The sequence below is a fragment of the Aliinostoc maniaoense genome (assembly GCF_058172895.1).
Window position 1 is genome coordinate 6168820 of the sequence record NZ_CP187952.1, and the last position, 57671, is coordinate 6226490.

General features: G+C 41.1%; 57 protein-coding genes (1 of these 57 running past the window's edge). 24 read left to right on the top strand and 33 right to left on the bottom strand.

Going from position 1 to position 57671, the window contains the following annotated elements; genetic code table 11:
* Positions 1-425: the end of an RNA-guided endonuclease InsQ/TnpB family protein gene (locus ACPZ3T_RS27050; RefSeq protein WP_490272513.1), read on the top strand. 829 nt of this gene lie to the left of the window's left edge; 425 of the gene's 1254 nt are visible here — the last part of the coding sequence; the start codon falls outside the window, past its left edge; its stop codon occupies positions 423-425.
* 223 nt (positions 426-648) lie between these two features.
* Here ACPZ3T_RS27050 and ACPZ3T_RS27055 read toward each other — a convergent pair whose 3' ends face one another.
* Together ACPZ3T_RS27055 and ACPZ3T_RS27060 are read right to left on the bottom strand one after the other, a co-directional pair.
* Positions 649-2241: an alkaline phosphatase D family protein gene (locus ACPZ3T_RS27055; protein WP_490272514.1), complete on the bottom strand. Its 1593-nt coding sequence runs from the start codon at positions 2239-2241 to the stop codon at positions 649-651.
* A 354-nt stretch (positions 2242-2595) separates the two neighbouring features.
* Positions 2596-3135, bottom strand: a complete 540-nt coding sequence (locus ACPZ3T_RS27060) for a PEP-CTERM sorting domain-containing protein (RefSeq protein ID WP_490272515.1) — start codon at positions 3133-3135, stop codon at positions 2596-2598.
* A gap of 673 nt (positions 3136-3808) precedes the next feature.
* Between ACPZ3T_RS27060 and ACPZ3T_RS27065 the strand changes: the two genes are divergently transcribed.
* Entirely contained in the window at positions 3809-4180 is a 372-nt protein-coding gene (locus ACPZ3T_RS27065) for a hypothetical protein (protein ID WP_490272516.1), read from the top strand.
* A gap of 67 nt (positions 4181-4247) precedes the next feature.
* On the opposite strand, the gene ftsH3 is transcribed toward ACPZ3T_RS27065, so the two are convergent.
* The 7 genes from ftsH3 to asnB form a co-directional block, all read right to left on the bottom strand.
* Complete coding sequence (gene ftsH3 / locus ACPZ3T_RS27070; RefSeq protein ID WP_490272517.1) at positions 4248-6089, bottom strand: ATP-dependent zinc metalloprotease FtsH3; 1842 nt, start codon at positions 6087-6089, stop codon at positions 4248-4250.
* Between the two features lie 76 nt (positions 6090-6165).
* A complete protein-coding gene (locus ACPZ3T_RS27075; protein ID WP_490272518.1) occupies positions 6166-6966 on the bottom strand; it encodes an aminotransferase class IV in 801 nt (266 codons plus the stop codon).
* Positions 6967-7049: 83 nt separating this feature from the next.
* The gene (locus tag ACPZ3T_RS27080; RefSeq protein ID WP_490272519.1) at positions 7050-7439 is read right to left on the bottom strand and encodes a hypothetical protein; all 390 of its coding nucleotides are present in this window, start codon (positions 7437-7439) and stop codon (positions 7050-7052) included.
* On the bottom strand, positions 7408-7803 hold the full coding sequence (locus tag ACPZ3T_RS27085; RefSeq protein WP_490272520.1) for an NACHT domain-containing protein: 396 nt from the start codon (positions 7801-7803) through the stop codon (positions 7408-7410). Before ACPZ3T_RS27085 ends, ACPZ3T_RS27080 begins: the two co-directional genes overlap by 32 nt.
* A 438-nt stretch (positions 7804-8241) precedes the next feature.
* Positions 8242-8799: a hypothetical protein gene (locus ACPZ3T_RS27090; protein ID WP_490272521.1), complete on the bottom strand. Its 558-nt coding sequence runs from the start codon at positions 8797-8799 to the stop codon at positions 8242-8244.
* 362 nt (positions 8800-9161) lie between these two features.
* Positions 9162-10415 carry a class I SAM-dependent methyltransferase gene (locus ACPZ3T_RS27095; protein ID WP_490272522.1) on the bottom strand — a complete coding sequence of 418 codons (1254 nt, stop codon included), beginning with the start codon at positions 10413-10415 and terminating at the stop codon, positions 9162-9164.
* A gap of 54 nt (positions 10416-10469) precedes the next feature.
* Positions 10470-11960 (bottom strand): asparagine synthase B, encoded by a 1491-nt coding sequence (gene asnB / locus ACPZ3T_RS27100; RefSeq protein ID WP_490272523.1) that lies wholly within the window; start codon positions 11958-11960, stop codon positions 10470-10472.
* A 360-nt stretch (positions 11961-12320) separates the two neighbouring features.
* Here asnB and ACPZ3T_RS27105 point away from each other — a divergent pair, with 360 nt between their 5' ends.
* The 3 genes from ACPZ3T_RS27105 (at position 12321) to prmA (ending at position 15335) form a co-directional block, all read left to right on the top strand.
* Positions 12321-12494 carry a hypothetical protein gene (locus ACPZ3T_RS27105; RefSeq protein ID WP_490272524.1) on the top strand — a complete coding sequence of 58 codons (174 nt, stop codon included), beginning with the start codon at positions 12321-12323 and terminating at the stop codon, positions 12492-12494.
* A 56-nt stretch (positions 12495-12550) separates the two neighbouring features.
* Positions 12551-14131: a phosphoglycerate dehydrogenase gene (gene serA / locus ACPZ3T_RS27110; protein WP_490272525.1), complete on the top strand. Its 1581-nt coding sequence runs from the start codon at positions 12551-12553 to the stop codon at positions 14129-14131.
* 283 nt (positions 14132-14414) lie between these two features.
* Complete coding sequence (gene prmA, locus ACPZ3T_RS27115) at positions 14415-15335, top strand: 50S ribosomal protein L11 methyltransferase (RefSeq protein WP_490272526.1); 921 nt, start codon at positions 14415-14417, stop codon at positions 15333-15335.
* Between the two features lie 352 nt (positions 15336-15687).
* Here the strand turns inward: prmA and ACPZ3T_RS27120 are convergent, their stop codons facing one another.
* Entirely contained in the window at positions 15688-16248 is a 561-nt protein-coding gene (locus ACPZ3T_RS27120) for a DUF2231 domain-containing protein (RefSeq protein ID WP_490272527.1), read from the bottom strand.
* 10 nt (positions 16249-16258) lie between these two features.
* Positions 16259-17005 carry an LmeA family phospholipid-binding protein gene (locus ACPZ3T_RS27125; protein ID WP_490272528.1) on the bottom strand — a complete coding sequence of 249 codons (747 nt, stop codon included), beginning with the start codon at positions 17003-17005 and terminating at the stop codon, positions 16259-16261.
* 258 nt (positions 17006-17263) lie between these two features.
* On the opposite strand from ACPZ3T_RS27125, the gene ACPZ3T_RS27130 reads away from it, so the two are divergent.
* Positions 17264-18319 (top strand): hemerythrin domain-containing protein, encoded by a 1056-nt coding sequence (locus ACPZ3T_RS27130; RefSeq protein WP_490272529.1) that lies wholly within the window; start codon positions 17264-17266, stop codon positions 18317-18319.
* 103 nt (positions 18320-18422) lie between these two features.
* Here the strand turns inward: ACPZ3T_RS27130 and purB are convergent, their stop codons facing one another.
* Positions 18423-19718 (bottom strand): adenylosuccinate lyase, encoded by a 1296-nt coding sequence (purB, locus tag ACPZ3T_RS27135; RefSeq protein WP_490272530.1) that lies wholly within the window; start codon positions 19716-19718, stop codon positions 18423-18425.
* A 121-nt stretch (positions 19719-19839) separates the two neighbouring features.
* Between purB and ACPZ3T_RS27140 the strand changes: the two genes are divergently transcribed.
* Positions 19840-20106, top strand: coding sequence for a ribbon-helix-helix domain-containing protein (locus tag ACPZ3T_RS27140; protein ID WP_490272531.1), 267 nt, complete (start codon positions 19840-19842; stop codon positions 20104-20106).
* Positions 20107-20158: 52 nt separating this feature from the next.
* On the opposite strand, the gene ACPZ3T_RS27145 is transcribed toward ACPZ3T_RS27140, so the two are convergent.
* From ACPZ3T_RS27145 to ACPZ3T_RS27155, 3 genes are all read right to left on the bottom strand, one after another.
* Complete coding sequence (locus ACPZ3T_RS27145) at positions 20159-20680, bottom strand: DUF421 domain-containing protein (RefSeq protein WP_490272532.1); 522 nt, start codon at positions 20678-20680, stop codon at positions 20159-20161.
* A 76-nt stretch (positions 20681-20756) separates the two neighbouring features.
* Positions 20757-21659, bottom strand: a complete 903-nt coding sequence (locus ACPZ3T_RS27150; RefSeq protein WP_490272533.1) for a YihY/virulence factor BrkB family protein — start codon at positions 21657-21659, stop codon at positions 20757-20759.
* Between the two features lie 196 nt (positions 21660-21855).
* Positions 21856-22092 carry a hypothetical protein gene (locus ACPZ3T_RS27155; RefSeq protein WP_490272534.1) on the bottom strand — a complete coding sequence of 79 codons (237 nt, stop codon included), beginning with the start codon at positions 22090-22092 and terminating at the stop codon, positions 21856-21858.
* 615 nt (positions 22093-22707) lie between these two features.
* Between ACPZ3T_RS27155 and ACPZ3T_RS27160 the strand changes: the two genes are divergently transcribed.
* Positions 22708-23709 (top strand): cyanophycin synthetase, encoded by a 1002-nt coding sequence (locus ACPZ3T_RS27160; RefSeq protein WP_490272535.1) that lies wholly within the window; start codon positions 22708-22710, stop codon positions 23707-23709.
* 210 nt (positions 23710-23919) lie between these two features.
* On the opposite strand, the gene ACPZ3T_RS27165 is transcribed toward ACPZ3T_RS27160, so the two are convergent.
* The 7 genes from ACPZ3T_RS27165 to ACPZ3T_RS27195 all read right to left on the bottom strand — a co-directional run bounded on the left by ACPZ3T_RS27165 (position 23920) and on the right by ACPZ3T_RS27195 (position 30729).
* Positions 23920-24606 (bottom strand): PHP domain-containing protein, encoded by a 687-nt coding sequence (locus ACPZ3T_RS27165; RefSeq protein ID WP_490272536.1) that lies wholly within the window; start codon positions 24604-24606, stop codon positions 23920-23922.
* A gap of 446 nt (positions 24607-25052) precedes the next feature.
* On the bottom strand, positions 25053-26078 hold the full coding sequence (gene purM, locus ACPZ3T_RS27170) for a phosphoribosylformylglycinamidine cyclo-ligase (protein WP_490272537.1): 1026 nt from the start codon (positions 26076-26078) through the stop codon (positions 25053-25055).
* Between the two features lie 100 nt (positions 26079-26178).
* Positions 26179-26385, bottom strand: a complete 207-nt coding sequence (locus ACPZ3T_RS27175; protein ID WP_490272538.1) for a hypothetical protein — start codon at positions 26383-26385, stop codon at positions 26179-26181.
* 163 nt (positions 26386-26548) lie between these two features.
* Positions 26549-27151 (bottom strand): superoxide dismutase [Fe], encoded by a 603-nt coding sequence (sodB, locus tag ACPZ3T_RS27180; protein WP_490272539.1) that lies wholly within the window; start codon positions 27149-27151, stop codon positions 26549-26551.
* Positions 27152-27749: 598 nt separating this feature from the next.
* Positions 27750-29351 (bottom strand): bifunctional pantoate--beta-alanine ligase/(d)CMP kinase, encoded by a 1602-nt coding sequence (locus ACPZ3T_RS27185; protein WP_490272540.1) that lies wholly within the window; start codon positions 29349-29351, stop codon positions 27750-27752.
* 42 nt (positions 29352-29393) lie between these two features.
* Positions 29394-29636, bottom strand: coding sequence for a hypothetical protein (locus ACPZ3T_RS27190; RefSeq protein ID WP_490272541.1), 243 nt, complete (start codon positions 29634-29636; stop codon positions 29394-29396).
* The gene (locus ACPZ3T_RS27195) at positions 29617-30729 is read right to left on the bottom strand and encodes a septal ring lytic transglycosylase RlpA family protein (protein WP_490272542.1); all 1113 of its coding nucleotides are present in this window, start codon (positions 30727-30729) and stop codon (positions 29617-29619) included. The genes ACPZ3T_RS27190 and ACPZ3T_RS27195 overlap by 20 nt, the downstream gene beginning before the upstream one ends.
* An 829-nt stretch (positions 30730-31558) precedes the next feature.
* On the opposite strand from ACPZ3T_RS27195, the gene glsA reads away from it, so the two are divergent.
* Positions 31559-32533: a glutaminase A gene (gene glsA, locus ACPZ3T_RS27200; protein WP_490272543.1), complete on the top strand. Its 975-nt coding sequence runs from the start codon at positions 31559-31561 to the stop codon at positions 32531-32533.
* A 457-nt stretch (positions 32534-32990) separates the two neighbouring features.
* Here the strand turns inward: glsA and ACPZ3T_RS27205 are convergent, their stop codons facing one another.
* From ACPZ3T_RS27205 to ACPZ3T_RS27235, 7 genes are all read right to left on the bottom strand, one after another.
* A complete protein-coding gene (locus ACPZ3T_RS27205; protein ID WP_490272544.1) occupies positions 32991-33722 on the bottom strand; it encodes an HAD family hydrolase in 732 nt (243 codons plus the stop codon).
* 101 nt (positions 33723-33823) lie between these two features.
* Complete coding sequence (locus ACPZ3T_RS27210) at positions 33824-34897, bottom strand: 30S ribosomal protein S1 (protein ID WP_490272545.1); 1074 nt, start codon at positions 34895-34897, stop codon at positions 33824-33826.
* A 206-nt stretch (positions 34898-35103) separates the two neighbouring features.
* The gene (locus ACPZ3T_RS27215; protein ID WP_490272546.1) at positions 35104-35253 is read right to left on the bottom strand and encodes a hypothetical protein; all 150 of its coding nucleotides are present in this window, start codon (positions 35251-35253) and stop codon (positions 35104-35106) included.
* Between the two features lie 130 nt (positions 35254-35383).
* Positions 35384-35491: a photosystem II reaction center protein T gene (locus tag ACPZ3T_RS27220; RefSeq protein WP_015141482.1), complete on the bottom strand. Its 108-nt coding sequence runs from the start codon at positions 35489-35491 to the stop codon at positions 35384-35386.
* Between the two features lie 99 nt (positions 35492-35590).
* Complete coding sequence (gene psbB, locus ACPZ3T_RS27225; protein WP_490272547.1) at positions 35591-37120, bottom strand: photosystem II chlorophyll-binding protein CP47; 1530 nt, start codon at positions 37118-37120, stop codon at positions 35591-35593.
* Positions 37121-37439: 319 nt separating this feature from the next.
* Complete coding sequence (locus ACPZ3T_RS27230; protein ID WP_490272548.1) at positions 37440-37622, bottom strand: hypothetical protein; 183 nt, start codon at positions 37620-37622, stop codon at positions 37440-37442.
* Entirely contained in the window at positions 37615-37938 is a 324-nt protein-coding gene (locus tag ACPZ3T_RS27235; RefSeq protein ID WP_490272549.1) for a hypothetical protein, read from the bottom strand. The genes ACPZ3T_RS27230 and ACPZ3T_RS27235 overlap by 8 nt, the downstream gene beginning before the upstream one ends.
* Positions 37939-38446: 508 nt before the next feature.
* On the opposite strand from ACPZ3T_RS27235, the gene ACPZ3T_RS27240 reads away from it, so the two are divergent.
* From ACPZ3T_RS27240 to ACPZ3T_RS27260, 5 genes are all read left to right on the top strand, one after another.
* Positions 38447-40099 carry an ABC transporter substrate-binding protein gene (locus ACPZ3T_RS27240; RefSeq protein WP_490272550.1) on the top strand — a complete coding sequence of 551 codons (1653 nt, stop codon included), beginning with the start codon at positions 38447-38449 and terminating at the stop codon, positions 40097-40099.
* An 81-nt stretch (positions 40100-40180) separates the two neighbouring features.
* The gene (locus ACPZ3T_RS27245) at positions 40181-41206 is read left to right on the top strand and encodes an ABC transporter permease (RefSeq protein ID WP_490272551.1); all 1026 of its coding nucleotides are present in this window, start codon (positions 40181-40183) and stop codon (positions 41204-41206) included.
* A 99-nt stretch (positions 41207-41305) separates the two neighbouring features.
* Positions 41306-42127 carry a DUF3598 family protein gene (locus tag ACPZ3T_RS27250; protein WP_490272552.1) on the top strand — a complete coding sequence of 274 codons (822 nt, stop codon included), beginning with the start codon at positions 41306-41308 and terminating at the stop codon, positions 42125-42127.
* A gap of 142 nt (positions 42128-42269) precedes the next feature.
* Positions 42270-42650 (top strand): hypothetical protein, encoded by a 381-nt coding sequence (locus ACPZ3T_RS27255; protein WP_490272553.1) that lies wholly within the window; start codon positions 42270-42272, stop codon positions 42648-42650.
* Positions 42651-43097: 447 nt separating this feature from the next.
* Positions 43098-43814: a biliverdin-producing heme oxygenase gene (locus ACPZ3T_RS27260; protein WP_490272554.1), complete on the top strand. Its 717-nt coding sequence runs from the start codon at positions 43098-43100 to the stop codon at positions 43812-43814.
* 600 nt (positions 43815-44414) lie between these two features.
* Here ACPZ3T_RS27260 and ACPZ3T_RS27265 read toward each other — a convergent pair.
* Complete coding sequence (locus tag ACPZ3T_RS27265; RefSeq protein ID WP_490272555.1) at positions 44415-45899, bottom strand: AAA family ATPase; 1485 nt, start codon at positions 45897-45899, stop codon at positions 44415-44417.
* A 382-nt stretch (positions 45900-46281) separates the two neighbouring features.
* Between ACPZ3T_RS27265 and ACPZ3T_RS27270 the strand changes: the two genes are divergently transcribed.
* From ACPZ3T_RS27270 to ACPZ3T_RS27285, 4 genes are all read left to right on the top strand, one after another.
* The gene (locus ACPZ3T_RS27270; protein WP_490272556.1) at positions 46282-46800 is read left to right on the top strand and encodes a hypothetical protein; all 519 of its coding nucleotides are present in this window, start codon (positions 46282-46284) and stop codon (positions 46798-46800) included.
* The gene (locus tag ACPZ3T_RS27275) at positions 46797-47474 is read left to right on the top strand and encodes a hypothetical protein (RefSeq protein ID WP_490272557.1); all 678 of its coding nucleotides are present in this window, start codon (positions 46797-46799) and stop codon (positions 47472-47474) included. The genes ACPZ3T_RS27270 and ACPZ3T_RS27275 overlap by 4 nt, the downstream gene beginning before the upstream one ends.
* Before the next feature lie 91 nt (positions 47475-47565).
* The gene (locus ACPZ3T_RS27280) at positions 47566-47814 is read left to right on the top strand and encodes a hypothetical protein (protein WP_490272558.1); all 249 of its coding nucleotides are present in this window, start codon (positions 47566-47568) and stop codon (positions 47812-47814) included.
* A 635-nt stretch (positions 47815-48449) separates the two neighbouring features.
* A complete protein-coding gene (locus ACPZ3T_RS27285; protein ID WP_490272559.1) occupies positions 48450-48722 on the top strand; it encodes a hypothetical protein in 273 nt (90 codons plus the stop codon).
* Positions 48723-49619: 897 nt separating this feature from the next.
* On the opposite strand, the gene groL is transcribed toward ACPZ3T_RS27285, so the two are convergent.
* Complete coding sequence (gene groL, locus ACPZ3T_RS27290; RefSeq protein ID WP_490272560.1) at positions 49620-51293, bottom strand: chaperonin GroEL; 1674 nt, start codon at positions 51291-51293, stop codon at positions 49620-49622.
* A gap of 165 nt (positions 51294-51458) precedes the next feature.
* Here groL and ACPZ3T_RS27295 point away from each other — a divergent pair, with 165 nt between their 5' ends.
* On the top strand, positions 51459-52538 hold the full coding sequence (locus ACPZ3T_RS27295; protein WP_490277387.1) for an MraY family glycosyltransferase: 1080 nt from the start codon (positions 51459-51461) through the stop codon (positions 52536-52538).
* A gap of 198 nt (positions 52539-52736) precedes the next feature.
* Here ACPZ3T_RS27295 and fabG read toward each other — a convergent pair whose 3' ends face one another.
* Complete coding sequence (gene fabG, locus ACPZ3T_RS27300; RefSeq protein WP_490272561.1) at positions 52737-53489, bottom strand: 3-oxoacyl-[acyl-carrier-protein] reductase; 753 nt, start codon at positions 53487-53489, stop codon at positions 52737-52739.
* 327 nt (positions 53490-53816) lie between these two features.
* Between fabG and trxA the strand changes: the two genes are divergently transcribed.
* Both trxA and ACPZ3T_RS27310 read left to right on the top strand, forming a co-directional pair.
* The gene (gene trxA / locus ACPZ3T_RS27305) at positions 53817-54134 is read left to right on the top strand and encodes a thioredoxin (protein WP_490272562.1); all 318 of its coding nucleotides are present in this window, start codon (positions 53817-53819) and stop codon (positions 54132-54134) included.
* A 135-nt stretch (positions 54135-54269) separates the two neighbouring features.
* Positions 54270-54491 (top strand): DUF167 domain-containing protein, encoded by a 222-nt coding sequence (locus ACPZ3T_RS27310; protein WP_490272563.1) that lies wholly within the window; start codon positions 54270-54272, stop codon positions 54489-54491.
* A gap of 112 nt (positions 54492-54603) precedes the next feature.
* Here the strand turns inward: ACPZ3T_RS27310 and ACPZ3T_RS27315 are convergent, their stop codons facing one another.
* A complete protein-coding gene (locus ACPZ3T_RS27315) occupies positions 54604-55236 on the bottom strand; it encodes a glutathione S-transferase family protein (RefSeq protein WP_490277388.1) in 633 nt (210 codons plus the stop codon).
* Positions 55237-55436: 200 nt separating this feature from the next.
* Between ACPZ3T_RS27315 and ACPZ3T_RS27320 the strand changes: the two genes are divergently transcribed.
* The 3 genes from ACPZ3T_RS27320 to gatC all read left to right on the top strand — a co-directional run bounded on the left by ACPZ3T_RS27320 (position 55437) and on the right by gatC (position 57616).
* Positions 55437-56138, top strand: a complete 702-nt coding sequence (locus tag ACPZ3T_RS27320) for an SOS response-associated peptidase (protein WP_490272564.1) — start codon at positions 55437-55439, stop codon at positions 56136-56138.
* 92 nt (positions 56139-56230) lie between these two features.
* Positions 56231-56752: a photosystem I assembly protein Ycf3 gene (locus ACPZ3T_RS27325; protein ID WP_490272565.1), complete on the top strand. Its 522-nt coding sequence runs from the start codon at positions 56231-56233 to the stop codon at positions 56750-56752.
* 573 nt (positions 56753-57325) lie between these two features.
* Positions 57326-57616 carry an Asp-tRNA(Asn)/Glu-tRNA(Gln) amidotransferase subunit GatC gene (gene gatC / locus ACPZ3T_RS27330; protein ID WP_490272566.1) on the top strand — a complete coding sequence of 97 codons (291 nt, stop codon included), beginning with the start codon at positions 57326-57328 and terminating at the stop codon, positions 57614-57616.
* Positions 57617-57671 lie beyond the last annotated feature (55 nt).

Genomic DNA, 57671 nt, shown 5'->3' on the forward strand with positions numbered 1-57671 from the left:
AGAATCCTAAACTTGCCCGTGCCATCAGTGATGCTGCATGGGGAGAATTGGTCAGACAACTGGAATACAAAGCTCTTTGGTATGGCCGAACCTTAGTAAAAATTGACCGATGGTTTCCCAGTTCTAAACGCTGTGGCAACTGTGGACATATTGTTGATAAATTGCCGTTGAACGTCAGAGAGTGGGACTGTCCCAACTGCGGGACGCACCATGACCGAGATATCAATGCGGCTAAAAATATTTTGAGCCAGTGCTGTGGGCGGGTTTCCCGACTTGTTCGCGGAGCGTCTCGAAGAGAGGCAACTGGCGTGGCGGTGGGACACACCGTTACAGTCTGTGGAGCGAACATAAGACCTGATAGGCATAAGTCTAAAGGGCAGTTGCAAAAAACCCGTAAGGGAAGGAAACAGAAACCTAAGTCGTGAGGCTTGGGAATCCCCCGCTATACCATCAGGTTAGCGGGGGAGGATGTCAATGCTGAGAACTACGCAGCCACCAACAACTTTATTCGTAATTGGGCATGGGGCGAACCAATTCAAAATTCAAAATACCCTTTGCTACGCAACGCTAACGCGAACGGGAAGGCTTACGCCTACAAAATTCAAAATTAAAGAATTGTTCTCCCCCTGCCCCTACACCCTTACACCCTTAAACGACTTGCCGGACTCCAGCAATACCGTTGTCAACTACAAATGAAGCTCGGTTACTAATTGTGCCGAATGGGGTGGTAACATTTGACATCACTAGATAATCTGACCTCCAGGTGCTGGGTGTTAATGTACAACGCACATATCCCCGTTGACCGTTGTAAAATTTAATATGGGGATTATCTGGTAAATATGCTTGCACTGTGGGACTGATATCTACACCATCGCCACCGGAACTGATGGAGGAGCAGACAAACTCACTACCTAATGTGGTTGATTCTGGATTATCAAAGTTAGCTTTCAGATTCATCGCCCAGTGAGAATGCACATCCCCTGCTAGAGAAATTGGGTTGGATGGTTGACGTTGTGCGAGAAAATTCATGAGGCGATCGCGGGAAGCTAAATAAGCATCCCATTTATCCATGCTGAAAACTTGCCCTTCTCCGGGTAGGAAGTCTCTCTGAGCAATGGGAACTTGCTGCGCCAAAATATTCCATGTGGCTGTTGATTTATCTAAGCCATCATACAACCAGCTTTCTTGTGCTTCACCCAAAATTGTGGCTTGAGGATCAAAAACTTCTGGACAACGCTCCTTACTACCATCGCCACAGGGTTGATCAGTGCGATACTGACGAGTATCTAAAACGTTGAATGTAGCCAGATTACCAAAGTTCAAGCGACGGTAAAGCTGCATATCAGGGCCAACAGGTCGGGAGAAGGGACGCAGAGGCATATGTTCGTAGTATGCCTGATAAGCTATGGCTCGGCGTTGTGCAAAGATAACTGGATCTTGATCTGGTTCGGTATCAATTTCTGAGATTAAGTTGGCGTAGTTATTTTCTACTTCGTGGTCATCCCAAGTCACAATCCAAGGGAAGGCGGCATGAGCCGCTTGCAGATTCGCATCAGTTTTATAGAGGGCGTGGCGGTTGCGATAATCTTCTAAGGTGAAAATTTCTGTACTGTTGTGTTGTCTCGGCCGAGTGAGATTGATTCCCCCTTCATAAATGTAGTCACCAACATGGACTACTAAGTCGAGGTCATCCTCCGCCATGTATTTATAGGCACTGTAATATCCTTGCTCGTAATGTTGGCAGGATGCTAGGGCAAACTTCAAGAGATTGGCAGTGCTACCAGAGGCGGGAGCAGTGCGAGTCCGGCCAATGGGGCTAGCTTCGCTACCAACGTTAAAACGATACCAGTACCAAGTATGAGGTAAAAGTCCTTCTACTATTACCCGTACAGAGTGAGCTAGCTGCGGAGTTGCCAGTACAGTCCCTCTGGAAATAATCCGTCTCATATTCGGGTCAGTGGCTACTTCCCAGCGAACCGGCACATTCACCTGTGGCATTCCACCACCATTTAAAGGTTCGGGAGCTAATCGAGTCCAGATCACGACACTGGTATCATAGGGTTCGCCTGATGCCACACCCAATTTAAAAGGATAATCGGAAAATCTGCCTTTAGCGATCGCCTGTTGATGAGGGAATTGGCTGGCTACAGCTAAACCAGTAAATGCTCCTGCTCCCATAATTAAATTGCGTCGTTTGATGCGACTTTGCAGGAACTTTTGAACATTATGATAATCTACCATTTTCTACTCCTGATTAATTAAAAAATATGTAGAAGGAATGTAATACCAATTCACAAAAAATATGATGCAAATGTAGGTTGGGTTGAGGAACGAAACCCAACACATCAAAGTCTTATGATTGTTGGGTTTCACTTTGTTCAACCCAACCTACGCATCTGTTTCATTATTTTCATGAATTGGTATAACACAAAAAAGCTAGGGTAGTTTATCTCTGAATAAAAAGATGCTTTCATACCCACTTCTGCAAGTGCTATCAATGTGTTAGTTGTTATATCTGCACGTCAAAATAATTATGTAATTCGTCAGCCTATGTACAAGCTATGACGAATTAATAATTATTGCTTTAAGTTAAGATTAAAATTTTAGTTTTCCCTTACCTATTTCCTTTTTTTTTATCATCAAACTAACGCTACCAACCAAGAGAAATCCTGCTAAAAATGTCGGCTCAGGAACTTTTCTATAAGAAACTGTACCAGATATCAACTCACCATCTGGGGAATTAATAGAGTAAAGTGTAAAATCTTCACCAGCAATTTCATATCTAATAAAACTCGCTGGATTAGTTTTGTCATCAAACTGATAATTTAATGCTAAAGATGTTGCGCCTGTAGAAAAAGTGGTGGTATAAACCAGAGGAAATTCTGGGTATTGAATATCATCTTGTTCGGTGTAAATGTTGGAGTCACCGTCAAATTGAAAAGAAAGAGATTTTACTATTGCGGCGTTATCGATGAAATTTGAGTCATCAAAGCTAAACAAGCCATTTCCTTTAGCAGTAGGACTATCAACGGTGAAAGTATAACGAACAATTGCCGCCGATGCTGGATTTAAATTTACACTAGCCAAACCGAAAGCCAAACTAGCAGCAAGGACTAATTTTGAACCCAATTTCATCGCTATTTTCCTCACTATAAACTTCTGTTAGCAATGCAAATCACAAACAATGAAAGTCGTATATTTCTCTATTTCCAGGAGACTTTTGTGATTATTAACAGTTAACAATCAACACGAACCAAGGGCTAATTTAGATAGCCGAAATCTAAAAATTCTAGAGAATTTTATCAAGTTAATAATGCAAGTAGAACGACTTGAAAAACAAACCATTTCAAGGCATTGAAAAAAAAATGGCAGCAAGTTTGTAGTCAGGACTTTAGTCCTGATTAGAGGACTGAAGTCCTTACTACGAACCTTTAATTATTGACGAATTTCTACTTACAGAGACGATAAATCGCCTGTCAAATACGAAATCTCTCCACTAATCAGCATTAACTTAACCCTATTTTTCCATCACTGATAAAATTGGTGATGCAAATCGGTTATTTCTTTTTGGTTATCAGAAGAAATACCTGTGCAATTAGTTGACACTAGACTATATTCAGGTAAGAAGTTTAAGTACAATTTAATTCGAGGTAAAAATCAAAAATAATTAATAAATTACCCGTAAAAGCCTTGAAACACCTTAGAATAATTCGTAATACTCACAAAGCGAGTTCGCGGAGCGTTACGCAGTAAAGCAAGCTATGTAATTATCTATCCCATTCTTTTTTAGACTTCAAGGTCGTCTAATATGAATCAACCATCAGATTTGCAGGTCAAATATAAAAAAATATTTCCCATTCTTATGTTAGTTTGTAGTACTTTTATACTATATGTATCATTATTAACCGGATTTTCCCCAAATACAATTACAGGTTTAATACTTTTAATACTCGGTTCGTTAATGTTGACACGCACGGTAGCCGTTATTACTCCAAATGAGATTCAGATGATGAATCTATTGGGAATGAAAGTTAAAGTCTATTCTTACACTCCTGACCAAATTGTAGTTACCAATAATAGTATTTATGTTAATGACAAAAAAGTTATTTCAGGTTGGTGGGCAGATATCAATATCCAAGAAGTAAAAGCATTTTTCTTGCAAATACAAGAAGAAAAATAATCATAAAATAAGGGTAACTCTAAATTTTTCAGAGTTACCCTCATTTTAGATTTGAGATGAATAGAAACTAAGCAAAAGCGGCGGTTTTTACATCGTTGTTTGCTAGAATTTCTTGCAATTCATCAGCATCTACGGTTTCTTTATCAACCAGCATTTGCGCGATTTGGTCTAAGATGTGGCGGTTACTTACCAACACTTCTTTAGCGCGGTTGTAGGCTGTTTCTACTAATTTCCGCACTTCTTCGTCAATTGCGGCGGCAGTTTCTTCAGAGAAATCACGCTCAGACATGATATCCCGGCCTAGGAACATATTACCTTGCTGACGACCGAGGGCGACGGGGCCGAGTTTATCACTCATCCCAAAGCGGGTAATCATTTGCCGGGCTACGCGCGCGACTTGTTGTAAGTCATTGGAAGCACCTGTGGTTACTTCTTCTTCACCGAAGATAATTTCTTCAGCTAAACGACCACCTAAAGCTACAGCCATCTGATTTTCTAGATAAGCACGGCTGTATAAGCCTGTGTCCATGCGGTCTTCGCTGGGGGTGAACCAAGTTAAACCACCAGCACGACCACGGGGAATGATGCTAATTTTTTGTACTGGGTCATAGTCGGGCATTAAAGCACCCACTAAGGCGTGACCGGCTTCGTGATAAGCTACTAGGGTTTTGCGTTTTTCGCTCATTACCCGGTCTTTCTTTTCTGGCCCAGCGAGGACGCGATCGATGGCATCATTGATTTCATCCATCGAAATTTCAGTTAAGTTGCGTCTAGCTGCCAAAATTGCGGCTTCGTTGAGCAAGTTAGATAAATCTGCACCTGTAAAGCCAGGGGTACGACGGGCGATTTTATCTAAGTCTACGTCTTTGGCTAAGGTCTTGCCACGGGCATGGACTTTGAGGATTTCGCTACGTCCAGAGTAGTCGGGACGGTCTACTACGACTTGACGGTCAAAACGGCCGGGACGTAATAAAGCTGCGTCTAGTACGTCGGGACGGTTGGTAGCAGCAATAATAATGATGCCGGTGTTACCTTCAAAACCATCCATTTCGGTAAGTAACTGGTTGAGGGTTTGTTCCCGCTCATCGTTACCACCGCCTAAACCTGCACCCCGTTGACGACCTACCGCGTCAATTTCATCGATGAAGACGATACAGGGAGCATTGGTTTTAGCTTGCTCAAACAAGTCACGAACGCGGGAAGCACCCACACCGACGAACATTTCCACAAACTCAGAACCGGAGATGGAGAAGAAAGGTACACCAGCTTCCCCAGCGACTGCACGAGCAAGGAGGGTTTTACCTGTACCGGGAGGGCCGACTAGTAGGACACCTTTAGGAATTTTTGCACCAACGGCGGTAAAGCGATCGGCATTTTTCAAAAAGTCTACAACTTCGTTGAGTTCTAATTTGGCCTGGTCAATACCAGCGACATCTCCGAAGGTGACTTGAGTTTGCGGCTCCATTTGCACCCGCGCTTTGGACTTACCAAAGTTCATGGCTTGGCTACCGGGGCCATTTTGAGCGCGACGGAGTAAGAAGAATAAGCCTACCAGCAGCAATACTGGGAGGAATAAGCTACTGAGTGCTTTTAACCAAAACCCTTCATCGGTTTGAGGTAAAACAGATATATCAACGCCTTTGGAAGTAAGAGTATTTATAAGGTCTGGGTCGTTGACTAAGGTAACAAGTTTTTTACTGGGTTCGTATTTAGGTGTTACCAAGGCTGTAGAACGGTCTGCGCTCAGACTGACTCTTTCTACTCTACCTTTTTGAACTTCTTGAATAAATTGGCTATATCGCCATGTTTCACGACTTTGGGGTTGTTTATCAAAGAAAGCTGTGCCAAGTGCAATTACAACAATAAATAGCAGCGCGTACAGCCCCGCATTTCTCCATCTTTTATTCACTGAGGTTAATCCTCCCGTATTTTTGTGCGTAGGGCATTATTAGAATTATGTTAACTTATCTTAAGGTATAACAAAATCATCCTTCTGTCATGATAAATAATAGTCCCTTAAGTTTCTGCAAACTGGGATGGTAGGGATTATATTGTAACGACCCTGTAGATTGATGAACGGTATGTATGGGGATAATTTCCACCACACTATTAGTGTAGGCGATCGCTTCTAAGCTTTGGGCTAATTCTGGTGTCCAAGGTTGTTGACGTACTACCTGTTGATGATGAGACAAGCTATTCATTAATTGCTGGCGGCTAATTCCTGGCAATATACCCGCTTCTAAGGGGGGAGTCCACCAACTCCCATCGCCCCACCCCCAAAGATTACCTGTGCTGGTTTCTAGCCAATTTCCTGCACTATCTACAAGAATAGCTTCTTGGGCATTTTCAGAGACTGTGGTTTTCGCTAACCAAGCACCGAGGTAGTTACCAGTTTTATGAGAGGGAAGACTCCGCGATAAGGCGCAACTAGCAACGGCGCAGGCGACACCGTGATGTTGTTTATCTGAGAGATTTTCTGGTAAGAATCTGCCAATTATCCATTCTCTACCATTGGGGAAGATCGTAATTCTGAGAACGGGGAAGTGAGTTAACATCACCTCTGCACCTTGACGTAACCGTCGCCAGTCTGGTTGTTGCCAATTGAAAGCTTGGAGAGAGAAAAATAGGCGATCGCAATGTGCCTGCCAGTTAGTTAAACTACTATCTAGCGAGTTGTCATACACCCTTAAAGTTGTAAACACCGTTGCCCCATACAGTAAACCTGGATCATAAATATCTAATTCCAGAGTTTGGGACTGAATTAAACTACCGTTGTACCAAAACATTTTAGCGACTGAGGACTGGGGACTGGGGACTGGTTTTACTAAAATTTAAATTCCATGTCCCATCTCTAATTTTCTACTCAAAGTTATTCTGGTTCAATCCACGCTTTAACTGCTTCAATCACAATTCCAGCAGGAGCAAATAAGATTTTTACAGTCTCAATACCTGCTGCTGTCATGACTTTTCGCAAACGGACTTTGAGTGGTGGATAACGTTTAATGACTTGCTCAATAATTTGCCCGTCTTTGAGTACAGGATGTTGCTCAACCGCTTGATCAACTATTAGCTGGGCTTCGGTTGGCGTTGGTTTATTCTGTTCTATTTGCTCAAGCAATTGGTGCAACACTTGTTCTAATTCAGCAATCTTTTGTGTTGCTGAGTAATTATTTTGAGTGCCAATCATATTACCTTCAACATTTCCGGCAACACTGGCAACAGCCGCATTAAAATTCATTTGTTTTAATTTTGTTGTCATAGAGTTTGGTAAATACCCGAAACGTTTCCCCCAAGTTAGACGGTATGGTGTGATTTGCTTGGAAAACAGTACACAGCATCAACAGTAAAAGCGGCGTTTCGCCAAACTCCCGCAACCTGTCGCCCAAGTTCTGCAACATCTGCTCACCTTGTGCTGGTAGATAGGCGCGAACAAACTGCTGCATCTGTTCTGCTGTCAGGGGTTGCATTTCCAGCTTCTTAGTAATGCCCAAATCGCCCCCCACGCCTAAATCCCGTGTGGTGAATATCATCGGTGTGGTTTTTTGGTAGTCTTGCCGGAATTTATATAAATCTTGTCGCGCTTTATCTGAGGGTAATTCGTTGATACCATCTACCAGCAGCAAAAGTTGCCCCTGACACCCGACTTTAGCGGGAAACTTGGTAGCCTCGCATCTTTAGATCGAGGTGGAAAAGTGACTTGTGCAACTTTAGTTGCAGTCAAAAAAAATGGTAAAATAACAGAGTGAGTAAGGTAATACTCCTGCACGTTGAAGCTTCTTAGTACGGCGAACTCCCGGCATCTTCGGAATCGCATTGAGTCGATATCCCAAGAATGTAAGTAATGGCAAGTAGCTGAGTGTACCGCAACATTGGCTTAGTGGAGAACCCCGGAAAGCATTTAATTAATTGAATAACGTAGCTGCAAGACTCATGGGTGTCGTATGTTCAGTGATGTCGAGCAGGTAGTGGGACTTTTGACTGTCCCTTCTAAGTGCTTCTTGGAGAATCCCCCGACTTTTTGCTTAAACGAGCGTAGCGAAGTTTAAGCGGTCGGGGGAGTGTCAAAGCAGTTGTTCTATGGTTGCGGTGTCTAGTAGTAGGCGATGGCGTTTTAAAAAATCCCGAATCAAGTCTAGGACTGAGGTTTGGTAATAGCGCAACTCTACTAGGATGGGGATTTGACCTAACCCCCCAACCCCCTTCCCTACAAGGGAAGGGTGAGAATTAACTCCCCTCTCCGCGTCGGGGAGGGGTTGGGGGAGGGGTTTCTTCGCTTCCTCCAGCAACAACCGCGCCAACGCTGTTGATTTCCCCGAACCCGGCCGCCCTATTAGCAAAACGTGTTCTTGAGCATATTTCCGCAACCCTGCCAGCACGTCTAAACGCTCAACTTTCTCCTGACTTCCGCTCCTTTCTTCCTTGGCAGATTGCACCGTCTGCACCATAAAATCTAACAGTAGCGGCGAGTGCCTCTGCTCAATTCGCTGCTGTCCCACTACATCCGTCAGCGTGTAAGTATTGCACCGTTGGGCATAATCATGACAGAGTGAGTTTAGGTAATCATTCCAATTAATCATGCTGCGTGGATTTGTGGGATGCTGATTTTGGGCAAAGAGCAAAGATTACAGCGCAAGGTGAAAGGTTTTTGACTCCACCTCTAGTCACAGTATGTCATGGACTCAGTTAAATTTACTGAGTTAAATTGTAACTGTTTTATTGCGTTTTAGATTCTTTTCTATGAGTATCAGCACTCCGTCGGCGAGTAATTTTGATAAATGAACAAGTCAGACTATGGAGATGCGATCGCTAAATTAACTTTAAGTAATAAGTAATGAGTAAATCTCATTACTTATTACTTATTTATTCCTATGGGCAGAATTAAAACAACTCAGTTTGATCCAAACTAGTAGGGGGATAGTTTGATCAAATTTAGTAGTCGTATGGCCTCATCAAACTGATTCACTCAGTTATCAAACATCAACTATTTTTGGATTTTCAAAATAGCCACTAAACCGTGACCACAACCCATTCCACTTTGCATTCCATATTCTAAGGTTCGCAGAGAATAACCCAATTGCGGCTCAATAATGTTAGCTCTAGGGTCTCCATACCACATCCAACCAACATCAGCAATAACGCGATCCATTGTCATCAGAGCGAACTGTAAGGATTTAGGAAAGTTATGCCACTCTTCTAAATCTGTGAGGCATATACTATTACAAAGCCGTTTTTGTGAATACTGCACAAGGATGTTCCAAGATGTAATTAACTGGTGCAGAAATGGACTGACAATAGGATGTTCTGGAACGATGTCAGGATCAATGATTAACTCTTGCAAGTCAGTACGCAAATAATCTTCATGTAGGGAATTGCTGAAGTTCCGAATTGGCTTTAATTTGGGATTGTACTCTCTAGTGTCAGTATGACGGCCGACGAGAATAGAACGATCCATGAGTTTTAAAACTTCAATTCCGACTCCAGTTTTTGTGGTTAATTCTTGAGCTAGTTCCCTAACTTCATCACCTGTCCAAAATCTCAGAGGGAATTTTTCAATGTGTAAGCTCTTTCTCAACTGCTCAGGATACAGATAACTCATGGTGTAGTCACGTACCTTTTCTTCTTCTGAGCTAGCGAACCAAAAATCTGGCCATTCAATAGAGTAACGCCCAACTAAATCTAGGACAACAAGACTATTGTTGCTAGCGTGTGTTGTAATCTCTTGCAACAGTTGTACAAGTTGTTGTCGAGACAGATGAGATAAGGCAGCATAAGCAGAGAAGTAGATATCAAAAGGCTTTTGCTCGGTTTTAAATTTGCCTAAACCTTCTCGTAGGTCTTGTTGGGCAAATTTAACATGAGGCTTAGACTCGAACAAAGTTTGACCTTTTTCAATCATTGCTGAACTGATATCTAGTCCCAAATAGATATCAATATCCTTTTCGGGTAATACCCGTTTGTGTTGTAAGTCTAAATCTAAATCACGAAAGTCGGTTTTGGTCAAGATTTCGTAACCCTGTCCAGAACCACACCCCAGATCCAAAATTCGCACACCTCGTCTTTCTTGCTGACAACGTTCTACAAGTTCACGCAAAAATGGTCTGAAAGCGATTCTGGTTAATTGGTCTTCCCAGTAAGTACGGATACTATCGTATTTACCAGAGAGATTTCCTACATAAAGATCATATTTGCCATCTTTGACTGCCTGTGAATAAGTTTGAGATCCAACGGATTGCATTATTTATACCTCAGTTACTTAGGACTTCTGAACCCAGTCATGCTGGATTCAGATTTAATGCAGAGTTCCTTGCCATTTGCCAATCAGAGCAACAGTATCGGGGTGGTCAAAATGACGTTGGAAAATCCTGTAATAGAATAACTCTTCTTTGCTACTTACAGGAAGTCTTTGGCTACGTGCTTCCCCCAATTCCTGCTCAGTGATGTATTGATGAGCGTAGTCTTGCAAAACCATTGAAGATGCACAACCTTGGGCAAATTCCATCTTGTCTCGCCAAGTAACTTTTGTCGGTAGTAAGTCTTCAAAAGCCTTACGTAGCAACCATTTCTCAATGCCAAAGGTTTTGTATAACTTGAGAGTAGGATCTATACTCAAGGATACTTCAATAAAGTCAGTATCTAAAAATGGTACACGTCCTTCTAAGCCATGAGCCATCGTCATTCTGTCTACTCGTTGCAGGTTAAGATTGTGTAGACCTTTGAGGATAGCCACTGACTCTTGATGTAAAGCGATCGCATCTTGATAATCTGCAAAGTAGCTATAGCCAGCGAATAACTCATCTGCACCTTCTCCCGACAGTACCACTTTCACGTACTCACTAGCTAGTCGGGAAACTAGATAACAGGGAATCGCACTGCGAACTAAAGCGAGATCAAATGATTCTAGGTAATAAATGACATCGGGAAGAACAGCCAGCATTTCCGACTCTGTGTACACATATTCATGGTGAATTGTGCCTAAATGCTCTGCTACTAGACGCGCCGCCTCAAGATCAGGAGAATTGGCTAGTCCCACCGAGAAAGAATGTAACGTGGGGATATGTTGCCGCATCAAGGCAGCGATAATACTAGAATCTAAACCTCCACTTAAGAAGACTCCCACTGGTACATCAGACATCAACCGCTTCTGTACACTTTGGGATAAGCTATCACGGATATTTGCCAGAACCGTATCTAAATCTTCGATAAACGGCTGATTTTCTGGGAGTTGGTAGTAAGGTTGTAATCCTAGATGGGAGTGATAATAATACCCATTAGGAAATTCCCGAATGTGGTCTGTATGTTCTACTAAGGCTTTAATTTCTGAGGAAAAGAAGATATTATCATCAGCAGTTCCATAGTAAAGCGGCTTAATGCCAATGCGATCGCGGGCTGCCAAAAATTCTTTACCGTCGCTGATCACAAAACTAAACATTCCATCCAAACTATTAGTGAGTTGAGAACCAAATTGTTGATAAAGCGGTAACAAAACTTCACTATCAACCTGTGTCTGAAAATTGTAGTTTTGACTGAGGTGATTTCTGATTTCTCGGAAGTTATAAATTTCCCCATTACAAACGCTATACAGTTTATTCTCCATCAAAGATAGGGGTTGATGACCCCCTTCTACATCCATGATGGCTAAACGCTGGTGTCCCAAAGCAAAGTTATCTTCTGCAATTACTCCAGTATCATCAGGGCCTCGGTGAGCCAAGGTTGATAACATTTCTGGCAAATCGTAGCTATGAGATACCCCTTTACCGAAAATACCAATAATCCCACACATAATCGGCTTTTGTTCTCCTGGTTCAATAGACCTCTTGGATATATATTTCTTCGCTTCATGTCAACCCCAATACTGCAAGCAGAACCCACAGGGTAGACAGAAAGGACAATCCAAGAATCATAAATTTTGCAACAGGTCTAACTTGATTTTAGCTATTAGTCTGTTATGTGTTGTATTTTGCAATTACTGATTAAACGGTTTCAGACATAGGAATTTCAGGGAAAAAAATAATAGCTGATGATATCAGGAACTAAGACTCCATCATCAGCAAAATATTGTAAAAAATTTAAATAAGCCCTGTTTGCGACTAAATTATCATAGCCAAAACTCGGTGTTTGCTTGTGTCGGCAAGCCAGTAGGGTGTGTTTAGCGCAAGCCGTAACGCACCTAAATCTTTGGGTGATGGGTGACGCGATCGCTAAGACAACCTACGTCATCGGTGTACCTAATATTCTGTTATGCTCAATAGGTGAGGTGCAAGAGTGCCATCATTTGTTATTAAAACAAATATTTTTGCTGAACTGTCACGAATAAAGACTAAACTAAAAAGTCTTGTGCAGCAAAACTTCTAACTTATAAATGATGTAATCATGTCTAAGGTTCTCGTCTCTGATCCTATTGACCAAGCTGGGATTGACATTCTCTCGCAAGTTGCTACCGTTGATGTCAAAACAGGTCTGAAACCAGCAGAATTAATAGAAATTATTGGTGAATATGACGCGTTGATGATTCGTTCAGGAACGCGGGTAACTCAAGAAATCATTGAAGCAGGTACTCAATTAAAAATTATCGGCCGTGCCGGTGTTGGTGTGGATAACGTGGATGTGCCTGCTGCTACCCGTCGGGGGATTGTTGTAGTTAATTCCCCGGAAGGTAATACGATCGCGGCGGCAGAACACGCCCTAGCAATGATGCTGTCTTTGTCTCGTCACATACCCGATGCTAACGCTTCCGTCAAAAGTGGGGTGTGGGATCGGAAAACTTTTGTAGGGGCAGAAGTATACAAAAAAACCCTCGGTATCGTCGGCTTAGGTAAAATCGGTTCTCATGTGGCGGCTGTAGCCAAAGCTATGGGCATGAAACTACTAGCTTACGATCCTTTTATTTCTAGAGAAAGAGCCGAACAAATCGGCTGTCAGTTAGTAGATTTAGATTTACTGATTCAGCAGGCGGATTATATCACCCTGCATATCCCCAAAACACCAGAAACTGCCCATCTAATCAACGCCGAAACCCTGGCAAAAATGAAACCCACAGCCCGGATTATCAACTGCGCTCGTGGTGGTATCATTGATGAAGCTGCTTTAGCCGCAGCCATTAAAGCGGGAACGATCGCCGGTGCAGCCTTAGACGTATTCGAGTCTGAACCCTTGGGAGAATCAGAATTGCGATCGCTCGGTAAAGAGATGATCCTTACCCCCCACTTAGGCGCGTCCACCACAGAAGCCCAAGTCAATGTAGCCATAGATGTAGCCGAACAAATCCGCGATGTACTCCTCGGTTTACCCGCCCGTTCTGCCGTCAACATCCCCGGACTTGGCCCCGATATTCTTGAAGAACTCAAGCCCTATATGCAGCTAGCAGAAACCTTGGGCAACTTAGTCGGACAGCTAGCAGGCGGCAGAGTAGAATTACTGAACGTTCGTCTCCAAGGGGAACTAGCAACTAATAAAAGTCAACCTCTAGTCATAGCTGCCCTCAAAGGCTTACTTTATCAAGCCCTTAGAGAGCGGGTAAACTACGTCAACGCCAACATCGAAGCCAAAGAACGGGGAATCCGCGTCATCGAAACCCGTGATGCTTCCGCCCGTGACTACGCAGGCTCATTACGTTTAGAAGCCACAGGTACTTTAGGAACTCATTCTGTAACTGGTGCATTGTTAGGCGATAAAGAAATTCACCTCACCGACGTTGACGGCTTCCCCATCAACGTACCACCCAGCAAATATATGCTGTTTACCCTGCACCGAGATATGCCAGGAATCATTGGTAGACTAGGTTCTCTGTTGGGTAGCTTTAACGTCAACATTGCTAGTATGCAAGTAGGCCGCAAAATTGTACGCGGTGATGCAGTTATGGCTCTCAGTATTGATGATCCCCTACCAGACGGGATTTTAGCAGAGATTACCAAAGTAGACGGCATTCGGGACGCTTATACAGTAACTTTATAAAGGCAGGGGGCAGGGGGCAGGGGGCAGGGGGCAGGGAGTAGGGGGCAGGGAGACAAGGTAGACAAGGAGAGAAGTCTGAGCGGAGGTTTCCTCCGCTCAGAACTTCGGGTAGACAAGGTAGAAATTTTTACCCCAATGCCCAATGCCCAATGCCCAATACCCAATACCCAATGCCCCATGCCCCATGCCCCATGCCCCATGCCCAATGCCCAATACCCAAAATTTTTGAATTTTGAATTTTGAATTTTGAATTGATTAGCCCCATGCCCTTTTCACTTCTCTTATGGCAAACACTTGGTGGGAATTACAGATATTATGTGAACCAGCGTTAGAAGACTCGGTTTTCTGGCGTTTGGAGGAATTTGGCTGTCGGGGAACAGCTAGTGAAAGCAAGGGAACTGACTGTTTAGTTAAGGGTTACTTACCTACTTTTCAAGCACAGCTATTAGATTTGGCGGCTTTGGGGCTATGGCTGCGGCAAGATGCTCTATGTGTAGGATTATCTAGCCCTAGCTTGAATTGGCAACTCATTGATGAGGAAGATTGGGCTAGTAGTTGGAAACAATATTGGCAACCGCAAGAAATTGGCGATCGCTTTCTCATCAATCCTGCATGGCTACCATTACCAGAAGACTCCGATAGATTAGTGATTCGTCTTGACCCCGGTGTAGCTTTTGGTACAGGCAATCATGCGACAACCCAACTGTGTTTAGAATCGCTGGAAATGCGTTTAGGCTCAGTTCCACAGTCGTTTATGGCAACAAATGCTAAAAAAGAACCTGTAGTAATTGCGGATATTGGCTGCGGCTCTGGTATCTTAGCAGTGGGGGCAGTGCTATTAGGTGCAGAAAAAGTCTATGCTGTAGATACTGATCCCTTAGCAGTGCAATCTACCTTTAGCAATCGCGCTCTCAATGATGTTAATCCAGAACGCATAGTTCCCGCCGAAGGTAGCGTAGACATTTTAAAAAAACTCATTGACAAGCCAGTAGATGGAATTGTCTGCAATATTTTGGCTGATGTGATTATTCAATTAGTCCCAGAAATCACCGAAATATCTCAAAAGAATACATGGGCAATTTTCAGTGGCATTTTAATAGAACAATCAAACTCCGTAGCTGAGGCTTTAGCCAAACATGGTTGGGTAGTCGCTACCATGTGGAAGCGCAAAGAATGGTGTTGTTTAAATGTGCGCCGTTCTTAATTAACGCCGTGTGCAACTTTCTCTAAAACCTAACCCCCAACCCCTTCCCTACATAGCTTGCTTCTCCGAAGGAGTGGGAAGGGGAGCAAGATTCAAAGTAGAGACGTTGCATGCAACGTCTCTACAGTTACAGGGGAGAGGTACTCTACAAGAAGAGCTTTGCTCTATGGAGAGGGGTTTCAAAAATAAGTTGCACATCGCGTGAATTACGAATTACGTAGCTTGCTTCCGCGTAGCGGTATTACGTTAGCGTAGCGGGGCGCAGCCCATTACGTAGGCGTTAGCCTACTCTCCGAGAACGCTACGCGTTCGCCAAAGGCGTTCTCGCAGAGTACCCGTAGGGTATTACGAATTACGGATATCTTCTACTACCAGCACCGACTACGCCTATTTTGTGACGATAGGAAAGCTCTGCACCAAACCAACCGGAAATGCTGGTGAGAGTACCGACGATTAAAGAAAGTAATAGTCCCCAGGGTAAGATTCTGGCTTCAATGTCGCCTAGTCGGAGTAGAAAATTGACGACAGTTAAGGCTAACAGAGACACATTGAGAATCAAATGCGCCCAGCCTGCTTGACGTTTACGGACACGTTCAATTTGGAGAAAATCACTTAAACCGATGATAGCAGCTATAACGCCGCTAGCTAATCCCAGTCCGATTAACCAAAAACTAGCCCTCGCCCAAAAGAAATCATGGGTTAGCCAATAACCAAAATCGCTACCCAAGGCGGCGGCTAAAAAGGCGATGGGGAAAATTATACTTAAGGGATGTAGAGGATGTCCAGCGATCGCTACTGTACTGGGTACACCAGAATCACGATATTCCCGATCGTCACTTTCAATCACTGGGGGAATATTAGGGAATGGTGTGGAATCTGTGGAACTTGTAGAAGTTGTTTCTGTGGTTTCCATAATAGTTATCCTAATTTTCAGCAAAGGGAATTTGTTCTACGTCCGCTTGTGCTTGCAGGGTGAGTTTACCTGTGTCTACTTCTAGTTCTTGAACTCGCAAACTCATTCCTTCTAAATCAAAGTTACTCAAGTTCAATATTTCACTGGTTTGTGCTATCAATGCTTGAGTTAATTGTGGTGAAATCTCCTCACCTTCGCCATAGGTGACATCTTCCAAGGTGACAGTTGTGCCATTAAAATTAACACGAGGTACTGCTGTAAATGCAACTTGGTGAATGGCGTTATTTTCTAATATCAAAATGCTGGCATTGATTGCAACTTTACCCTCACCCGGCAGGCTAAAGTCTACCTGTTGAGGTATAACTGTTTTGAGTTGCCCATCGATATTAATTTTCTGGTTTTGAATTTGAGTGCGGACATATTCCGAGTTAAAAGCACGGTTGATATCTGCTTGAGTTAATATTACCCTTGCCTTACCTGCTGTTGGTTTGGTCAGTTCAATTTTCCCAAAAGCCGCACTGAGAGGATTAATAGCCACGCTATTGATTTCCATGTTTATTTCCTCCATACGGAGGTCTTTTTGCATGACTAACCCTTCACCTGCGATCGCAACTGATTCCACTTCTCCTTGTACTAGCTTTAATGGATCAGTTTTAATATTTACATCTAAATTTTCTACTTCATCTAACTGGCTAGATAAACCAACTTCTGCGGTCTTATTTAAAGCCTGTTCGCCTATTCCAGAAACATCTGGCATTATTAACTAAACTCCTAAATTTTAAATATCTCTGAGCTAATTTAGAAAAATCATCTGGAAATTTTATCTATCTGACGACAGAGTAAATAATCAATATCTATCTATCTGCAAGTATAAGTATCAGTTAATGTCAACAAAAGACTGTATTTATATCCTGAGTTATGAGAATAATCGCTCAAAAGAAAGAGGGATATTACTATTAAATATGTGAAATTTATCTTGGTAAGAATACGAGTATTTTTTTGAGGAGAACTCACAATGGTATCAACATTAGATGATACAAAACGTAATGCTATTGCTGCTAAATTGGCAGATATGAAATTAATTCAACAGTTGATTATAGACAACGAGCAATTATTTTTGAGAGAATCAACTGATAACGAAATCAATGATCGCTTTCGGAATATGCTCGATGACGATCGCAAAAATTTGGGCATTCTCGAAACTGTTAATGTGCAGTATGGCATTCAACAAGAACCATGTAACACAGTGCGAGAAATGGTAGACAAGCTGCGCCAAATGATGCAAGGCTCGCAATTAAGTTTTTATGAAAAAGTCTTTCAGCACGAATTGTTGAAGCATCAACAAGTTATGAGTGGGTTGCTAATTCACAAAGCAGCACAAAAAGTAGGTGCGGATGTCATGGCTGCAATTGGCCCTCTCAACACCGTTAACTTTGAAAATCGCGCTCACCAAGAACAACTCAAAGGTATTTTAGAAGTCTTAGGAGTCCGCGAACTCACAGGGCAAGAAGTTGATCAAGGTATCTGGGGACGCGTCCAAGATGCAATGGCGGCTTTGACTGGTGCGGTAGGAAGTGCTGTCACCCAAGGTTCTGACAAACGGGATATGAATATCCAAGATGTGTTGCGTTTAGACCATAACAAAGTTAACATCTTATTTACTGAAATCCAGCAAAGCAATGATCCCCAAAAGATTCAAGAATACTTCGGTCAAGTTTACAAGGATCTAACCGCTCACGCTGAAGCTGAAGAAGAGGTAGTTTATCCTAGAGTACGTTCTTTCTACGGTGATAGAGATACCCAAGAACTCTATGATGAACAAGCCGAAATGAAGCGGATGTTAGACCAAATCAAAGCGATGAGTCCCTCTACCTCAGAGTTTAAAAATAGAGTCAGACAGCTAGCAGATATCGTGATGGATCACGTTCGTCAAGAAGAAAGTACCATGTTTGCAGCGATTCGTAGCAATCTCAGTTCTGATCAAAGCGAGCAGCTAGCGACACAATTTAAAGCAGCTAAAAGCCGCATTCAAGAAAGATTAGGCGGTCAAGCTACTGGTGCGGGAGTGTAATTCGTAATTCGTAATTCGTAATTCGTAATTCGTAATTCGTAATTCGTAATTCCCTAGGGGTTAAATTAGGGGCTAATAGAATATTAGCCTCTAATACTTTTGGTTAAATTCCTAACCTTTGGTAAACCTGATCTAAATGACGCAGATGTTGTTGGGGGTCAAAACATACAGCAATTTCTGCTGGTGATAGCTTTTGAGTCACACGGGAATCTTGGGTAATTAAGTCGTGGAAGTTACCTTCTGGCTTATTCCAAGCAGCGTGAGCGTTTTGTTGCACGATCGCATATGCTTCTTCGCGGCTCATTCCCTTTTCTACTAAAGCTAATAGCACTTTCTGACTGAATACTACTCCCCCGTAACAGTTGAGATTTCGCGCCATGTTTTCTGGGTAGACTAGCAGGTTTTTCACCAATTCGGTGATTTCCTTAAGCATGAAATGAGTCAAAATGCAAGCATCTGGGAGAACTACCCGTTCTACAGAACTGTGAGAAATGTCGCGTTCGTGCCACAAGGCGACGTTTTCTAAAACCGCACCGGCATGACTTCTAATTAATCTTGCCATCCCCGTCAACCGTTCCGAACGGATGGGGTTGCGTTTGTGGGGCATAGCACTAGAGCCTTTTTGACCTTTGGAGAAATATTCCTCCACTTCGAGAACGTCTGTTTTTTGCAGATTGCGAATTTCTACAGCAAAGCGTTCAATAGAGGCGGCGACTAAAGCTAATTGCTGCACATAATCAGCATGGCGATCGCGCGAAATCACCTGTGTGGAAGCCGTATCTGGCTGGAGTCCCAATTTTTGACAAGCGATCGCTTCTACTCGTGGTTCAATATTGGCATAAGTTCCCACCGCGCCGGAAATCTTACCCACAGCAATAGTTTCACGGAGAATTTGCAGCCGTTGTTGATGGCGCAACATTTCAGCTAGCCATCCCGCCAGCTTAAACCCAAAGGTAATAGGTTCAGCATGAATACCGTGCGATCGGCCGGCCATGACTGTATAACGATGTTCCCGTGCTTTAGAGCGAATCACCTGAATGAAATCTTCCAGGCGTTGCGCTATCACATCCAGACTAGCCACCATTTGCAATGCTAAAGCCGTATCTAGGACATCAGAACTAGTCAATCCCAGGTGAATATAACGTCCGGCATCGCCTACATATTCATTAACATTCGTCAAAAAAGCAATGACATCATGGCGGACTTCCGCCTCTATTTCCAACACCCGTTGGGGATCAAAATTAGCCTTAGCTTTAATTTCCTCAACAGCCGCAGTTGGAATATAACCCAATTCAGCTTGGGCTTCACAAACTGCAATTTCTACCTGAAGCCAGGTTTTGAACTTATAAAATTCAGTCCACAGGTTGCCCATTTCGGGCAAAGTATAACGCTCAATCAACGTTCGCGGCAGAATACGACTGTCATATTTTACAGTCTATTTAGCACTTGTGACATCGAGCATCCTGCCTCGTACTGTGGCCACTAGAACTCACTGACTAGCTGTTTATGTTGTAAAAATCATGAATATCCAACTTAAACCTGAATTAGAGCAAATCATTGCAGCACAAATTGCTACAGGTAGATATAACAATCCTGAAGAAGTAATTAGCAAAGCATTAAAGCTGCTATCAGAATGGGAACAAGGTTATCAGCAATGGGTAGAAGAAACACGGCAAAAAGTTGAAGTGGCTATTGAACAGTTAGATAGAGGAGAAGGCATTGATGGGGAAGTTGTAATTGAAAGATTGCGATCTAAACTGCGCCACGCAAGAGAGGTGCAAGGATGAAACAACAGATGAATCCGCCTCAAATTTCGTGGCTACCTCCTTTCGCATATGATTAAGGTGTGATGGACTTAGTTTCAGATTCATGTGTAATGATACTGATGCTACCATCAGCTTCCATATATGCAAACTTGACATCATGTAAAAATTCCACACCCTGCTGACGTAACTTACTCATCAACTCATCTTCTGTAATTAGCTCTTGTTGAAGATGACGCTCGATCATTTTGCCGTTTTTTACCAACAGCATGGGCGAGGGATTCAGAAATCGCTGAAAAGTCGGTAGTTTGTAGCCTAACCAGTTGAGAAAATAACTCCAAAAAATCACCGTTCCAACTAAAATCGCTCCTTCAGTAATTGATGTATAGTTACTAGCCATAGCATTTTGGGCAGCTTCAGCAAATAGCACCACGACAAGTAAATCGGTAATGCCTAAAGTTCCCAGTTGCCGACTAGGTAATAAACGCAACACGGAAAATAAAGCTAGGTAAACTAAAGACCCACGTACTACTAATTCTAGAACACTGATACTGGGAACAAAAACTGCACGCCAATCAATATAAAACCATTTATCCATCGTATAAATGAATTAAGTCCGAATTGCAAATCAAAAGTTAGAAAATCCGTGTTGGAAACATTATTATTGTTATTCGCTATTCTCTTTGATTAGCTGAAGTTTTTTCATTTATAGACACAGCATTACGATTCGGAACAATGCGTCTACCGTACTTTCTCGCATAAACCTGGGTGAACTCAGCCCCAAAAAACAGAATTTGGGCGGTATAGTAAACCCAAGCGAGGATAACTACCAGTGAACCAGCCGCACCGTAAGCCGAGCCAAAACTGCTATTACCTAAATACTGTCCTAATAAAAACTTACCAATAGAAAATAGCAGTGAGGTCAAACTAGCACCAATTAACACATCACTCCAAGCTAATCTGACATCAGGCAGGACTTTAAAAACTAGCCCAAACATAATTGTAGCGATCGCAAAGGAAAGAATAAAGCTAACTATCTGCCAGAGGAAATCAATACCTGGTAAGACTCCACTAGAATAAGTTACTAACGCTGTTAAGACTCCACTAATTACCAGGGAAGCCAAAAGTAAAAAGCCAATACCCAGAATCATCGCAAAAGATAAACAGCGTTTGCGAATGATGTTCTTTACACCACGTCCTGGCTTTGTTTTTACTTCCCAAATTGTGTTGAGAGAATCTTGTAACTCAGTAAAAATACCCGTTGCACCCAATAGTAGCACTACCAAACTAATCACAGAAGCGATTGTTCCAGCTTGTGGCCTATTAGCATTTTTGATGGCACTCTCAATTAATTCCGCACCGTCTTGACCTACTAAACTTTGTATTTGGGAAACAATTTCTCCCCGTGCTGCATCTTCACCAAATACTGCACCTGCGATCGCAATTACGATAATTAGCAATGGTGCGATAGAAAAGACTGTATAGTAAGCCAACGCAGCCGCCAAGCGCGAAGCCTGATCCTCATTCCATTCTCGAAACGCTTCTTGGAAAAGCTGCCAAATCGCCTGCAAATTCATTCAATCAGTCCCCCTGGAAATAAGATGCCATTTTTCGCCATGATATATTGGATACTGATTTGCTCAGTAATGGCATCTTCCCCAAGGTACTTATTAAGCTTTCTTAAGGCTGAATTTAGAATCATTTAACCCAGAAATAGAAGCACCCTCGTCACCCACATCACCCTTTACCCCTGGTTCTCAAGGTACTGACACTCTAAATTGCTGCTTCTTGAGGCTGACAATCAAAAACTACCATGAAGGAAGCATTTGGTACTACTTGCATCAAATGCTGCATATAACCATCAGCATCAGAACGGCTGCGAAAGCGAGCGACAATCTCACGATTGGCATCAGGAAGTAAACGTGCGATCGCCCAAGAATTTAGGCGTTGTTTATAGCCTTTGGTATGAGTTTCAGAGATCGTTGCTTTGTATTCAGAATTTTGTGGCATGATTATCTTAACCGTATTAAGTTTCAGTAAAGGCGTTAGTGAATCTTCCTAGACAAATTCACTAGCTCCTTTTTTATAGTGCTGCCACCTTGTTATTCGATTATTTATAAATTGTCAACACCGAGTGATATATTTTAGACTAACTCACTTGTAAATCCCTATTTAGTATGAATTATCAATCATCTATTTTTTAAGGGTCGAACAGCAAATTATAGCTTAAAGAAAATTCATTTGACTAATATTTTTATCTTTTATTATGAGTTTGTAAAGCTATAAATATTTCAGTATTCAAGTATAAGTATTGGTAAATAATAAGACAAGGTAAGTAGCAGTCATGAACTGTATAGAGCAGAACACATAAAAAAGTTTTTCCCTTACACCCCTATACCCCTTTGTCAAGCTAGAACAACTTGAAAACCCAAACTCTGTTAAATATTGAGTTTGTAGTCAGGACTTTAGTCCTTGTTTGAGAACTTTTAATTATTTACCCTATTCTACTCATATCAGCTTTTATAAACGTTAAAACCTGGTTTTTACTAAAAATATTAAAGTTATTGACCAATATTTCTTATTTAGTTAAAATTTTGGCAACAAATTATACTTGTCAAGCAGAAAATGCCATTAGTAACGTCAATAATTCAAAAAATTGCGCCCCAAATTGGTGCAGTAGTAGTCATAGATCCAGAATATCAATTAGTCGGGCATATTACCTTTAAAAATGGTCATAAAGCATTTTTTAGTACCACAAAATTAAATATTAATGGTTTTGGATCAGCAGAAATAGCAAAAGATAAAGGTTATTCTAATTTTTTTCTGAAGCATTTTGGATATAAAGTTACGGAAGGAAAGACATTTTTTAGCCATAAATTTTGTGAAAAAATTGGTAACGATAGAAATATAGATATCGGCTTTGAATATGCTAAAAGCTTAGGATTTCCCGTCATCGTTAAACCTATTAATCTCAGTCAGGGAAAATTAGTTACTAAAGTTTATAATAAAACTGAATATTATCAAGTAGCGAAAAAAATATTACGAATTAATTCAGGATTGATTGTAGAAAAGTTTTATCTTGGCAAAGACTACAGAATTGTAGTAATAGATAATGAAGTCATGGCAGCATATCAAAGATTGCCTTTATCTGTTATCGGTGATGGCAAATCTACCGTTTTAGAATTACTACACCACAAACAGGATAATTTTCTGCAAACTGGTAGAAAGAAAATTATAGATTTTGATGATTTTCGTATCAAACAAAAACTCAAAAAGCAGAATCTTAACTTTAATAGTATTATTCCCAACGGTAAAATTATCTATCTGTTAGATAACGCAAATTTATCTAGTGGAGGTGAAGCAATAGATGTCACGGAAACTATTCACCCAGACTTTCAGAAACTAGCTTTAAATGTTGCTAAAGATATGGGTTTGAGGTTAATTGGCTTAGATATCATTACCCAAGACATAACCAGACCAATGGTAGATTATGTGATCATTGAAGTGAATGGTTCACCTAGCTTAACTCACTATGCCTCAATTGGAGATATTCAAATTCAGCGAGTTGAAAACCTATATCTCAAGATTCTTCAGGCATTAGAAAAAGATTATATCAATCTAAATTAATGGTAAATAGTGATTTGAAATATACAATTTATCTAGAGTTTTAGCATGATCCCTGATGGGTTTTTTCTATTTTGCATTGTTTAAATAACCCAATTTCCTAGATGAACCACTCGCCCCAAGCCGGGAGATCGGTCTAAGGCGGTGGCTGCCCAACCTACTCAAAGGAGTGAGAAATTGAGGTTGATAACTGTTCATCACTATGATAAGTAATTACAGCCGTTGCAGTATGCTTAAACCGTGGGTATCAGTACCGCAAGTATTGAATAGCCCATATTCTTGAGCTAGTTGCTTAACTTGTTGTGATTCGGTGAAGCTCGGTTTCCAGGGGTTGGGGTTGTTGTAGGCGTAGAAGGTTTCTACACCATCAATCCCGTATTGTACGGCGGCTGGAATTAAATCAAAATGCGATCGCTTATAACGTGCCGGATGGGCTAATACAGCTAGTCCCCCAGCCGCATGAATTGCCTCAATAACGTTACCGGCTTCATATTCTTTACCTGTAGTTATTCTTCTTTGTAAATAAGGTCTCATACTCAGGTGTTCTGGTTGAAAACCATAAGCCAAAATGTGAACTTCTACATTCAATAAATTAGCGTTCACTTCTACACCACTCCATAAATACGGAGTAGTTGCGCCGGGGTTGTTCCATTTCCAGTTTTCCAGCCAAGCTTGCGCTGCTTCATAACCACCGATAGTATGATGGTCAGTAATCGCCAAACCATTTAAACCAATAGCGATCGCTTGCTCCATCAACACATTTGGCTGTAATTTACCATCTGAGTAGACAGTGTGCATATGAAAGTTAAATAATCTCGGACAACTTTCGGCATCTATATTCTGGAAAACTTGCTCTAAGAGTTCACAACAAGCAGATGTCCGGGCAAAATTTACAACCATAACCCCCTCTGAATAAAAATACGTGATTCCTTCACACCAACACGCCACATCCAGAAATGAGCATTTAGCAGCACCTTTAGTCAGTGCTGAAAGCTATTTTCTCAGTTTTATCAGTCAGATTTTTTCAATATGTTAAGACTACGTTAGCAAATCTAAATGCTTACGGTCATGAGTATATTCAATCGCTGTGATAAGTTTCAGTCACAAATATTTAGATTTCTAATCTTAGATACTTAGATAAATACAAAGTAAATCATCTCCAACCCTGATTTTTCAACAACTATCACACCCTAACCCTCTATACATATCCTGTAAAATATGTATAAAAATTAACTAAATTATTAATCATCTAAAAGTAATTCGTAATTCATAGTTAAAATCACTGAGAGCCTGTACCCTCTTAATTACGAATTACGAATTACGTTAGCGTAGCGGGGCGCAGCCCATTACGAATTACGAATTATTCCCCCTTCACCAGTAATCACTTCCCCAACTACAAAAGCAGGAATATCTTGGCCTGTAAAGAATTGAATTGTCTGTTCTACTTGCTGGGGTGGGATGAGCAATACAAAACCAATGCCCATATTAAAGGTGTTATACATTGCTTCCTCACTGACAGATCCGGCTTCAGCTAGCCATTGAAAAATCGGCGGAATCGTCCAACTGTTAGGGTGAATTTTAATGGATTGACCTTTGCCCAAACACCTAGGTAAATTTTCTGGTAAGCCACCTCCGGTAATATGTGCCATACCGTGAATTTCTAAGCCTGCTTTTCGTGCAGCTAAAACAGGTTTGACATAGATGCGTGTAGGTTGTAGAAATGTTTCACCGATAGTTGCACCACCTAATAATTCTGGGGTGTCTTCCCAATTGAAACCGCGATCGCTAACAATCTTCCTGACTAAGCTTAAACCATTACTGTGGACACCGGAGCTAGGAAGCGCGATCGCTACATCTCCCACTTGCACCTGTGAACCGTTGAGCATTTGGCTTTTTTCCACAATTCCCACACAGAAACCAGCCAAATCATACTCACCAACTTGGTAGAAACCAGGCATCTCCGCCGTTTCTCCCCCCAATAAAGCACAACCAGCCTGCTGACATCCTGACGCAATACCTGCTACCACTTGAGTGAGCTGTTCTTTATCTAATTTGCCTGTAGCGACATAATCTAGAAAAAACAATGGTTCTGCGCCTGATGTCAACACATCATTCACGCACATGGCGACTAAATCAATCCCCACAGTGTCATGACGGTTGAGCATATGGGCAATTTTTAGCTTCGTCCCTACACCATCTGTTCCAGAAACTAATACAGGTTGTTTATAACCGCTTGGGAGTTCAAAACACCCGCCAAAACCACCCAGTCCGCCTAGAACTTCTGGTCTAAAAGTACTGTGAACCAAATTACGAATCTGATCTACAAAAGCACGACCAGCTTCTACATCAACCCCTGCATCCCGATAATCCATAAGAGTTAGTTATTAGTCATTAGTCATTAGTTATTAGTTCATAGTTAATAGTGCGTAGTCAATAGTCCATAGCTTTTCTCCCCTGCACCCAGTCCCCAATCTAAAAAACTTCTTTTTCAATTCCACGCCACCATTCACCTAAATTCATTAAGTCTTGGTGGATATCTGCTAATTCATTAGCGTATTCATCTTCAGAAATTGTGGCTTTGCGTTCTTGGAGTTTTTTGAGCCGCAGTTGTACTAATAGCCAAGGTTTAGCTATGCCATTAGTTGCTTCCATGTATTGTGCGAGTTCTTTACTATTCATTTGTAATAATTGTTGCAATTCTCATTTAATATAATAATAAATTATAGGCTAATGCGATCGCTAAAACTTCCTTATTTTATTAGAGAGCAAAACAGCCACGATTTAAGCCGTGACTGTTGATTTATGCAAATTTTGCTAATGAAACTTAAAAAATCACTGCAAATTAAGCCTTCGCTAAATTTTCAGCTACAAAGTCCCAGTTTACCAATTGATCTAAGAAATTCTTGATAAATGCTGGACGAGCATTTCTAAAATCAATGTAGTAGGCGTGTTCCCAAACATCTATGGTTAGAAGTGCCTTTTTCCCATGAGCTAGAGGGTTTTCAGCGTTTGGTGTTTTCATGACTTTGAGTGTACCACCATCATCAACTAACCAAGCCCAGCCGCTACCAAACTGAGTTGCAGCCGCACTAGAAAATTCTTCTTTGAATTTGTCGAAGCTACCAAAATCTTTGTCAATTCTAGCGGCTAAGTCACCGGTAGGCGCGCCACCACCTGCGGGTTTTAAGCAATTCCAGAAGAAGGTATGATTCCAAACTTGGGCAGCGTTGTTAAATATCCCTACTTTAGCGGGGTCTTTAAAGGAGATTTGAATCACTTCTTCTAAGGATTTATCAGCTAAGTCTGTACCTTCGGTTAGCTTGTTGAGGTTATCTACATAAGCTTTGTGATGCTTGCCATAGTGATACTCAAAGGTTTCGGCTTTCATACCGTATGACTCTAGAGCATTCTTGTCAAAGGGTAAGGCAGGTTGTGTGAATGCCATATTGTGAAGTCCTCTCTTTACTGTTTTGCAATTGAAAACTATTGCGGCAGCCTAGGAAATTACAAGTCTTATGCTGACTTTTTTATATCCCTCAAACATAGGATATAAAACTTAACATCGTCATTCTACTACCAAAGTGAATATTCATACCCAATAATTTTTAAATCAGTGGAATTAGCCAAAATTGATAATGATAAATCCAAGCTACTTATATTTCCTAGATGTAGCTATTGGCAGCAGCAAGCTCAAATTCTGGGTAGGGGGATAATTGGATTTAGTTGTCAGGTGGTAGGAATGTTGATTTAACTTAGAGTTTTATCTCAGGTGTAAAAAATCATTCTTTAGCCAGATGAATTAACTATAAGACTATTTAGAATGTTAACTACAACACCTGTTAAATTTTTTAGCTAATTAATTTTTAAATATAGAGAAACAGGGAGCAAGTGTTGAATTTCTCACTCCCTATAAATTGCAGGCTGGGGACTAATCAATTAAACAGTCTTGGGTAAAATCACCCACGTTCGGGTAGGGTTTGTACCCCAAACAATCCAAAATCCAAAATTTAAAATCTAAAATTCGGAGTGTCAACCGTCAACCGTCATCGCTGAGAAAAACTTTGCTGATAGTAGTTCACAATTTGTTGTGTCACATCAGCTATGCTCAGACCATCAGTTTGTAATTCAATGGCATCTGCTGCTTTTTTCAAGGGGGAGACTTTGCGAGTGCTATCTTTCCAGTCACGTTCAGCAATATCTCGTTCCAGTTGTTCGAGGTTGACTTGTGGTTGACCTTGTTTTTGAAAGTCTTGTTGGCGACGGCGAGCGCGTTCACTAACAGAGGCGGTTAAGAAAATTTTGATTTCGGCATCGGGGAAGACATGAGTACCAATGTCTCTGCCTTCAGCGACTAAACCACCTTTTTTACCCCAAATTTGTTGCTGTTTGACTAAGGCTTCTCGGACAGCAGCTTGGGCTGCGATCGCGGATACTTGAGATGTAACTGCAACAGAACGAATGGCTTGGGTGACATCACTACCATCAATCCAAACCTGCACAGGAGATTGTAAGTCTGGGCTGGGAGTCAGTTCAATTTGACATTTATGAGCTAATTGGGCGATTTCACACTCATCATCAATGGCAATACCTCGTTCTAGAACTAACCACGTTATAGCACGGTACATTGCGCCTGTATCTAGATAAACTAGACCTAACTTTGCTGCCACTTGACGGGCTACTGTAGATTTTCCCGCCCCGGCTGGCCCATCAATAGCGATGATAGGTTGGCGATCGCGCAGGATGGTATTATCAATCAATCGTGTAGCACCAAGACGAGCTGCGATCGCAATCATTCCTTCCTCCGTAATTTGATCTATAGACATTAATGTAGTTGGTTCAACTAATTCAATATATTCCACTGCTACTGTACTAACCTTAGCTAACTCCTGCTGTACACTGGCTATCAACTGATGGCGATCGCGTACACCTGCACGAAAAGCCATCTCAGCTTGTTGCAAGCTGCGATACAATACTGCTGCTTGCTGTTTTTCCTCGGCAGTCAAATACTGATTGCGAGAACTCAAAGCCAAACCCGAAACTTCCCGTACTATCGGGCAAGCAATAATTTCTACGGGCAAATTTAAATCAGCCACTAACTGTTTAATAATCGCTAGCTGCTGACCATCCTTTTGGCCAAAGTAGGCTCGGTCAGGTTGTACTAAGTTAAAAAGCTTAGTCACAATCGTTGCCACCCCTTGAAAGTGACCTAGCCGAGAACGACCACACAAGCCAGATATCATAGCAGATGGAGGGATTACTTGTGTTACCTTATATTCTTGTATATTCTTGTAAATTCCCATTTCTTCAGGACTAGGCGCGAAAATAGCATCTACTCCAGCCTGTTCACATAATTGTCGGTCTGCTTCTAAACTGCGAGGATAGCGTTCAAAATCCTCATTCGGGCCAAATTGTAGGGGATTAACGAAAATACTGACAATTACCGCCGAATTTTCCTCTCGCGCCCGTGCAATCAAACTTAAATGACCTTGATGTAAACTCCCCATAGTCGGTACTAGACCAACTGCTGTCTCATACCAGCTATTTATCCCATCCACAACTAGATCATTTGATCCTGTTAGCTGATTTTGCCAGCGATGTTTCTGTAAATAGCAACGTAAAGCTGCAACTGTTGTCAACAGGCGCACAAAAATACCCCTAGTTCAATCTTTAGCATCTCCTCCGTTAGTTTATCTCTCAAACAGAGGGAAGAAAAAGATGAAATAGGGGAATTGGGCATGGGGCATGGGGCATGGGGAATTGGGCATTGGGCAGGGTGTGCTTGGTGTGGGAGGTGTGGGATGGTGGAGAACAAATTTTTCCCCCCACACTACCCTCTCTCCCCACACTCCCCCCTCCCTTGTCTCCCTTGTCTCCCTTCGCCCCCTGCCTCCTCTGCCCTGCCTCCAAGAACTATCGACCCAGGACTTCAATTTTCACTGGTGCAAGTCCACTACCGATCATACCCAGAACTCTGGCTGCACCGGTTGATAGGTCAATCACCCTACCCCGAATGTATGGGCCTCTGTCGTTGATTCGCACTACAACAGAACGACCATTGCGGGTATTGGTGACACGCACTCTTGTGCCGAAGGGTAAGCTACGATGGGCGGCGGTCATAGCTTCTGAATTGAATCTCTCACCTGTGGCGGTCGGTCTGCCATGAAAACCACGACCGTAAAAGGAGGCTATTCCTTGGAAGGTGAGTCTAATGTTGCTAGCAACTTGTTCGGGCAAGTTAGCTACTACTTGTGACGAACGAGAACGGGATGGTAAGTTAGCAATTTGTGTGAGCGGAGAGGCGTTGCCGATGAGCCTACGTAGGCGATTTGTGGCTTGCAACGCGTCTTTGGCTAAATCATTGGTGGTATCTGCGAGGCGGGTATTTTGATTAATTTCCACCAATTCTTGATTGTTGATTTTGATGGTGTAGCGATCGCCTGATTGTTGTTGAACTGAAACACCCTTATTTTCGGATGAATTGGCAACTTTGGTTTCGCCTTTTCCCTTCCAACTGACCGTAATTTGATCAGCTTTAACATTATTTCGGATCATCTGGTTGATCTTGGCTGCAATCACACCAGCTCTATGTACTGGGTCATCTTGCAGCGAGCCAGTTTGAATCTTGGCATTCGCTAAATTTCCTGCACTTGCCACCTGGACTGAGTTCCCAGTGTTAAGGGCGTACAATTGCACGCCCTGATCATCTTCTCCAACTACACCCACTTTCTTTTGACTGTTCGTAGTTGATTTAGAACTCAAAAAGGTCAGAACTGGAATGTTTCGGATATACAGAGTCGCCGCCCGCCGACCGCCAATTTTGTGAGGATGAATACTTGTATTTACAGCATCAGAGGTATTTCCCCCTGCTGAAGTTTTCAACTCCCCTACCTTCTCCACTTCACCAGCTGCTGCTTTTGGTGCAGCTAGTGTGGTTAACTTGGTGGTCTGAGTCTGACCAACTGAAGGTGTCCCTACTATGGTCAGAGAAAGGGCGACAAAAGTCCAAAAATGTCTTTGATTCATGCGTCCGATTTTAAAGCGACTATAGAACAGCAGTCTCTTAGTTGTTGGTAGCTGGTAACAAATTTTAGTTATTACCAAACTCTCCTAAGTTGCGAACTCGTTCCGCTTTTACTTTCTGTTTATTAACTGCAACAGACTAACACGAAGTTTTGGGGTTGGGGATCAGGGTTTTAGCGTAGGAATTGGCCTATTTTTTTAATTTACGTTCTCCAGACAAGGGCAAAACCTTCTTCAAATGCGGATTTCGCCTATGTAACCTTTTTTTCAAACTACTAACATTTTCTTCTCAAAATTTAATATTTTCTGGAATTTAAAATGGTGTGTTTCTGATCAAACATTATAGGGTTTTCCCTGTTACTAGTTGTTTAATTTTATACTTATAAGCCTTGCTAATTAATTTAATAATAATCAAATATAGTACAAAAAAATAGGTAAAATTGTGCTGAATTGTATTTAATTTATATTTTTTTTATATTACCTTGAAAAGTAGTTGCATAAATACTTATAGGCATAATACTCTTATATTTGACTAGAATATAGCGATCTAGGTTGATATATTTTTTATAATGCAAAATATGTAATAATACTTTGTAAGTTGCTTAAATATGTAATGAGAGTGACATGAGACTACAGTAATCATGAGTAAAAAAAATTGCTATTTACTGTAGCCGATGTTTGATTACATTGTCATAACCCAATTAGAAAAAAAATCAAAAATTATTCTCAAAAGTGTGTAGAGTATTTTTGCCTTGTATTAAAAGTTACTTTGAAACAGTAAATTTTAAGTCAGTTGATTAATTCAGATTTTAAAAATCAAGCTATTAGCCTCATGTCCAAGCCAGTAAACTCAGAAAATATAGAAATAAATTCCTCTCCACTGTTGAAGGTGATTAATGAACTGCATCTGAAATACCAGTCACTGACAGCAGGAACATTAGCAAACTATATTCCAGAACTAGCAAAAGTCAACCCAGATTTATTTAGTATTTGTATTGTGACGGTAGACGGAGAGGTGTACGAAGTTGGGGATTACCAACAGCTATTTACAATCCAATCAATTTCCAAAGTATTTGCCTATGGACTGGCGTTGGAAGATCATGGACGGGATTATGTCTTGACTAGAGTGGGAGTAGAACCAACGGGGGACGCATTTAACGCCATTATCTTGGATGAGCAATCAAAGCGACCCTATAACCCAATGGTAAATGCTGGAGCGATCGCCACTACCAGTTTAATCAAAGGATCAGGGGCAACAGAACGCCTCAACCGCTTACTAGATATGTTCCGACGCTACATTGGTCATGATGTATTTGTGGATATTTCCGTATTTACTTCTGAACGTAGCACCGGACATCGTAACCGCGCAATGGCGCATCTCATGCTTAATTTTGGCATGATTGACCAAAATATTGAAGAAGCGTTAGACCTCTATTTTCAACAATGCGCTGTGATGATGAACTGCCATGACTTAGCGGTGATGGCAGCAACGTTAGCCAACAGAGGTACAAACCCAATTACAGGGGAACAAGCCGTAGATAAACGTTACATCAAAGATATTCTCAGTGTCATGTACACCTGTGGGATGTATAACTTTGCAGGTGAGTGGGCTTACAAAGTTGGCATCCCTGCCAAAAGTGGTGTCTGTGGCGGTATTATGGCGGTTGTTCCTCATCAGATGGGAATTGCAGTGTTCTCACCACCCTTAGATAATCGTGGTAACAGCGTCAGGGGGGTAAAAGTCTGTGAGGAACTATCCCAGCGTTTGGGCTTACATTTATTTGATTGTTCAGGTTCACAACTATAGCAGTTGCTAATTATTGTTGGGATAAGGCAGGGGGCGTATCAATTCAAAATTCAAAATACCCTACGGGAAGGCTTGCGCCTACAAAATTCAAAAATATTAGGGCATGGGGCATGGGGCATTGGGCATTGGGCATTGGGCATTGGGCATTGTATTTTTCTCCCCCTGCTCCCCCTGCCCCCTGCTCCCCTGCTCCCTTGTCTCCCCTACACCCCTACACCCCTACACCCCTACACCCCTACACTAGGCTGTTGACTTTGTTGAAATTTGGGCGGTTTTTAGTAATTTTGTACGCGATGTTTAATTTGTGCCTCAAAGCCTTCTCAAAACACAGTTTCAGCCATTGTAACTACGCACATTTTTTGCATGGACAAAATCCCAAAAAAGGTACAGAGTCAACAGCCTACCCCTACACCCCTACACCCCTACACCTATCAAGCATGGGCGATAACAAAATCAATCAGCCGACAATTTGAATTTCATTTAGTTTGTTAATTACTACATCAGCACCTTGAACATTATCGAATTTACCTACCCAACTAATACCAATACAACCTGCGGCTTTGGCATGATGCGCCATTCTCATATCTCCTACAGAATCACCTACCATTAAAGTAGCGTTTGGTTCTACACCTAAGACTTGACAAGCATGGATAAATAATGCGGGATCTGGTTTACTTAGTCCATCATCTACACCGATTTGTGCTTGGATGTAATCACTTAATTGATATCGTGCTACAAAGTCTCTCACTTCTGCTGTTGTGGCTGCCGAAAGAATACCTAGTTTGATTCCGGCTGTAGAAAGGGACTGCAAAACTTCTAAAGTGCCGGGAAATAGAGGTGCAGGAGTTTGATTTACATATTTTTCGGCTTCATCTAAAGATTGACGAGCTATTTTCAAGGATTCAAACCACCCTCTCCCAGTTTCGGCAATATAGGCGGCGGCGGCTACTTCTGTTTCTCGACGGCTAGCTACAGCCATTAAGCCGGCATGGTCAAGCATATCACCATTAATCCCAAAGGCCATTAATAAGGGTTCGCCAATACCAGGGATTTGAGCATCTATTAATCGGGCTGCTTTTTGTCCGAGCGATCGCAAATAAACTTCTGAGTCTTCTAAAGTACCATTTTTATCAAAGAAAATTCCTTGAATATTAGGAAACTTGATGTTTCTACATTGAATGGTTGCCAAAATACTCCAACCTCATAAATAATAAATTGCAAATAAAAAAAGAGGGAAAATCCCTCTTGTCAAAATTTTGTAACACTTGTAAAACTACAATTGCATTAATCTTATTCTTCAATAGCTGCTGGTATTTCTTCTGCCACTGTACTTTCAGTACTTTCAGTACTTTCAGTAGTTTCAGTTTCAGTTTCAGTTTCAACTACATCTTCGGTGGCGGGTGGAATTTCTTCCTCAACTTCACCCACAGTTTCTACAGTTTCTGTAGGTAGAGTAATACCTTGCTGTTTAGCTAGCATCTGTTCTCGATACTTAGCAGCCATTTCTTCGGCTTTATCATAAACCAAATCACGGTTTTTAATCATGTCACCGGGTTCTGGTTCTAGCTGTTTGGTAGATAGAGAAATTCTGCCTCTTTCTGCATCCAAGTCAATGATCATCACTTTAACTTCATCATTGACATTGAATACACTGTGGGGTGTATCAATATGCTCGTGAGAAATTTCGGAGATGTGTAACAAACCACTGACACCGCCGATATCGATAAACGCACCGTAAGGCTTGATACCGCGCACTGTACCGATAACTACTTCGCCCACTTCTAGGCGGTTCATCTTCCGTTCAACTAACGCCCGACGATGAGATAGAACTAGGCGGTTACGTTCTTCATCTACTTCTAAAAATTTTAAAGGTAGTTCTTCCCCTACCAAGTCTTCTTTAGGTTTGCGGGTGCTGATGTGAGAACCGGGAATAAAACCACGTAATCCTTCAATTCTCACCAATGCTCCACCCCGGTTGGTAGCAAACACACCAGAACGGACGGTTGCATCTTCTGCTTGTAGCTGTCTTACGCGCTCCCAAGCACGCATATATTCAATCCGGCGGATGGAAAGGGTTAGCTGTCCATCTTCGTTTTCATCGGTGAGGATGAAAAATTCTCTGGTTTCGTTGGATTGTAATACTTCTTCCGGGGCATCGACCCGGTTTATAGACATTTCTTGTATAGGTATATATGCTGCTGTTTTAGCACCAATGTCAATCAGAGCGCCACGCGGTTCTATACTAAAAACTGTACCTGGTACGATATCTCCGGGGCTAAAATGATAATCGTACTTATCGAGGAGGGCTGCAAAATCTTCGTGAGTAAATCCAATTTCTGTAGCGGTTAAGTTCTGATTGACCATGCTGATTTGTTCCTGGTTCTAGTCTCCGTAAAGGTTATGCCATAATAGCGATAATCTATGCAACTGTCTTGGAGGCAGTTTACAACTATATCTTTCAATCCTAGCTTAGAAAAGCTAGTGTTAACACATATCAACTCCCAGAAAGAGAATTATATCATATCGATATGTGAAATTTTTAGATTTTTAAGACGCAATCCATCATCTTTCTACATAAGGGTTTTGGGTGGATCTGAACTTTGAAAAAATTCATTGAAAGCGGCGGGAAACTCCATCCCCTTGTGGGTGGAGAGGGATAGCCGCCCCGCCGCTTGGGGCATAGGGCATAGGGCATAGGGCATTGGTATTTTCTTTCCCATGCCCAATTCCCAATGCCCAAAAACTCCATCCCCTTGTGGCTGGAGTTTTTTATACAAAAATATCCGTTGTTTCTTGTGGAAGCAACGGATAAAAGTTTGATGTCATTTTGACAAATTTGGTATTAACTACCTATTTTTCTTCTTTTTTCTGAATGCGGGGGGGTTCGCGGAATGCGATCGCAAAGAAAAGAACACCAATCGCCAGAGTCAAAATTAAAATGTATGCAACGCTTTCCATATCAAAAGCTCCTGCCTATCCAGTTAGTAATTAAGGTATTGGGGATGGGGATAAGGTCTTAGGTATACATCCCTAGTCCTCATCCGCCAGTCCCTAAAATTAGAGGGCTTCTTTCCGGCGGGTTGTCTTGTCACCCACTTTCTGGAATAGACCCCATTCGACTTGCTCTTCTAGATCCGCTTCTACACCAGCAAATACGTCTCTGTAGATTGTCCGAGAGCCGTGCCAGAGATGTCCGAAGAAGAACAACAGAGCAAAGACAGCGTGTCCAAAGGTGAACCAACCTCTAGGAGATGTGCGGAATACACCATCAGAGTTCAAGGTTTCGCGGTCAAATTCAAAGATTTCGCCGCCTTGAGCCTTACGAGCATATTTCTTAACATCGGCAGGATCTGTAAAGGTCTTACCGTCAAGATCACCACCGTAGAAGCTAACAGTTACACCTGTTTGTTCAAAGCTATACTTTGATTCTGCCCGACGGAATGGGATGTCAGCGCGGACAACACCATCAGCATCGGTCAAAATTACTGGGAAGGTTTCAAAGAAGTTAGGCAGACGACGTACAGTTAGTTCACGACCTTCAGCATCTGTGAAGACAGCATGACCTTGCCAAGATTGGGCAATACCATCACCTTTGACCATTGGCCCTGTACGGAATAGACCGCCTTTAGCGGGGCTATTACCTACATAATCATAGAAAGCCAGTTTTTCTGGAATTTGTGACCAAGCTTCCGACAAACTTGCACCTTGAGCAACGCTATTTTGGACGCGACGCTCAATTTCTTGATGGAAATAACCTTGATCCCACTGATAACGGGTGGGGCCAAACAGTTCGATAGGGGTGGTAGCGTTACCGTACCACATCGTACCAGCAACTACGAAAGCTGCGAAGAATACTGCTGCAATACTGCTAGAGAGTACAGTTTCAATATTACCCATCCGCAGGGCTTTGTAGAGCCGTTCCGGTGGTCTAACAGTGAGGTGGAATAAACCCGCAATAATACCAACTACACCGGCAGCAATGTGGTGCGCCACTACACCACCGGGGTTAAAGGGGTTAAACCCGGCTGGCCCCCATTCCGGTGCGACTGGCTGGACGCTACCAGTGATCCCATAGGGGTCAGAAATCCACATACCAGGGCCAAATAGACCTGTTAAGTGGAAAGCACCAAAACCGAAACAAAGTAAACCAGATAAGAACAGGTGAATGCCAAACATTTTTGGCAAGTCAAGAGCAGGTTCACCAGTGCGGGGATCTCTAAAGAGTTCCAAATCCCAATAAACCCAGTGCCAAACAGCAGCTAGGAACAATAAACCAGACAGGACAATATGAGCTGCCGCAACGCCTTCAAATGACCAGAAACCAGGATCAACTGCTGAAGCACCAGTGACACTCCAACCGCCCCAAGATTCGGTAACGCCTAGACGTGACATGAAGGGTAGCACGAACATCCCTTGCCGCCACATCGGGTTGAGAACAGGATCGCTGGGGTCATAAGTGGCTAGTTCGTACAATGCCATTGAACCAGCCCAGCCTGCCACCAAAGCTGTGTGCATCAAGTGTACAGAAATTAGCCGCCCTGGATCATTCAGAACGACTGTATGTACTCGGTACCAGGGTAGTCCCATCGACTACGCTCCTCCTCGATGAGTTGTGTTTACAAAACAATTTTCTTACTTAAGGTTCTAAGGTTAGAAGCCTAACCTTGGACTTCTCTGAATTTTTTTATTGCCAGAGCTTGAACACTTCCATATCTGAGCATTTTAAGCCAGAGAGGGACTTTTTTAGCAACGCCGACACACTTTAGAGAGATGATCTCGGAGGGTAGCGATCGCTAAGTAAAAATGAGAATGTTTTAAAAAGTGTAACTATTGATGGAACTGTTTGCAAGCGTGTAAATAGATGCGCTCATCTGGTCTACTAGATTCATCTTGCCAGGAATCGCCCTTAAAAGATATTTGGTGGATGTTTAGAAATATTTACATATGGGGAATGGGGAATGGGGCATTGGGCATGGGGAATGGGGAATGGGGAATGGGGCATTGGGCATGGGGCATTGGGATAACATCTACCTTGTCTACCTTGTCTCCCCTGTCTACCTTGTCTCCCCTGTCTACCTTGTCTAAACAACTAATTGAATATTCTGCAATTGACACCTAGCTTCTGCGGTACATAGGCGTTCAATCACTTGTTCGGCTGTCATTAACCGCTTTAGCACTACTTGACCAATAGTTTTATTTACAAATTCTGATGAACTAGGCTTGACTTCTACAGTTAATACAGCTTCTTCAATGCGATAAAGCCACATCAATTCCTGGCTTTCTACTAAGCAAATATTCAATCTTTGAATCTCTGGTGGTCTGCGCCATGCGGTGATTTGCCATAGTCCATCAGATGCCCAAACTCTGCCAACAGTCCATCCCTCAGACAAAAAGAAATACTTCATGATTTTAATCTCACTATTTAGACTTGATAATTTACTGTTTATTCACTGGTAATTATGGCGATTTCATGATGTATAAACATGAAATTTGCTACTCAAGCCATCATGAGTATTTTCAAGAAACTTGATTGAGTATTTATCCCTTTAGCGAACTGATTACACAAGAAAAATTTGAGCTATGCCGTAAATTTATTCCTGGGGTAGATTTGGTGAAAAATTATCGCAGATGGCTTGATAAATGTAACAAAGCGTAAACTTTAACATTTGGTGTCAATGCCCTACCATACTCCTGATAACTAATTTCAATGTTCACTATTGTATTGACTACAGCAGGTTAACAAAGTTAATTAATATCTTTTTTATTGAATATTTAATGATTTGCAAAAAACAATACTTGATTCCCAGTACCGAGTTTCCATTCCCCAGTATCTGATCTTCTCGGGTAAAAAGTTGGTGACTATTACCATACATATAGTATGATTACTGGCTAATTTGACACATCTGAAATGCTATGACTAGGTTTTCGATATTAGGGCAAAGATGGGGAAGGGTGACGAAATTTCTATCTTTGTTTTGTTTATGCTTACTTTTAGCGATCGCCTGTACACCCAGGCAACAGGTAAATACTACATCTACGACTGGGGGTAATACAACGGCTGGGGATGGACGTATTACTATCGGGACAACTGCCAAGCCAAGAACCTTAGATCCTGCCGATGCCTATGAGTTAGCCTCTTTGGGTTTAGTGTTCAATATGAGCGATCGCCTCTATACTTATGAACCAGGGAGTACAGAAATTAAACCACAACTGGCGACAGCTTTACCAAAAGTCAGTGCAGATGGTCTAACGTATACTATCCCTATCCGGCAAGGTGTGGTGTTTCACGATGGCACACCCTTTAACGCCAAAGCAATGGAGTTTAGTATCAAACGATTTATCGAAAATAAGGGTAAACCTTCTTTCTTACTAGCGGATACAGTAGACTCAGTAGCGGCTACAGGGGACTATGAGTTAACAGTGAAGCTGAAAAAACCTTTTGCGGCTTTTCCTTCCTTGCTGGCGTTTTCTGGGGTGTGTGCTGTTTCGCCAACTGCTTATGAAATTGGTGCGGGGAAATTTAAACCAGATATTTTTGTCGGCACTGGCCCTTATAAAATGGCGCAGTATGGTACAGATTCTCTCAGACTTGATGTATTTGACAAGTATTGGGGAGAAAAACCAGCAAATCAAGGAATTAACGTTCAAATTCAGACGAGTCCGGTTAACTTGTTTAACGCCTTCCGTACAGGTGCTGTAGATGTCGCCTACTTGTCATTACAACCAGATCAAATTCGCAGCCTAGAAGCTGGCGGCAAAAAAGGAGATTGGCAAGCGATTACGGCTCAAGGTAGTGTAGTGAGTTATATGGTTTTGAATCGTAATCAAAAACCACTAGATAAACCAGAAGTTAGACAGGCGATCGCTGCTATAATTGACCGTCCACTATTAAATGAACGGGTTTTGTACGGTCAAGCTGATCCGCTTTATAGTATGATTCCCACTACATTCAATGTTTCTCAGCCATTATTTAAAGACAAATATGGCGATGGTAACTTTGAAAAAGCCAAACAATTGTTAACGGCTGCTGGTTACTCGAAAGAAAATCCTGTCAAAATTCCCGTTTGGTATCCTTCTAGTTCCCCAACCCGCAGTTTAGCTGCACAAACACTCAAATCTATAGCCGATACCAAAATGGATGGCATAGTACAACTAGAAGTAAACACAGTAGAAGGAGCAACCTTTTTTAAAGACATTTCTAAAGGTTTATATCCCGCCGCTTTACTAGATTGGTATCCCGACTTTTTAGATCCAGATAACTATGTACAACCATTTTTATCCTGCCAAAAAGGTTCAGATGCTAAAGGTTGTGAAGATGGTGGTAGTCAAACTCAGGGTTCGTTTTACTATAGCGAAACCATGAATAAATTAATCGACCAGCAACGCAAAGAACAAAATCCAGCAGCAAGAGAGAAAATTTTTGCTGACATCCAAAACCAAGTACTTAATGATGTACCTTACGTTCCTTTATGGCAAAACAAAGACTATGTATTTGCTCAAAAAGGTGTAACTAATGTCAACCTTGACCCCACCCAAAACTTAATTTATAGAACCATCAAGAAATAGGTAAGTAGGTAATTCGTAATTCGTAATTATGGATTACCTAGTTTCTATATAAATTGTTTTTTTGAATTTTGAATTAATAATATGTCTCGATCTAAAGCTTTACAATATTACATTGTTTCTCGGTTGCTGTTAGCACCATTACAGTTATTAACTATCATTACCATTGTATTTTTATTACTACGAGCTACACCAGGAGATCCAGCAGATGCGATTCTGGGAGGACGTGCGCCGGAAGCTGCTAAAGAAGAATTGAGAAGACAATTAGGTTTAGATTTACCTTTGTGGCTACAGTATCTCAATTACTTGGGTCATGTGCTTCAGTTTGATTTAGGTACATCTTTGACAAGCCGGGGACAGGAAGTTTGGAATATTATTGGACAACATTTTCCGGCGACGGTAGAGTTAGCAATATGTAGTATGGCGGTGGCTTTAATTGTCGGTATTTTGGTTGGTACGCTGTCAGCTTCTCGTCCTGGAACGTCTTTTGATATTGGTGGACGGTTATTTGGCATTATTACCTATGCCTTACCGATGTTTTGGGCTGGTATGCTATTACAATTGATTTTCTCGGTACAATTGGGATGGTTTCCTAATTCCAACCGTTTTCCGCCCAATCTTCCTGCACCATCGGCAATTACTGGACTATATACCATTGATAGCTTACTAGCGGGGAATTTTAGCCAGTTTTTCGCCGCTTTGCACCATTTAGCTCTCCCCAGCATTACTTTAGGCATTTTGCTGAGTGGAATTTTTGAGAGAATTGTCCGTGTCAATTTAAAACAAACTCTCCGTGCTGACTATGTAGAAGCTGCTAGAGCTAGAGGTATTGCGGAAAATAAAATTTTAGTGTCCCATGCTTTGAAAAATGCTTTGATTCCAGTGATTACAGTTTTGGGTTTAACCTTTGCTTCTTTGCTGGGGGGAGCGATTTTAACTGAGGTGACATTTTCTTGGCCTGGGTTGGCAAATAGGTTATATCAAGCCATTTCTGATCGTGATTATCCCACAGTGCAGGGTGTACTAGTCTTTTTTGGTGCGATCGTCGTGAGTGCAAGCATTTTGATTGATATTCTCAATGCTTATGTTGATCCACGTATTCGTTATTAAAGGTTTGTAGTCAGAACTTTAGTTCTCAAAAAGGACTAAAGTCCTTACTACGAAGTGAATTTTTTACATAAATTAACATAGTTTGGATATGAATCCTATATGAACTCTCAATGGGAATATTTATTAAAAAATGTCGGTGAATGGCAAGGTTCATTTACTCGCTTCTCACCCCAAGGGGAACTTTTAGAAGATATTAAAAGTGTGGTTTCCTTGGAAGCTTTAAACAATAACCAAACTATCCATCAGGTTGTTCGTCGGGAAGGACAACCCGATTTAGTTTTAGAATACAGTTCCTTGCCTTGGAGTACCATATTGTTCCCTAATGGAGCATTTTCCCAAGGTTCTATTCAGCTTGCACCATTCGGTGAATTTGGCGCAGAACTAGGATTAATTTATGAAAATCGCCGTTTACGCCTAGTTCACTTATTCAATAAAGATAGTCAACTAGATAAATTTGTCCTCATTCGTGAACATTTAGCTGGTACTGAACCAGTAGAGAATCCACCCCTACAAATAGATGACTTGTTGGGAGAGTGGGAAGGTGAGGCTACAACAATATATCCTGATTGGAGTCCTCCTAAGACTGTCTCAACAAATCTGAAATTGCAACTTGACGACAACGGGCGATTAATTCAAAGTTTGAGTTTTGGAGATCATCCCACAATTACCTCAACAGCCACTATTAAAGGTTGTATCATTCTCTTTGACGAAAATCCCCAAAAACAGGTACAAGTTTTGCTCCTACCTAATGGTGCTTCTGCAACTTCTCCCCTGAAAATGCAGATACCCCAAGGGTTAATTTTAGAAGCCGGTTGGTTAATTAAACCCAATTTACGCCAACGCATGGTTCGCTGCTATAACAATAAAGGTGAATGGGTAAGTTTAACTTTAGTTACAGAACAGCGAATCAAAACTATATAGCCATACCGAAGTAAGCCAAACGCTCTAAATAATTCAACGTTTGTAGAAAGGACTTTAGTCCTGGTTTTAATTCTGGGAAATTCCGAAAAGTGAAAACTTGATTTTGTATCTAAAAAATACAAGCTTTTAGGAATTACTCATTATGAATACAAAAGCCATTTCTACTGTCTTAGCTACAGCGACAGGAGCAGCTTCCATATTAACTGCTACTCTGGGATTTTCTACCTCTGCACTAGCTAATACAACCGTATTTAGCTGTAGTGCTAAAAATGTATATGTTGAAGTTTCTCGCCTCAACAATGGTAGGTTACGTTACGCAGCTTATAATATTCCTACTACTCTTAGACGGCCTGATCTGTTGCTCAATGGTGGAACAGTTCAACGCAATCGCAATGGAGAAGTTGTTTACAGATTTAGAAACGCCAATTATCTTTATGCTGCTATTCAAGATGAGGGCTATGGCAGAGTCTTAGTTTACAAAAATAATCGATTAATTGGTACAAACTACTGCGGTGATGTCTAATAGCAATTCCTAATTCGCAATTTAGAAATAGGGCTTACGCAACTGGTATATTTTTGATGTAGATGTAGACGTAGGGTGTGTGACGCTGCGAAAGAATGTGAAGGTAGTCATAAGACTGGTAGCGTCACGCACCAACCATCAATTTTGACCTAGGTTGGGATCTACTAATTCCCTCAATATACAAGGTTGTGTTATGGCTAGCTCAGGATTTGGTTGTGTGAGGATAATTATTCTAGCTCTAACGCACCATATGATAGCGGTGCGTTACGCGTTGCTTCAACGCACCCTACCAAACACACTTTTGATTGCCTAGAATGTTGTTTGTGCTTAAGAATTTTTAATATAAATTCTCATCAAATAGTTCTAATGTAACTTTTTAGTGGTATTTTTTAGCCGTTTGTAATTTACAACTCCGGCAGTTGCACCTTTAAAGTTGAGAATTTTAGTATGAGCAGCAATTTAGCAAACAAACTGCGTGTTGGTACAAAAAAAGCCCACACAATGGCGGAAAACGTGGGTTTTGTCAAATGCTTTTTAAAAGGAGTGGTAGAGAAAAGCTCTTACCGCAAGTTAGTGGCTAACTTTTACTACATCTACTCGGCGATGGAAGAGGAGATGGAAAAGCACAGCCAGCATCCAATTGTTTCCAAAATTAACTTTACCCAACTCAACCGTAAGCAGACTTTAGAGCAAGACTTAAGTTATTACTATGGTGCTAACTGGCGGGAACAAATCCAGTTATCTCCAGCCGGGGAAGCTTATGTAAAACGCATTCGGGAAATCTCTGCTAATGAACCAGAATTATTAATTGCCCATTCTTACACTCGTTACTTGGGTGACTTATCTGGGGGACAAATTCTCAAGAATATTGCTGTGACAGCAATGAATCTTGGTGATGGCGAAGGCACAGCCTTCTATGAGTTTGCAGATATTCCTGACGAGAAGGCATTTAAAGCTAAATATCGTCAAACTTTAGATGAACTACCTTTAGATGATGCCACAGGCGATCGCATTGTTGATGAAGCTAACGCCGCCTTTGGTATGAACATGAAGATGTTCCAAGAACTAGAAGGTAACTTAATCAAAGCCATTGGTGTGATGTTGTTCAACACCTTAACTCGCAAACGCACACGCGGTAGCACTGAACTCGCTACAGCTGAGTAATATCAATTCAAAATTCAAAATTAAGAAAGTTGAATTTTGGTGAATTGGTAAAAAGTAAACTTTTGTAAAGTAAGTTTAAGTAAAATTTAGGGGCAAACTCCCCAGGTTCTTCTGCTTTTAGCAGATGTTCTTGAGGAAGTTGCCCCTAATGTTTTGGGCTATATGATTGCTTTAGTTGAGTCGGAGTCAAAGAGTGTAACTCAGACTGAAAACCCTGCTTACTGCGTTGAAATATGAATGCTCACAAGATAGAAGTCGTTTTAACTGAAGATGGAACAACTTATTGTGGCTACAGCGAGATTTTATAATTGTCCTTTGTTAACTGCGGATACGAAAATTCTTAACTATCCTGATATGCAAACTTTTAAGTAGATGTATTCGCCTTTAATATTGAACCCTTAAACTAAGAAAATCTAGTAATTGATTTCTTCCCAAGGATGGTCAAAGTCTTATATATCAAGATATTTGACAGCCAATGTGGAGCAATAAAGCTTCTCCACATTGGCTATAATTTAATTTTTGGGATTTTTTGCATTACATCATAAACGTTTATCTATAAGAAAAAATGCCCTTGCCCCTAATTGAATGCCCTTATATAAATCAACCATATAATTCGAGCTTTTTATTCGTTAACCAAACTTGTACTGGTTCAGAAAAGGTTGACCATTCAGGTGATTGAGAAAAAACTCTAATTATACTATTTAATCCTATTTCTTCAGAACATCCCATCTGTTCAACTAAAACTTTTACTAAATTATGGTGATCTCCAGCATTAACTATATCAGAAACTAAAGTTATAATTTCTTCATTTTCAGAATCCATTTGTTTTTGAATATTGCGAATACAATTGAAAATAAAATTTTCAGGTTTTGCATTTTTTGGTAAATTAAACTGCGTTAAATGCGTTAATAATATATCTCGCAAATTATCTATTTCTGAGCCATGACCTGTTATAACTCTTTCGATTTGCTGTTTCTTTTCTTTTTCAGTAACAAAGACATCTCCGTCTAATACAAATAAAGCATTATCGATTGATTGACGAGAAAGGGCTAGCCCTCCAGAGATAGTAAATACATTTGTAGCAGCACCATATTTATAAATTACTACATCTTTAGAAATTCCACATAGTCTACAAATTTGGCTAACAATTGCTTGTGCAAGGTTATCTTCAACATATATTTCAATTGATTTTATCTGTTTACCAGTCATACGGCGAGTAATATCTGGAGTTGTATTAGCCATACAAACTGTATGTTTTTCAGTTTGATGAATATGTCTTAATTCAACTTTATCTTTTAATTCAAATAATTCAGTGTTGTGAGAAGTAAATATTATTTGATGATGCTTTTCGATAGCACGTTCATAAATAACTGTAATTAAGTTTTTAAGAGCTTGTGGATGCAATAATAAATCTATTTCATCTATTAAAATTAAACTAGAGTTATAGGGCGTTCTAAAAACAGCATCAAGTATTGTAAATACTCTTTGTTCTCCTGCTCCCATTGTTAATGCTGAATATTGTGTAGCTCCAACTTTAACTCCAATAATAGTTTTATTTTCATATGTATGTACGTGTAAACTATCATAATTTTTATTGAGAATGTAACCTGCTTTTTGACGAATTAATATGTCTAATCTATTTGATTGTGTTTCTGTTGTATACTGAATTTTTTGTCCTTTATTTTCAGATTCAATTACTGGAACACAAGTTTTAATCTCAACAAATTTAACATATCTTTCAGGTCTCCTTGCATAAATTACCCATCTATCTTTTTTTTGATAATCTTTTCTTACATGAGAGTAATTATGGCTATCATCACTATAGCTATAATCGATAGATAGATATGAACCCGTCCAGTTAAAGTGATTATGTGGTGGAAAGAATCTGGAAAATTTGTAGTTCTCATCTTCTTCCTTTATCGGTTTATAGACACAACATAAAGCATATAAAATAGTGGATTTTCCACAACCGTTTACTCCCATTAATGATATCAATGGCGAACCTTCTAAGTTAATACTTACCTGAGAAATGTTTTTAAGTTTTTTAATAGTAATTTCATGAATACTTTGACTATGTATTACCATTACCTCTCCTTAATCATGGAAATATATCAAGCTGAGTCTTAGGGGATTACTTAATATTTCTTTGTATAATTTGTCAAATGTTGTCATATTAACATAACTCGACATATGGGCTATCACCCGTGACAAGTATGCCAATAATGATCAGCAACATCAGCATCAGCAATGACTGGCCTGTGAAAATATATCAAAGCGAACCTAAAAGGTATTGATCTGAGATGCGCGACGCAAAATTTGTGCGTATAGGTAGTAACCTATTTTACTGAGAAGCGTACTCGGCGAATACCCATTTTTAAAAACGGTTTTCAAAATTTGCGATTTGCGATTTGCGAATATAGAATATTATTGTACCATTTGTTTATCAATAGCGTTGAAAGATAATACTATGTTGAAGCCTCAAGACGTTGTTGTTCTGCTTAAGGTACATAGCTTGCAAAATTCTGAATGGACTTACAGTGAACTAGCTCACAGTTTACGTATGAGTCAATCTGAGGTTCATGCTGCTTTAAAACGGTCTGAGTCTAGCGATTTATATGATGGTTCTTCTAGAAAAGTCAAAAAACGGTCTTTACTGGAATTTCTCATACATGGGATTAAGTATGTGTTCCCTGAAAAACCCGGTACTTTAAGTCGAGGTATACCCACAGGACATTCTGCCGAGCCTTTGAAAAACTTAATTAGTGTTGATCCTAATGATGCCTATGGTGCTTATGTCTGGAGCGATCCTGAGGGTACTGTTAAAGGGCTAAGTATTAACCCTTTATATAAATCTGTTCCAGCCGCAGTAAAAAATGACCCAAAATTACATGAATTGCTTAGTTTAGTTGATGCAATTCGAGTAGGTCGTGTGCGTGAACAGAATATTGCAAGTCAAGAGCTTGAGCAGAGATTGATTCAAAAATGAATGAGTCGGTTCAAATGCTGGAAAAAGCTGCAAATTTACTTGCAGATGTACAGAAACAAATAGTTTTTGTAGGGGGTGCAACAATCTCGCTTTATCTTGATGAACTTTCTTCTGGTGATGTACGTTCTACTAATGATGTTGATTGTGTTGTTGAAATCACATCTACTGCCGAGTATCATCAATTTTCTAAAGAACTTCGCAAGATTGGGCTTGAAGAGGATATAGAAAGCAGAGTGATATGTCGTTGGCGTTATCAAAACTTAATAATAGATATTATGCCAACTAATTCCTCTGCACTTGGCTTTTCTAATTCTTGGTATGAACCTGGTGTTAAAAATTCAATTATCCATAAACTTCCAAGCGGACAAGAAATAGATATATTTCCAGTGCCTTATCTCTTAGCATCAAAGATTGAAGCATTTCTGGGACGAGGTAACGGCAATTATTATTATAGTCATGACTTAGAAGACATTATATTACTGCTAGATGGTTGTCCTTCATTAGAAGAGGAAATACAGCAAGCCTCTGAAGATGTAAAAAAATTTATAAAAGAGTGGTTTACACGCGAACAAGACGACCTCTTAGAAATTGCACCTAGCCACCTCTCATCAACATCTAAAAACGCTGGACGTGACAGAAGACTTTTATCTTTAATTGAAAGATTAGCTACGTGAATAAAAACTTTGTTACAAATATTGGGTATTTATCTAAACATAGTAAATCAATCTGGCAAGAGTGATCGCGCTGTTGTGGGTTAATCGAATCTTGAATGCCTTACATTCGCTGCATTTAGGGAGATGTCGTCATAAACCTTTTTCCTGCCGACGAGCGCGATCGCACTTTTGGCTAATTTGTCGTTCAATGCTTTACAGTCATAACTTTCACGCCAATGTCGTGTTTGGTGTGTATACCGACAGAAAACGCGATCCGATTGCCCGTGACTTAGTGCAAATCATCCGCGCCAACGTCACAATTGACTGGATTGAGAAAGAAAGGTCAAGGCTAATCGGCTAAGGAGGCATAGAACCTAGCTAACACAAATTTTAAACTAAACTGTTTAGGTTTTCAATAAAGTGACTTTACTGTATTTTTTATTTTCCCAACATATATTCTTGAGTATAGTTTTCCAGTGTTGACACAATTATATTAACTGTCTAAAAATCAATTATTCCTTTTTTAAATTTTATAATCTCTATCATTTTCAGGTATTCTTATATTATCTGAAATATATGAAATGTTTACATAGTAGGCTTTTATGGGAAAATACACTATTTTTACAAATTTATTGTTACTAGCATTTTTAAAATAAATCACTTAATTAGTATGTGATAGAATATCAACAATGTTGAAATTGAATAATATAAAAAACAGCTTATTACAATTTTAAAACAGGAGTTTATGGTGCAAGCAATTTGAAATTAATCTTGAATTTAATAACCGTTTTTAAATGAAATTAAAAGCCAATCAGATACTAAAACAATGACCCAAGAAATAGCATCTTTTCAGAATAAATCTTGGGAAACTCCCATTTATTTGTGTTTAGACCCAAAAGTAAACACGCTCTCAAAAAGTACATCTAATTGTTTTCTAGCACATGAAATCACTCAAATCTCCAAGCTTATGTGTATTTCTTATTTAAGGAAAAAAATATGGCTTTAAGACTTAAAGTTTCGCGTGAAGACTTCTCTGAGGCTGAAACTGATGGATGGGTTGACGGGCGAGTCCGAGGTCAAAGTGCGCTTTGGGCGTATGTAGAGCTTGGCAAAGAGGTTGAGTATATATCTCACCCAAAAGATGACCCCAAAACTGAATATAGGTGTTTTATAAGATGTAACGTATTTTATGCTGAAAGCCAACAAATGCTAGAGAACGAAGAATGGCAAGCTGAAGACTATAATGTCACAGTTACTATTTACTGCTAAACTGCAACATTTTCTGACTCAGATCCTTTTTTCCTGAGTTTCCCGCGTCTTTTGACGTGCTGAACAACTATGTTGTCTTTGTTCTCAGCTATAAACTGTTCCAGGTCTTCTAATGCAACCTGGACAGTTTGACCGTTCTTTAAGAGTACATTAGGCATAAGTAATAATGCTCAGAGTTTCAGTCCCTAATAGGGAATTACCTTGAATTAAATTCTAATATCTTTATGATGATAACTGTCATCCCTCGGTGAACAAAAAGTGAAAAATTTAAAATACCTCCGACCGCGCAAAGATAATTATGTAATTAAGTTGCTGTGTGGCGTGATCGCATCTGCCAGTTATAGGGTGAAACTAAAGTTTTTGAAATTATCTTTACAAAATTTTACAATTCGTTCCATTCTGCACATAACTCGGCGGACACTCTTGATCAGTAGAATCTGGTTATAGATAATGTCATCATAGTTAATCAACTCGACATCATAAATAATCTACAACGTTCTAAACCCTCTACCAGAGTAAGTTTTATTTCCTAGTTCGTACCTAATGAATGCGAAACCTTAAACGAATTATTTACAGTATGGGAATATAAAGAGAACTGCTATTGTCTGGGCGGTAATGTAAATATAGGCTGGTAGTTGCGACATTTGCATGATCCAAGGTTTTTTGTACCCATCCAAATATCTGCACCCGCTTTTTCAGCGTGGGCAGCATAAGCCTGACGCAACTAGTAGGGAGAAACTTTTTTATTAATTTTGGCAGGAGATCCCGGCGCATCATTCGGCAGCGTTGCAAATTGCAAATTGGGCATTGGGGAGGCAGTGCATTGCTTTGGTTTCCAAAGTTGTAGCAACTGCCATCATCGGGTAGTTTCCCATGCCCTATGCCCCATGCGCGATATTAGAACATACCCATGCCGCCCATGCCGCCCATACCGCCCATGCCGCCCATGCCGCCCATGCCGCCCATACCGGCATCAGCAGGCATTGCAGGTTTCTTCTCTGGTTTTTCTACCACGATCGCCTCGGTAGTTAACACCATACCAGCAATAGATGCAGCATTTTGCAATGCGGAACGCACTACTTTAGCAGGGTCAATAATTCCGGCTGCAATCAAGTCTTCAAATTCACCAGTAGCGGCGTTGTAACCCATGTTAAATGCGCTGTCTCTGACTTTGGAAACGATGACAGAACCTTCTGCGCCAGCGTTATCAGCGATTTGGCGTAAGGGTGCTTCTAAGGCACGTTTGATAATGTCAGCCCCAATTTTTTCTTCTTCGTCCAGGCCGTTCTTAATTTCGTCTACCTTGGTGGACAAGTGAATTAAGGTTGTACCACCGCCAGGAACGATACCTTCTTCTACAGCCGCTTTGGTCGCGTTGAGTGCGTCTTCAATGCGTAACTTGCGGTCTTTGAGTTCGGTTTCGGTGGCTGCACCGACTTTAATCACTGCTACACCGCCAGCGAGTTTAGCAATGCGTTCTTGGAGTTTTTCTTTATCGTATTCGGAATCAGTTTCTTCCAACTGTTTACGAATTTGACCGATGCGTTTTTGTACTTCTGGTTTGGCAGAACTACCAGCAACAATGGTGGTATTTTCTTTGTCGATGGTGATTTTACGGGCAGTACCCAACATTTCCAAAGTTGCGGTGTCTAAGCTGAGGCCGATTTCTTCGGAAATCATTTGGCCATCAGTGAGGATAGCAATATCTTGCAACAGTGCTTTGCGGCGTTCACCAAAGCCGGGAGCTTTAATTGCTGCTACAGCTAATACACCCCGTGCTTTGTTGACAACTAAAGTTGCTAAGGCATCTCCTTCTACATCTTCAGCAATAATCAGCAGGGGTTGACCTAAACGGGCAACTTTTTCGAGTACAGGTACTAAGTCTTGGATGCTGTTGATTTTTTTGTCGGTAATCAGGATGCGGGCGTTTTCAAACTCTACCGTCATCCGGTCGTTGTTGGTGACGAAGTAGGGGGAAATGTAACCTCTATCAATCTGCATCCCTTCCACTACTTCTAGTTCGGTGGTGAGAGATTTTGATTCTTCAACGGTAATGACACCATCTTTGGTGACTTTTTCCATTGCTTCGGCGATCATTTGACCGACTTCTTCGTCGTTACCTGCTGAGACAGTGGCAACTTGCGCGATCGCACTTCCTTCTACTGGTTTGGCAACGCTAGCAATTTCTGCTACCAATGCCTCAATAGTTTTATCGATACCGCGCTTCAAGCTTACAGGATTGCTACCAGCAGCAACGTTCTTCAAACCTTCTTTAATCAAGGCTTGTACTAAAACGGTGGCTGTGGTTGTACCATCACCAGCTACATCCTTGGTTTTAGATGCTACCTCTTGAATCAGCCTAGCACCAGTATTTTCTAAAGGATCTTCTAACTCAATTTCTTTGGCAACAGTGATCCCGTCATTGACAATTTGGGGAATACCAAATTTTTTTTCTAAAAGTACGTTGCGACCTTTTGGCCCCAAAGTAATTTTTACCGCATCAGCCAGGGCATTTACACCCCGTTCCAAAGCGCGCCGTGAATCTTCATCAAACGAAATAATTTTTGCCATGTTCCCTTTCTCTAGCGTTTCCATTACACAATTTAGCACTCACTGGCTCAGAGTGCTAAGTACTTGAACGTCCTAAATCACGTCTGAAAATCAAAAAAAATTGAGTAATATACACTTGATGCTCATGTAGGATACTGGCAGTGATGGTTAAATCGGGAGATGATTCTGAACTTAGAGAACTCCCTTAGGGCTATTGGTATTGCTAACCCTAGCGGCTCCGGCTGGTTGGCAGTAGTTTTTACATTTATCTTGGCTTGGTTAGTAACGTGGCGTTTAATTCCCACAATACGCACATTTGCTTTGCGGGTGGGTTGGGCTGACCAACCCAACGCCAGAAGACTCAACCGAGAACCTTTGCCAAATGCAGGAGGTTTAGCTATTTATGCAGGCGTAATTGCCGCACTGGTATTAGCTAGCCTATTACGACCGATTGAACTCCAGAACGTATTAGCTCAAGTATTGACTATTTTACTGGGAGGTTCAATTCTAGTCTTGGTCGGGTTTATAGACGATCAGTTCGGATTACCCCCCTCTGTACGCTTGTGGGCGCAAATTATCACGGCATTATTGCTTTTTGCTAACGGCATTAGCGTTGATGTGACTTTAGGTACGCCTATAGACTGGATTTTGTCAATGTTGCTCACAGTGCTGTGGATTGTTGGGATTACCAACGCTGTTAACTTGATGGATGGGATGGATGGGTTAGCAGGTGGGATTAGTTTCATTACCGCCATGAGTTTACTAGGAGTTTGCGCCCAATTTCCCAACCGTGCAGCATCCACCCTAGTTTTAGCTGCCTTGGGTGGTGCAGCGTTAGGGTTTTTACGGCATAACTTCCACCCGTCAAGGATCATCATGGGTGATGCGGGAGCATACTTTTTTGGTTATGTGTTGGCAGCTACCAGTATTTTAGGTAATCTACAACGCAATACTATATATGCCCTCGTACCTTCAGTTTTATTCCTGTTGTTGCCAGTGTTAGACACTACACAAGTATTTGTCCGGCGGTTATTAGCAGGCAAAAACCCGATGAGTACCCCCGGTAAAGACCACCTACATCACCGTTTACTCGCCTGGGGATTTTCCCAACGCCGTGCTGCACTTACTCTCTGGTCAATTACCCTATTGTGTAACTTGTTAGCCATGAGAGTCCAAGGCATGAGCTTGGCTGTAATTATTACCACCTGTAGCAGCATCATTATCCTGCTCACTTTTACCGTCTGGCAAAGAATCCGCACTAATTAAGGGACTTCCAACTAAAAAAATATACAATCGCTGTGGTAAGCAGGAGGGCAGGGGGCAGGGAGCAGGGAGCAGGGGGAAAAATCAAAATATTCTTTCTCGGAAATTGGATAATTTATTTTCTGGAAGTCCCTAAGTAATTCGTAATTAAATTTGTAATTACGAATTACGTTAGCGTAGCGGGGCGCAGCCCATTACGAATTACATCACCATTCCACCATCAACGTTAAACACTTGTCCGGTAATGTAAGCGGCGGCGGGGTCGGCGGCGAGGAAGCGCACCATCCCAGCAATGTCTTCTGGTTGACCGTAGCGACCTAGGGGGATAAATTTCAAAATTTCATCGGCTTTGAGGTCGCTAGTCATGTCTGTGGCAATGAAACCTGGCGCAACGGCGTTAACGGTAATCCCACGGGATGCGAGTTCTTTGGCGACGGTTTTTGTAAAGCCAATCACACCTGCTTTAGCTGCGCTGTAGTTTGCCTGACCTGGATTGCCCATTTGTCCAGCCACAGAGGTAATGCTAATAATTCGGCCAGAACGCTGCTTGAGCATGATTTTACTGGCGGCACGAGTACATAAAAACACGCCTGTTAAATTCAGGTCTATTACTGCTTGCCAATCTTCTGGCTTCATCCGCAAAAGTAGAGTATCACGGGTGATCCCGGCATTATTGACTAAGATATCAATGCGTTTGAACTTATCCATGACAGCATTGATGAGGGCATCGACCTGATCAGCTTGAGAAACGTCGGCTTGGAGTGCGATCGCCTCTCCTCCATTACTAGTAATTTCTGCTACCACCTGATCAGCAGCACCACTAGAGCTAGCATAGTTGACTACCACAGTTGCACCATAAGCCGCTAATTCTAGTGCGATCGCCCGGCCAATTCCTCGTGAAGCACCCGTAACAACTGCTACTTGCCCTTTTAAATTTTCAGTTACAATAGCCATGAATGAACGATTCCTTAAAATTTCAATTACCGCGCTAATGATTTTATGGTGATTTGTACCTACATCTGATCAGTAATTTAAAATCGCAAATCCAAAAAGCCATTTGATAGTAAAAATTGCTTTCCCAAGAGACTTGCAGAGAATCAACTAACGAATTTATTTTTATAATTTTTTTTTGTCTCCCCCTGCTCCCTGCTCCCTTCATTTTATTGGAAGACCCCAGTTGCTAATTCATTTCGCAACAATAAAAACAAAATAATGTTACACCGTTCTGGGAAAGCAGACATTAAGATTGAATTTAATCAATAAAAAATTGGTGTGTGTCACATGGCTACTAAAAAACAATTCAACAGTTTTGACGAGATGCTGTCTGATTCTGATGTGCCTGTTTTAGTAGATTTTTACGCTGAATGGTGTGGCCCTTGTCAGATGATGGGGCCAATTTTAGAGCAAGTTAATGCTCAATTACAAAACCGTTTGCGAATTGTCAAAATTGACACGGAAAAATACGAAGAATTAGCAACTCAGTACAGAATTGAAGCTCTACCGACACTGATGTTGTTTAAACAAGGTCAACCAGTTGACCGAATAGAAGGTGTTCTGCAAGCACCCCAGTTAGTACAAAGGTTGCAAGGTCTACTTTAATTAAAGTTAAGTTTAGAGACGTTAATTTTAACGTCTCTAAACATTTTTTGTCTTCGGACTGCCTCCCCTGTTCAAGAGCTTTTCACAGATACCCTCTAGATTGGTTTTGGCTCAAAAATTAAACAACATTAAGTTATGCAAAAGAAGGTGAAAGTTAAACCCAACTCCAAAAAGCAAAAAATTATAGAAGAATCTGATGGTAGCCTCACTGTACACTTAAAATCTCCACCAGTAGACGGCAAAGCTAATGAGGAATTAATCAAACTGCTAGCCGACAAGTTTGATCTGCCAAAATCTCAAATCAGAATTAAGTCTGGTTTATCTTCACGACAAAAATTGATTGAGATTGATGAATAATCATCTCATTAGTTTTATTTATTACTACCAATGCCCAATGCCCAATGACGGCAGTCCGCTCAAGTCGGGAAACCCGCCCACACGGCTACCTCCCCCATGCCCCATTCTCAATTTACCAATCAAAGCAGAGTTGAGGTTCATGGGTGATACTGATATATCCTGGTTGGGCTTTAACTCGTTCTAGCCAAGCTTGAATTGCAGTAAATTGTGTTAAATCAAACCCGCCTTCGTCAGCAACATGAGTATAAGCAAATAAAGCGATATCAGCAATTGTGTAACGCTCATCGACAAAAAAGCGATGCTGGCTTAAATGATTTTCCATTACTTTGAGGGCTGCGTAGCCTGGCTCACGCTTTTCTTCTAGGGCGGTGCGATATTCTTGTCCTTTCCCTAAAATAGACATCCAAAATCTTGATGTGGCAATATACGGTTCATGACTGTATTGCTCAAAAAATAACCATTGCATTACCTGGGCTTTTAAATAGCGATCGTAAGGTAAAAATTCTGTATTTTCGCTCAGGTATAATAATATAGCATTCGATTCTGCTAAATATTTTCCTGGAGAAATTTCTAAGACTGGTATTTTGCCGTTAGGATTTTTACTTAAAAAGTCTGATGTACGGCTTTCTCCCTTTAAAATATTCACCTCTACTCTCTCAAATGGCATACCCATTTGTGTTAGTAAAAGACGTATCTTATAGCCGTTACCTGAAAGTAAAAAATCGTACAAACGCAATGTTTCCATGTAGAAAATATGATGGATAATAGGTGACAAATTTAGGCTCTAAAATACAATACCTTACCAAATTATTGCTAACAAACAGGATGTTTTGTGATTTTGATGCCTTTATTTATCAGATTATTAATTATCTGAATAAATAAAAACAATATTCTTTAAATTTGCTCTCAATATGTTTAATTTGATGCAATACTTAAAACTAAATTATGTGTGGAAGATTTACTTTAACCCAGTCAGAACAGGCCTTAGCTGATTTTTTCCAAATACAAGAAGTTCCCCATTTAGTGCCGCAATATAACATAGCACCTACGCAAATGGTTGCAGCCGTCTTGTCTAGTCCTACAAATAACAAACGTCAATTGCAGCAGTTGCGTTGGGGTTTAATTCCCTCATGGGCTAAAGATTCTAGCATGGGGGCAAAGTTAATTAACGCCAGAGCGGAGACTGTAGCTCAGAAACCATCGTTTCGTTCCGCCTTCAAGCATCGACGCTGTTTAGTCGCGGCTGATGGCTTTTATGAATGGCAAAAACAACAAGGCACAAAACAGCCATTTTACTTTCGTCTCCGAGGCGGAAAACCCTTTGCTTTTGCAGGGTTATGGGAAAAATGGACTGCACCCACTCAAGAAGAAATTATCTCTTGTACAATTTTGACAACGGCAGCCAATGAGTTATTGCAATCGATCCATGATCGTATGCCAGTGATTCTTGACCCTAAAGATTATGATTTATGGCTAGATCCAGAACTACAGACACCTGAACCACTACAATCCCTATTATCTCCCTATCCAGCCGCAGCCATGACTGCTTACCCTGTAAGCAAACTTGTCAATAGTCCAAAAAACAACAGCCGAGAATGTATCATCCCCATCGACGAGCAGAATCATCACCCAAATCAGTTAAATTAACTATTGAGCATCTGAAAGAACTGAAAACTAGGGACTAGCAAAAAATTACTTGTACCCAATACCCAATACCCAATACTCAATCAGAGGCAAATATGCCAAGAACGCAAAAAAACGATAACTTTATTGATAAATCTTTTACTGTCATGGCAGATATTATCCTGAAGATACTGCCAGCTAACAAAAGAGCTAAAGAAGCATTTGTGTATTATCGAGATGGGATGTCCGCCCAGGCAGAAGGTGAGTATGCTGAAGCACTAGAATACTATGAAGAAGCTCTCACCCTAGAGGAAGATCCTAGCGATCGCGGTTTTATTCTCTACAATATGGGTTTGATCTATGCCAGCAATGGCGACCATGACAAAGCTTTAGAACTCTATCACCAAGCTATTGAACTTAATCCTCGCTTACCCCAAGCTTTAAATAATATTGCGGTAATTTATCACTACAAAGGCGAAAAAGCGAAGGAAGCTGGAGATAACGACGCTGGCGAAGCACTGTTTGACCAAGCCGCAGACTATTGGATTAGAGCCATTCGCATGGCCCCCAATAACTACATTGAAGCTCAAAACTGGCTCAAAACCACTGGCAGAATGCAAATTGACGTATTCTTTTAGGGGTTAGTAGGGTGCGTCAGTTTCAGAAAAACTAACTATAACCTAACTTTTTAGGGTATCTGGAAAACCCCTCTCCATAGAGCGAAGCTCTTCTTGTTAGAGTACCTCTCCCCTGCAACTGTCTATGGTGTACACACAAGTCATCTGATCCCCCTAAATCCCCCTTAAAAAGGGGAGCCACTGCGTTGGGCGGCTCTGCCGACTTGTAGCAAGTGGCGTGGACTTTGATTCTTGTTCCCCCTTTTTTAAGGGGGGCTAGGGGGGATCAAGTCACATTTTGCACTCAGCACAAAGATGTGTGTACACGGTAGCCTGCAACTGTAGAGACGTTGCATGCAACGTCTCTACTTTGATTCTTGCTCCCCTTCCCTTGTAGGGAAGGGGTTGGGGGTTAGGTTTCACGTTAACTTTTCCACATAGCGTGAAAAGTCAGAACTATACCCAGAAGTTATTCATACTGACGCACCCTACATTTTGGATATTTTTTGCTCTGGAAGTATCTAATCTCAAGTGCAGAGTAAAAATAATTAACTTTCGACTGTTAGCTAATAACTATTGACGCTGAAATTAACCATGATTGATCAAGAACAAGTTCATAAAGTTGCCCTACTCGCTCGTTTAGAATTGACTCCAGAAGAAGAGGAACAATTTACTACTCAGTTAGGCAGTATTCTGGATTATGTTGAGCAGTTGAGTGAGTTAGATGTTAGTAATGTACCTCCAACAGCAAGGGCTATTGATGTTAGTAATGTGACTAGAGAGGATGAATTACAACCATATCCTGACAGAGAAACAATCCTCAATAGTGCGCCGGAACAGGAAGGCGACTTCTTTAAAGTGCCAAAAATTCTCAATGCTGATTAGTTATTAGTCAATCAGTTACGTGGGTGCGTCAGTATGAATAATTTCTTGGTATAGT

Excerpts from the sequence above, each read along its gene's own strand:
- ACPZ3T_RS27285 (WP_490272559.1), top strand. The coding sequence starts at position 48,450 with ATGGCTTTAAGACTTAAAGTTTCGCGTGAAGACTTCTCTGAGGCTGAA.
- ACPZ3T_RS27120 (WP_490272527.1), bottom strand. The coding sequence starts at position 16,248 with ATGGAAACCACAGAAACAACTTCTACAAGTTCCACAGATTCCACACCA.
- psbB (WP_490272547.1), bottom strand. The coding sequence starts at position 37,120 with ATGGGACTACCCTGGTACCGAGTACATACAGTCGTTCTGAATGATCCA.
- ACPZ3T_RS27210 (WP_490272545.1), bottom strand. The coding sequence starts at position 34,897 with ATGGTCAATCAGAACTTAACCGCTACAGAAATTGGATTTACTCACGAA.
- prmA (WP_490272526.1), top strand. The coding sequence starts at position 14,415 with ATGGCAAACACTTGGTGGGAATTACAGATATTATGTGAACCAGCGTTA.
- ACPZ3T_RS27315 (WP_490277388.1), bottom strand. The coding sequence starts at position 55,236 with ATGGAAACATTGCGTTTGTACGATTTTTTACTTTCAGGTAACGGCTAT.
- ACPZ3T_RS27260 (WP_490272554.1), top strand. The coding sequence starts at position 43,098 with ATGAGCAGCAATTTAGCAAACAAACTGCGTGTTGGTACAAAAAAAGCC.
- ACPZ3T_RS27140 (WP_490272531.1), top strand. The coding sequence starts at position 19,840 with ATGAATATCCAACTTAAACCTGAATTAGAGCAAATCATTGCAGCACAA.
- fabG (WP_490272561.1), bottom strand. The coding sequence starts at position 53,489 with ATGGCTATTGTAACTGAAAATTTAAAAGGGCAAGTAGCAGTTGTTACG.
- ACPZ3T_RS27130 (WP_490272529.1), top strand. The coding sequence starts at position 17,264 with ATGGTATCAACATTAGATGATACAAAACGTAATGCTATTGCTGCTAAA.
- ACPZ3T_RS27150 (WP_490272533.1), bottom strand. The coding sequence starts at position 21,659 with ATGAATTTGCAGGCGATTTGGCAGCTTTTCCAAGAAGCGTTTCGAGAA.
- glsA (WP_490272543.1), top strand. The coding sequence starts at position 31,559 with ATGTCCAAGCCAGTAAACTCAGAAAATATAGAAATAAATTCCTCTCCA.
- ACPZ3T_RS27265 (WP_490272555.1), bottom strand. The coding sequence starts at position 45,899 with ATGGTAATACATAGTCAAAGTATTCATGAAATTACTATTAAAAAACTT.
- ACPZ3T_RS27320 (WP_490272564.1), top strand. The coding sequence starts at position 55,437 with ATGTGTGGAAGATTTACTTTAACCCAGTCAGAACAGGCCTTAGCTGAT.
- ACPZ3T_RS27095 (WP_490272522.1), bottom strand. The coding sequence starts at position 10,415 with ATGCAATCCGTTGGATCTCAAACTTATTCACAGGCAGTCAAAGATGGC.
- ACPZ3T_RS27245 (WP_490272551.1), top strand. The coding sequence starts at position 40,181 with ATGTCTCGATCTAAAGCTTTACAATATTACATTGTTTCTCGGTTGCTG.
- ACPZ3T_RS27065 (WP_490272516.1), top strand. The coding sequence starts at position 3,809 with ATGAATCAACCATCAGATTTGCAGGTCAAATATAAAAAAATATTTCCC.
- sodB (WP_490272539.1), bottom strand. The coding sequence starts at position 27,151 with ATGGCATTCACACAACCTGCCTTACCCTTTGACAAGAATGCTCTAGAG.
- serA (WP_490272525.1), top strand. The coding sequence starts at position 12,551 with ATGTCTAAGGTTCTCGTCTCTGATCCTATTGACCAAGCTGGGATTGAC.
- ACPZ3T_RS27270 (WP_490272556.1), top strand. The coding sequence starts at position 46,282 with ATGTTGAAGCCTCAAGACGTTGTTGTTCTGCTTAAGGTACATAGCTTG.
- ACPZ3T_RS27155 (WP_490272534.1), bottom strand. The coding sequence starts at position 22,092 with ATGCCACAAAATTCTGAATACAAAGCAACGATCTCTGAAACTCATACC.
- ACPZ3T_RS27075 (WP_490272518.1), bottom strand. The coding sequence starts at position 6,966 with ATGTTTTGGTACAACGGTAGTTTAATTCAGTCCCAAACTCTGGAATTA.
- ACPZ3T_RS27255 (WP_490272553.1), top strand. The coding sequence starts at position 42,270 with ATGAATACAAAAGCCATTTCTACTGTCTTAGCTACAGCGACAGGAGCA.
- groL (WP_490272560.1), bottom strand. The coding sequence starts at position 51,293 with ATGGCAAAAATTATTTCGTTTGATGAAGATTCACGGCGCGCTTTGGAA.
- ACPZ3T_RS27125 (WP_490272528.1), bottom strand. The coding sequence starts at position 17,005 with ATGCCAGATGTTTCTGGAATAGGCGAACAGGCTTTAAATAAGACCGCA.
- ACPZ3T_RS27325 (WP_490272565.1), top strand. The coding sequence starts at position 56,231 with ATGCCAAGAACGCAAAAAAACGATAACTTTATTGATAAATCTTTTACT.
- trxA (WP_490272562.1), top strand. The coding sequence starts at position 53,817 with ATGGCTACTAAAAAACAATTCAACAGTTTTGACGAGATGCTGTCTGAT.
- ACPZ3T_RS27060 (WP_490272515.1), bottom strand. The coding sequence starts at position 3,135 with ATGAAATTGGGTTCAAAATTAGTCCTTGCTGCTAGTTTGGCTTTCGGT.
- ACPZ3T_RS27080 (WP_490272519.1), bottom strand. The coding sequence starts at position 7,439 with ATGACAACAAAATTAAAACAAATGAATTTTAATGCGGCTGTTGCCAGT.
- ACPZ3T_RS27145 (WP_490272532.1), bottom strand. The coding sequence starts at position 20,680 with ATGGATAAATGGTTTTATATTGATTGGCGTGCAGTTTTTGTTCCCAGT.
- ACPZ3T_RS27240 (WP_490272550.1), top strand. The coding sequence starts at position 38,447 with ATGACTAGGTTTTCGATATTAGGGCAAAGATGGGGAAGGGTGACGAAA.
- ACPZ3T_RS27195 (WP_490272542.1), bottom strand. The coding sequence starts at position 30,729 with ATGAATCAAAGACATTTTTGGACTTTTGTCGCCCTTTCTCTGACCATA.
- ACPZ3T_RS27165 (WP_490272536.1), bottom strand. The coding sequence starts at position 24,606 with ATGGTTGTAAATTTTGCCCGGACATCTGCTTGTTGTGAACTCTTAGAG.
- ACPZ3T_RS27160 (WP_490272535.1), top strand. The coding sequence starts at position 22,708 with ATGCCATTAGTAACGTCAATAATTCAAAAAATTGCGCCCCAAATTGGT.
- ACPZ3T_RS27235 (WP_490272549.1), bottom strand. The coding sequence starts at position 37,938 with ATGAAGTATTTCTTTTTGTCTGAGGGATGGACTGTTGGCAGAGTTTGG.
- asnB (WP_490272523.1), bottom strand. The coding sequence starts at position 11,960 with ATGTGTGGGATTATTGGTATTTTCGGTAAAGGGGTATCTCATAGCTAC.
- purM (WP_490272537.1), bottom strand. The coding sequence starts at position 26,078 with ATGGATTATCGGGATGCAGGGGTTGATGTAGAAGCTGGTCGTGCTTTT.
- ACPZ3T_RS27175 (WP_490272538.1), bottom strand. The coding sequence starts at position 26,385 with ATGAATAGTAAAGAACTCGCACAATACATGGAAGCAACTAATGGCATA.
- gatC (WP_490272566.1), top strand. The coding sequence starts at position 57,326 with ATGATTGATCAAGAACAAGTTCATAAAGTTGCCCTACTCGCTCGTTTA.
- ACPZ3T_RS27215 (WP_490272546.1), bottom strand. The coding sequence starts at position 35,253 with ATGGGAAAGAAAATACCAATGCCCTATGCCCTATGCCCTATGCCCCAA.
- ACPZ3T_RS27220 (WP_015141482.1), bottom strand. The coding sequence starts at position 35,491 with ATGGAAAGCGTTGCATACATTTTAATTTTGACTCTGGCGATTGGTGTT.
- ACPZ3T_RS27250 (WP_490272552.1), top strand. The coding sequence starts at position 41,306 with ATGAACTCTCAATGGGAATATTTATTAAAAAATGTCGGTGAATGGCAA.
- ACPZ3T_RS27275 (WP_490272557.1), top strand. The coding sequence starts at position 46,797 with ATGAATGAGTCGGTTCAAATGCTGGAAAAAGCTGCAAATTTACTTGCA.
- ACPZ3T_RS27055 (WP_490272514.1), bottom strand. The coding sequence starts at position 2,241 with ATGGTAGATTATCATAATGTTCAAAAGTTCCTGCAAAGTCGCATCAAA.
- ACPZ3T_RS27310 (WP_490272563.1), top strand. The coding sequence starts at position 54,270 with ATGCAAAAGAAGGTGAAAGTTAAACCCAACTCCAAAAAGCAAAAAATT.